Origin of the sequence: Acidihalobacter sp. (assembly GCF_037381185.1) — a bacterium.
In the GTDB taxonomy this organism is placed as follows: domain Bacteria; phylum Pseudomonadota; class Gammaproteobacteria; order DSM-5130; family Acidihalobacteraceae; genus Acidihalobacter_A.
On sequence record NZ_JARRQY010000057.1, the window covers coordinates 1 to 51,709 of the forward strand.

Annotated in this window: 53 protein-coding genes and 1 pseudogene; 30 read left to right on the forward strand and 24 right to left on the reverse strand. The window is 64.0% G+C overall.

The window, feature by feature from the left end; all coding sequences use genetic code 11:
* Window positions 1–119 precede the first annotated feature (119 nt).
* From lpdA to aceE, 3 genes are read right to left on the reverse strand one after another with little or no spacing between them, the layout of a single operon-like run.
* Window positions 120–1,859 (reverse strand): dihydrolipoyl dehydrogenase, encoded by a 1,740-nt coding sequence (lpdA, locus tag P8014_RS16720; RefSeq protein ID WP_337818461.1) that lies wholly within the window; start codon window positions 1,857–1,859, stop codon window positions 120–122.
* A 26-nt stretch (window positions 1,860–1,885) separates the two neighbouring features.
* Window positions 1,886–3,184, reverse strand: coding sequence for a dihydrolipoyllysine-residue acetyltransferase (gene aceF, locus P8014_RS16725; RefSeq protein WP_337818462.1), 1,299 nt, complete (start codon window positions 3,182–3,184; stop codon window positions 1,886–1,888).
* A 16-nt stretch (window positions 3,185–3,200) separates the two neighbouring features.
* Window positions 3,201–5,864, reverse strand: a complete 2,664-nt coding sequence (aceE, locus tag P8014_RS16730; protein WP_337818463.1) for a pyruvate dehydrogenase (acetyl-transferring), homodimeric type — start codon at window positions 5,862–5,864, stop codon at window positions 3,201–3,203.
* Between the two features lie 529 nt (window positions 5,865–6,393).
* Here aceE and rnt point away from each other — a divergent pair.
* The gene (gene rnt / locus P8014_RS16735; RefSeq protein ID WP_337818464.1) at window positions 6,394–7,035 is read left to right on the forward strand and encodes a ribonuclease T; all 642 of its coding nucleotides are present in this window, start codon (window positions 6,394–6,396) and stop codon (window positions 7,033–7,035) included.
* A 517-nt stretch (window positions 7,036–7,552) separates the two neighbouring features.
* Window positions 7,553–8,503: a diguanylate cyclase gene (locus tag P8014_RS16740; protein ID WP_337818465.1), complete on the forward strand. Its 951-nt coding sequence runs from the start codon at window positions 7,553–7,555 to the stop codon at window positions 8,501–8,503.
* A 71-nt stretch (window positions 8,504–8,574) separates the two neighbouring features.
* Here P8014_RS16740 and grxD read toward each other — a convergent pair whose 3' ends face one another.
* Complete coding sequence (gene grxD, locus P8014_RS16745) at window positions 8,575–8,916, reverse strand: Grx4 family monothiol glutaredoxin (RefSeq protein ID WP_337818466.1); 342 nt, start codon at window positions 8,914–8,916, stop codon at window positions 8,575–8,577.
* An 83-nt stretch (window positions 8,917–8,999) separates the two neighbouring features.
* Between grxD and P8014_RS16750 the strand changes: the two genes are divergently transcribed.
* Window positions 9,000–9,992, forward strand: coding sequence for a LysR substrate-binding domain-containing protein (locus P8014_RS16750; protein WP_337818467.1), 993 nt, complete (start codon window positions 9,000–9,002; stop codon window positions 9,990–9,992).
* Window positions 9,993–11,149: 1,157 nt separating this feature from the next.
* On the opposite strand, the gene P8014_RS16755 is transcribed toward P8014_RS16750, so the two are convergent.
* From P8014_RS16755 to P8014_RS16765, 3 genes and pseudogenes are all read right to left on the reverse strand, one after another.
* Window positions 11,150–11,701 (reverse strand): hypothetical protein, encoded by a 552-nt coding sequence (locus tag P8014_RS16755; RefSeq protein ID WP_337818468.1) that lies wholly within the window; start codon window positions 11,699–11,701, stop codon window positions 11,150–11,152.
* A gap of 26 nt (window positions 11,702–11,727) precedes the next feature.
* A pseudogene (locus tag P8014_RS16760) lies at window positions 11,728–12,222 on the reverse strand (MFS transporter); the annotation flags it as partial.
* A gap of 146 nt (window positions 12,223–12,368) precedes the next feature.
* The gene (locus tag P8014_RS16765) at window positions 12,369–14,156 is read right to left on the reverse strand and encodes an N-acetylglutaminylglutamine amidotransferase (protein ID WP_337818469.1); all 1,788 of its coding nucleotides are present in this window, start codon (window positions 14,154–14,156) and stop codon (window positions 12,369–12,371) included.
* Between the two features lie 264 nt (window positions 14,157–14,420).
* Here P8014_RS16765 and P8014_RS16770 point away from each other — a divergent pair, with 264 nt between their 5' ends.
* The 5 genes from P8014_RS16770 to P8014_RS16790 all read left to right on the forward strand — a co-directional run bounded on the left by P8014_RS16770 (window position 14,421) and on the right by P8014_RS16790 (window position 18,537).
* Window positions 14,421–15,005 (forward strand): Fe-Mn family superoxide dismutase, encoded by a 585-nt coding sequence (locus P8014_RS16770; RefSeq protein ID WP_337818470.1) that lies wholly within the window; start codon window positions 14,421–14,423, stop codon window positions 15,003–15,005.
* Between the two features lie 161 nt (window positions 15,006–15,166).
* Window positions 15,167–15,703, forward strand: coding sequence for a hypothetical protein (locus tag P8014_RS16775; protein WP_337818471.1), 537 nt, complete (start codon window positions 15,167–15,169; stop codon window positions 15,701–15,703).
* Between the two features lie 373 nt (window positions 15,704–16,076).
* On the forward strand, window positions 16,077–17,264 hold the full coding sequence (locus P8014_RS16780; RefSeq protein WP_337818472.1) for an aspartate aminotransferase family protein: 1,188 nt from the start codon (window positions 16,077–16,079) through the stop codon (window positions 17,262–17,264).
* Between the two features lie 2 nt (window positions 17,265–17,266).
* Window positions 17,267–18,181 carry an ornithine carbamoyltransferase gene (gene argF / locus P8014_RS16785; protein WP_337818473.1) on the forward strand — a complete coding sequence of 305 codons (915 nt, stop codon included), beginning with the start codon at window positions 17,267–17,269 and terminating at the stop codon, window positions 18,179–18,181.
* Between the two features lie 2 nt (window positions 18,182–18,183).
* Window positions 18,184–18,537 carry a LysR family transcriptional regulator gene (locus P8014_RS16790; protein WP_337818474.1) on the forward strand — a complete coding sequence of 118 codons (354 nt, stop codon included), beginning with the start codon at window positions 18,184–18,186 and terminating at the stop codon, window positions 18,535–18,537.
* A gap of 4 nt (window positions 18,538–18,541) precedes the next feature.
* Here the strand turns inward: P8014_RS16790 and P8014_RS16795 are convergent, their stop codons facing one another.
* The 5 genes from P8014_RS16795 to P8014_RS16815 all read right to left on the reverse strand — a co-directional run bounded on the left by P8014_RS16795 (window position 18,542) and on the right by P8014_RS16815 (window position 21,206).
* Window positions 18,542–18,796: a hypothetical protein gene (locus tag P8014_RS16795; RefSeq protein ID WP_337818475.1), complete on the reverse strand. Its 255-nt coding sequence runs from the start codon at window positions 18,794–18,796 to the stop codon at window positions 18,542–18,544.
* Window positions 18,793–19,404 carry a sigma-70 family RNA polymerase sigma factor gene (locus tag P8014_RS16800; RefSeq protein WP_337818476.1) on the reverse strand — a complete coding sequence of 204 codons (612 nt, stop codon included), beginning with the start codon at window positions 19,402–19,404 and terminating at the stop codon, window positions 18,793–18,795. Before P8014_RS16800 ends, P8014_RS16795 begins: the two co-directional genes overlap by 4 nt.
* 187 nt (window positions 19,405–19,591) lie before the next feature.
* The gene (locus P8014_RS16805) at window positions 19,592–20,194 is read right to left on the reverse strand and encodes a thioredoxin fold domain-containing protein (RefSeq protein WP_337818477.1); all 603 of its coding nucleotides are present in this window, start codon (window positions 20,192–20,194) and stop codon (window positions 19,592–19,594) included.
* Window positions 20,175–20,636: a hypothetical protein gene (locus P8014_RS16810; protein ID WP_337818478.1), complete on the reverse strand. Its 462-nt coding sequence runs from the start codon at window positions 20,634–20,636 to the stop codon at window positions 20,175–20,177. Before P8014_RS16810 ends, P8014_RS16805 begins: the two co-directional genes overlap by 20 nt.
* Before the next feature lie 66 nt (window positions 20,637–20,702).
* Window positions 20,703–21,206, reverse strand: a complete 504-nt coding sequence (locus tag P8014_RS16815) for a DsrE family protein (protein ID WP_337818479.1) — start codon at window positions 21,204–21,206, stop codon at window positions 20,703–20,705.
* Window positions 21,207–21,880: 674 nt separating this feature from the next.
* Here P8014_RS16815 and P8014_RS16820 point away from each other — a divergent pair.
* The 12 genes from P8014_RS16820 (at window position 21,881) to P8014_RS16875 (ending at window position 32,393) form a co-directional block, all read left to right on the forward strand.
* Window positions 21,881–22,948, forward strand: coding sequence for an ATP-dependent 6-phosphofructokinase (locus tag P8014_RS16820; RefSeq protein ID WP_337818480.1), 1,068 nt, complete (start codon window positions 21,881–21,883; stop codon window positions 22,946–22,948).
* A gap of 259 nt (window positions 22,949–23,207) precedes the next feature.
* The gene (locus tag P8014_RS16825) at window positions 23,208–23,780 is read left to right on the forward strand and encodes a 2-oxoacid:acceptor oxidoreductase family protein (protein ID WP_337818481.1); all 573 of its coding nucleotides are present in this window, start codon (window positions 23,208–23,210) and stop codon (window positions 23,778–23,780) included.
* On the forward strand, window positions 23,764–24,939 hold the full coding sequence (gene porA, locus P8014_RS16830; RefSeq protein ID WP_337818482.1) for a pyruvate ferredoxin oxidoreductase: 1,176 nt from the start codon (window positions 23,764–23,766) through the stop codon (window positions 24,937–24,939). The genes P8014_RS16825 and porA overlap by 17 nt, the downstream gene beginning before the upstream one ends.
* Window positions 24,936–25,925: a thiamine pyrophosphate-dependent enzyme gene (locus P8014_RS16835; protein WP_337818483.1), complete on the forward strand. Its 990-nt coding sequence runs from the start codon at window positions 24,936–24,938 to the stop codon at window positions 25,923–25,925. Before porA ends, P8014_RS16835 begins: the two co-directional genes overlap by 4 nt.
* A gap of 152 nt (window positions 25,926–26,077) precedes the next feature.
* Window positions 26,078–27,769, forward strand: coding sequence for an FAD-dependent oxidoreductase (locus tag P8014_RS16840; RefSeq protein ID WP_337818484.1), 1,692 nt, complete (start codon window positions 26,078–26,080; stop codon window positions 27,767–27,769).
* Window positions 27,770–27,865: 96 nt separating this feature from the next.
* Window positions 27,866–28,537 carry a cytidylate kinase-like family protein gene (locus P8014_RS16845; protein WP_337818485.1) on the forward strand — a complete coding sequence of 224 codons (672 nt, stop codon included), beginning with the start codon at window positions 27,866–27,868 and terminating at the stop codon, window positions 28,535–28,537.
* Window positions 28,537–28,992: an ATP synthase F1 subunit epsilon gene (atpC, locus tag P8014_RS16850; RefSeq protein ID WP_337818486.1), complete on the forward strand. Its 456-nt coding sequence runs from the start codon at window positions 28,537–28,539 to the stop codon at window positions 28,990–28,992. The genes P8014_RS16845 and atpC overlap by 1 nt, the downstream gene beginning before the upstream one ends.
* Before the next feature lie 100 nt (window positions 28,993–29,092).
* On the forward strand, window positions 29,093–30,271 hold the full coding sequence (locus tag P8014_RS16855) for a hypothetical protein (protein ID WP_337818487.1): 1,179 nt from the start codon (window positions 29,093–29,095) through the stop codon (window positions 30,269–30,271).
* Between the two features lie 87 nt (window positions 30,272–30,358).
* Window positions 30,359–31,309, forward strand: a complete 951-nt coding sequence (locus tag P8014_RS16860) for a sensor domain-containing diguanylate cyclase (protein ID WP_337818488.1) — start codon at window positions 30,359–30,361, stop codon at window positions 31,307–31,309.
* A 45-nt stretch (window positions 31,310–31,354) separates the two neighbouring features.
* A complete protein-coding gene (locus P8014_RS16865) occupies window positions 31,355–31,696 on the forward strand; it encodes a zinc ribbon domain-containing protein YjdM (RefSeq protein ID WP_337818489.1) in 342 nt (113 codons plus the stop codon).
* A 188-nt stretch (window positions 31,697–31,884) separates the two neighbouring features.
* On the forward strand, window positions 31,885–32,115 hold the full coding sequence (locus P8014_RS16870; RefSeq protein ID WP_337818490.1) for a methyltransferase domain-containing protein: 231 nt from the start codon (window positions 31,885–31,887) through the stop codon (window positions 32,113–32,115).
* Between the two features lie 122 nt (window positions 32,116–32,237).
* Window positions 32,238–32,393: a hypothetical protein gene (locus P8014_RS16875; protein WP_337818491.1), complete on the forward strand. Its 156-nt coding sequence runs from the start codon at window positions 32,238–32,240 to the stop codon at window positions 32,391–32,393.
* Here the strand turns inward: P8014_RS16875 and P8014_RS16880 are convergent.
* The gene (locus P8014_RS16880; RefSeq protein WP_337818492.1) at window positions 32,372–33,121 is read right to left on the reverse strand and encodes a LysR family transcriptional regulator; all 750 of its coding nucleotides are present in this window, start codon (window positions 33,119–33,121) and stop codon (window positions 32,372–32,374) included. The two genes, P8014_RS16875 and P8014_RS16880, sit on opposite strands and share 22 nt — an antisense overlap.
* A gap of 126 nt (window positions 33,122–33,247) precedes the next feature.
* Here P8014_RS16880 and P8014_RS16885 point away from each other — a divergent pair, with 126 nt between their 5' ends.
* Window positions 33,248–34,189 (forward strand): NAD(P)H-binding protein, encoded by a 942-nt coding sequence (locus P8014_RS16885; RefSeq protein ID WP_337818493.1) that lies wholly within the window; start codon window positions 33,248–33,250, stop codon window positions 34,187–34,189.
* 6 nt (window positions 34,190–34,195) lie between these two features.
* On the opposite strand, the gene P8014_RS16890 is transcribed toward P8014_RS16885, so the two are convergent.
* From P8014_RS16890 to P8014_RS16905, 4 genes are all read right to left on the reverse strand, one after another.
* Complete coding sequence (locus P8014_RS16890; RefSeq protein WP_337818494.1) at window positions 34,196–35,044, reverse strand: DMT family transporter; 849 nt, start codon at window positions 35,042–35,044, stop codon at window positions 34,196–34,198.
* A gap of 1,336 nt (window positions 35,045–36,380) precedes the next feature.
* On the reverse strand, window positions 36,381–37,088 hold the full coding sequence (locus tag P8014_RS16895; RefSeq protein WP_337818495.1) for an AraC family transcriptional regulator: 708 nt from the start codon (window positions 37,086–37,088) through the stop codon (window positions 36,381–36,383).
* A gap of 42 nt (window positions 37,089–37,130) precedes the next feature.
* A complete protein-coding gene (locus tag P8014_RS16900) occupies window positions 37,131–37,523 on the reverse strand; it encodes a YceI family protein (protein WP_337818513.1) in 393 nt (130 codons plus the stop codon).
* A gap of 148 nt (window positions 37,524–37,671) precedes the next feature.
* On the reverse strand, window positions 37,672–38,145 hold the full coding sequence (locus tag P8014_RS16905) for a cytochrome b/b6 domain-containing protein (protein ID WP_337818496.1): 474 nt from the start codon (window positions 38,143–38,145) through the stop codon (window positions 37,672–37,674).
* Window positions 38,146–38,278: 133 nt separating this feature from the next.
* On the opposite strand from P8014_RS16905, the gene P8014_RS16910 reads away from it, so the two are divergent.
* Entirely contained in the window at window positions 38,279–39,229 is a 951-nt protein-coding gene (locus P8014_RS16910; protein ID WP_337818497.1) for an MBL fold metallo-hydrolase, read from the forward strand.
* Between the two features lie 9 nt (window positions 39,230–39,238).
* Here the strand turns inward: P8014_RS16910 and P8014_RS16915 are convergent, their stop codons facing one another.
* Window positions 39,239–40,123 (reverse strand): AraC family transcriptional regulator, encoded by an 885-nt coding sequence (locus tag P8014_RS16915; protein WP_337818498.1) that lies wholly within the window; start codon window positions 40,121–40,123, stop codon window positions 39,239–39,241.
* A gap of 164 nt (window positions 40,124–40,287) precedes the next feature.
* On the opposite strand from P8014_RS16915, the gene P8014_RS16920 reads away from it, so the two are divergent.
* Window positions 40,288–41,190, forward strand: a complete 903-nt coding sequence (locus P8014_RS16920) for a DMT family transporter (RefSeq protein WP_337818499.1) — start codon at window positions 40,288–40,290, stop codon at window positions 41,188–41,190.
* A gap of 57 nt (window positions 41,191–41,247) precedes the next feature.
* On the opposite strand, the gene P8014_RS16925 is transcribed toward P8014_RS16920, so the two are convergent.
* Both P8014_RS16925 and P8014_RS16930 read right to left on the reverse strand, forming a co-directional pair.
* On the reverse strand, window positions 41,248–42,981 hold the full coding sequence (locus P8014_RS16925) for a methyl-accepting chemotaxis protein (RefSeq protein ID WP_337818500.1): 1,734 nt from the start codon (window positions 42,979–42,981) through the stop codon (window positions 41,248–41,250).
* 237 nt (window positions 42,982–43,218) lie between these two features.
* The gene (locus P8014_RS16930; RefSeq protein ID WP_337818501.1) at window positions 43,219–44,037 is read right to left on the reverse strand and encodes an alpha/beta hydrolase; all 819 of its coding nucleotides are present in this window, start codon (window positions 44,035–44,037) and stop codon (window positions 43,219–43,221) included.
* A 49-nt stretch (window positions 44,038–44,086) separates the two neighbouring features.
* On the opposite strand from P8014_RS16930, the gene P8014_RS16935 reads away from it, so the two are divergent.
* Entirely contained in the window at window positions 44,087–44,419 is a 333-nt protein-coding gene (locus P8014_RS16935; RefSeq protein ID WP_337818502.1) for a metalloregulator ArsR/SmtB family transcription factor, read from the forward strand.
* A 16-nt stretch (window positions 44,420–44,435) separates the two neighbouring features.
* Here P8014_RS16935 and P8014_RS16940 read toward each other — a convergent pair whose 3' ends face one another.
* The 3 genes from P8014_RS16940 to P8014_RS16950 are packed head-to-tail and all read right to left on the reverse strand — an operon-like array spanning window position 44,436 to window position 45,948.
* Window positions 44,436–45,056 (reverse strand): NAD(P)H-dependent oxidoreductase, encoded by a 621-nt coding sequence (locus P8014_RS16940; RefSeq protein ID WP_337818503.1) that lies wholly within the window; start codon window positions 45,054–45,056, stop codon window positions 44,436–44,438.
* A complete protein-coding gene (locus tag P8014_RS16945; RefSeq protein WP_337818504.1) occupies window positions 45,053–45,487 on the reverse strand; it encodes a GNAT family N-acetyltransferase in 435 nt (144 codons plus the stop codon). Before P8014_RS16945 ends, P8014_RS16940 begins: the two co-directional genes overlap by 4 nt.
* On the reverse strand, window positions 45,484–45,948 hold the full coding sequence (locus P8014_RS16950) for a carboxymuconolactone decarboxylase family protein (RefSeq protein ID WP_337818505.1): 465 nt from the start codon (window positions 45,946–45,948) through the stop codon (window positions 45,484–45,486). Before P8014_RS16950 ends, P8014_RS16945 begins: the two co-directional genes overlap by 4 nt.
* A gap of 85 nt (window positions 45,949–46,033) precedes the next feature.
* Between P8014_RS16950 and P8014_RS16955 the strand changes: the two genes are divergently transcribed.
* From P8014_RS16955 to P8014_RS16980, 6 genes are all read left to right on the forward strand, one after another.
* Window positions 46,034–47,455, forward strand: a complete 1,422-nt coding sequence (locus tag P8014_RS16955; protein WP_337818506.1) for a PLP-dependent aminotransferase family protein — start codon at window positions 46,034–46,036, stop codon at window positions 47,453–47,455.
* Window positions 47,456–47,477: 22 nt separating this feature from the next.
* A complete protein-coding gene (locus P8014_RS16960) occupies window positions 47,478–48,239 on the forward strand; it encodes a class I SAM-dependent methyltransferase (RefSeq protein WP_337818507.1) in 762 nt (253 codons plus the stop codon).
* Between the two features lie 34 nt (window positions 48,240–48,273).
* Entirely contained in the window at window positions 48,274–48,711 is a 438-nt protein-coding gene (locus P8014_RS16965; protein ID WP_337818508.1) for an RbsD/FucU domain-containing protein, read from the forward strand.
* Window positions 48,712–48,903: 192 nt separating this feature from the next.
* Window positions 48,904–49,881 (forward strand): aldo/keto reductase, encoded by a 978-nt coding sequence (locus P8014_RS16970; RefSeq protein WP_337818509.1) that lies wholly within the window; start codon window positions 48,904–48,906, stop codon window positions 49,879–49,881.
* Window positions 49,882–49,936: 55 nt separating this feature from the next.
* A complete protein-coding gene (locus tag P8014_RS16975; protein WP_337818510.1) occupies window positions 49,937–50,650 on the forward strand; it encodes an alpha/beta hydrolase in 714 nt (237 codons plus the stop codon).
* A gap of 37 nt (window positions 50,651–50,687) precedes the next feature.
* Window positions 50,688–51,308 (forward strand): SagB/ThcOx family dehydrogenase, encoded by a 621-nt coding sequence (locus tag P8014_RS16980; RefSeq protein ID WP_337818511.1) that lies wholly within the window; start codon window positions 50,688–50,690, stop codon window positions 51,306–51,308.
* Between the two features lie 177 nt (window positions 51,309–51,485).
* Here P8014_RS16980 and P8014_RS16985 read toward each other — a convergent pair.
* A partial coding sequence (locus P8014_RS16985; RefSeq protein ID WP_337818512.1) for a T6SS immunity protein Tli4 family protein occupies window positions 51,486–51,709 on the reverse strand: 224 nt, incomplete at its 5' end.

Here is a 51,709-nt window from a genome sequence, read left to right on the forward strand (position 1 = left end):
CCGCGTATTCCAACTCCGAAAAGCTCGATTGCATGGCGATCAACCCAACTGTGACGATGACTCATGATCTCAGACTCACGACCAGCACAGACGCCTCAGGCGAATAAATCAGCGCTTCCCTAACGGCGCTTCGGAATATAGAGATCGGTGATAGTGCCTTCGGCCGCCTCGGCAGCGAAGTTCAAGGTCTCCGACAGCGTCGGGTGCGGATGCACCGTCAGCGCCAGATCGCCGGCTTCGGCATCCATCTCCAGCGCCAGCGTCGCCTCGGCGATCAGCTCGCCGGCGTTGGGGCCGACGATGCCGGCACCGAGCACACGCTTGGTCTCGGGATCGAACAAGACCTTGGTCACGCCTTCATCGCGCCCCAGCGACAGCGAACGGCCGCTGGCCGCCCACGGGAACGCACCCTTCTCGTAGGCGATGCCCTGCGCCTTGGCCTCGGTCTCGGTCAGCCCCATCCAGGCGACCTCCGGATCGGTATAAGCCACGGACGGAATGGCGCGGGCGTCGAAATGCGACTTCTGCCCGGCGATGACCTCGGCTGCGACCTTACCCTCATGCGTCGCCTTGTGCGCCAGCATCGGCTGGCCGACCACGTCGCCGATGGCGAAGATATGCGCCACATTGGTGCGTTGCTGGGTGTCGACGGCGATGAAACCGCGCTCGTCCACCTCCACGCCGGCCGCCTCGGCGCCGATCAACTTGCCGTTGGGCGAACGCCCGACGGCAACCAGTACGCGGTCGAAGGTATCCTCGGCCGGCGCCTTGTCGCCCTCGAAACGGCACAACAGCCCTTTCTTACCCGGCTCGATGGCCGTGACCTGCGTCTTGACGAAGACGTTCTCGTAGCGCGCCTTGATGCGCTTCTCCAGCGGCCGCACGATGTCGCGGTCGGCTCCGGGAATAATGCCGTCGGCCAACTCGACCACGGTCACCTTGGCACCCAGCGCGTGATAGACGGTGGCCATTTCCAGGCCGATGATGCCGCCGCCGATGACCAGCAGGCGCTTGGGCACGTCCTGTACCTCCAGCGCGTCGGTGGAGTCCATCACGCGCGGGTCGTCCCAGGGCACGAAGGGCAGCTTGGCCACGCGCGAACCGGCCGCGATGACGGCCTGCTCGAAACGGATCAGCTTGGCGCCGTCGGCGGTTGCCACCGACACCGTATTGGGCGAAGTGAACTTGCCTTCGCCATGGACGATTTCCACCTTGCGCTGCTTGGCGAGCTGCTTGAGACCGCCGGTGAGCTTGCCGATGATGCCGTCCTTGTAGGCGCGGATGCCGTCGAGATCGATCTTCGGCGCGCCGAAACGCACGCCGTGTTCGGCGAATTCGGCAGCCTCGTTGATCACCTGAGCGGTGTGCAGCAGCGCCTTGGACGGGATGCAGCCGACGTTCAGGCACACGCCGCCGATCACGTCATGCTTTTCCACCAGCATCACGCGCTTGCCGAGGTCCGCGGCACGGAAGGCGGCCGTATAGCCGCCCGGGCCGGAACCCAGCACCAGCACCTCGGCCAGCAAGTCGGCGTCGCCGCTTTCGACCGCGGGTGTCGGCTCGGACGTCGGCACGGCTTCGCTCTTGGAATCTGCCGGCGCCGCCGTTTCGGCCGCGGCACTGGGTTCGAGGGTCAGGAGCGGTGCGCCCTGATTGATGCGATCGCCCACCTTGACCAGCAGTTCCTTCACCGTACCGCCCTGCGGCGCGGGAATTTCCATACTCGCCTTATCGGACTCCAGGGTGAGCAGCGAGGCCTCGGCCTCCACCGTTTCTCCTGGCGCGACCAGCACTTCGATGATTTCGACGTCCTTGAAATCCCCGATATCGGGGAGCGTAACGGTGATGTTTTCTGCCATGTGTGACTCCAACGACTAGCAGCAGGCTACAGCAGCATGCGTCGTGTATCGGACAAAAGCTTGCTCAGAAACGAGGTGAAGCGCGCACCCAGCGCGCCGTCGATGACGCGGTGATCGTAGGACAGCGACAGCGGCAGCATCAAACGCGGCACGAACTCGCCATTCTCGTAGACGGGCTGCCAGCTCGTACGCGACACGCCGAGGATGGCCACCTCCGGCGCGTTGATGATCGGCGTGAAGGCCGTGCCGCCGATGCCGCCCAGACTGGAGATGGAAAAACAGCCGCCCTGCATGTCCGAGGGCTTGAGCTTCTTCTCCCGCGCGCGCTTGGACACTTCACCGAGTTCCTGGGCGAGGTCGACCAGACTCTTGCGGTCGACGTCGCGGATCACCGGTACCACCAGACCGTCGGGAGTGTCCACGGCGATACCGATGTGGAAGTACTTCTTGACGATCAGGTTTTCCTGGGTCGGATCGAGCGAGGCATTGAACCGCGGGAACTCGCGCAGCGCGGACACCACCGCCTTCATCAGGAAGGCCAGCATGGTGATCTTCACGCCCTTGGCGGCGTACTCCTCGACCATCTGCTTACGGAACGACTCCAGATTGGTCACGTCGGCCTCGTCGAACTGCGTGACGTGCGGGATACTGACCCAGTTGCGGTGCAGATTCTGGCCGGTGAGCTTGTTGATCTTGGTCAGCGGCTGGGTTTCGATTTCGCCGAACTGACTGAAATCGACCTCCGGCATCGGCGCCACGCCGAGACCGCCCGCCGCGGCGCCGTGGCTCAGCGCCCGTTTGACGTAGGCCTGCACGTCCTCGCGCAGGATGCGGCCCTTGCTGCCGCTGCCGCCGACCTCGCCCAGATCCACGCCGAGCTCGCGTGCGAAGCGGCGCACCGACGGACTGGCGTGTGCCTTGCGGAAGCGCTGCTCGTTCAGATGGGCGGTCGGCGAAGGCTTGGCCGCCGGCGCCGGCTCGGCGGCCGCCTTGGGCGCGGGAGCCGGCGCAGGCGTCTCAGCCGCGGCAGGGGCCGGGGCTTCGGCCGACTTGGCCGCAGGTGCGGGCTTGGCGGCACTCGCCTCGCCCGGTTCCAGCACCAGGATGGGCGAACCCTCGGCAATGTGGTCGCCGACCTTGACGCGCACCTCGCGCACCACGCCGCCCTCCGGCGCCGGAATCTCCATACTGGCCTTGTCCGACTCCAGGGTGATCAGGGAGTCTTCCGCGGCGATGGTGTCGCCGGGTGCCACAAGTACTTCGATGACTTCGACCGACTTGAAGTCGCCGATGTCGGGTACACGGATTTCTTTCAATTCTGCCATTCGTATGCTCCCGGCTTCAGGCGGTGATCGGATGCGGCTTGGCCGGATCGATGCCGTACAGCTCGATCGCCTTGCTCACATCCGCGGCGGGAATGGTGCCCTCGTCGGCCAGCGCCTTGAGCGCGGCAACGGCCACGTGGTAACGGTCGACCTCGAAGTACTTGCGCAACTGGGCGCGCGTGTCGCTGCGACCGAAACCGTCGGTACCGAGCACCACGTAACGACCGGGCACCCATGCACGAATCTGGTCAGCGAAGCTCTTGACGTAGTCCGTGGCGGCGACGAAGGGGCCGCTGCGTCCGGAGAACTTGCGGGTCACGTGGCATTCGCGCGGCGCCTCCTCGGGATGCAGGCGGTTCCAGCGCTCGACTTCGGCACATTCGCGGTGCAGTTCGTTGAAGCTGGTCGCGCTCCAGATGTCGGCGCTGACGCCGAAGTCCTTGTCCAGCAGTTCGGCGGCGGCGATCACCTCGCGCAGGATGGTGCCGGAACCGAGCAACTGCACTTTCTTCTTCTTGCGCCCGCCCTGCTGGAACAGGTACAGACCCTTGACGATGTCCTGCTCCACACCCTTGGGCATCGCCGGCTGATGATAGTTCTCGTTCATCACGGTGATGTAGTAGAAGACGTTCTCCTGCTCGTCGTACATGCGGCGCATGCCGTCGCGCACGATCACTGCCAGCTCGTAGGCGAAGGTCGGATCGTAGCTGACGCAGTTGGGGATCAGCCCGGCCATGATCTGGCTGTTGCCGTCCTGGTGCTGCAAACCCTCGCCGGCCAGCGTGGTGCGCCCGGCGGTGCCGCCCATCAGGAAGCCACGCGCCTGCATGTCGCCTGCGGCCCAGATGAAGTCGCCCACGCGCTGGAAGCCGAACATGGAGTAGAAGGTGAAGAACGGCACCATGTTCACGCCGTGGTTGGCGTAGGCCGTGGCGGCCGCGATCCAGGAGGCGATCGCGCCGGCCTCGTTGAGGCCTTCCTCGATGATCTGACCGCTCTTGTCCTCCTTGTAGAACATGATCTGGTCCTTGTCCTCCGGCGTGTACAGCTGGCCGACGGAGGAGTAGATCCCGAGTTGGCGGAACATGCCTTCCATGCCGAAGGTGCGCGCCTCGTCCGGAATGATCGGCACCACGTTCTTGCCGATCTTCTTGTCGCGCGTGAGCACGGTAAGAATGCGCACCAAGGCCATGGTGGTCGACATCTCGCGATCACCGCTGTCCTCGAGCAGCGACTCGAAGGCCTTGAGTTCGGGGATCTCCAGCGGCGTGGCCAGCGTCTTGCGCACCGGCATGTAGCCGCCCAGCGCCTCGCGCCGCTCGCGCAGGTAGCGCATCTCGGGGCTGTCCTCGGCCGGTCGGAAATACTTGCAGTTGACCACGTCCTCGTCCGACAGCGGGATGTCGAAGCGATCACGGAAGGCGAGCATGTCGTCGTCGTGCAGCTTCTTCTGCTGATGAGTGCGGTTCTGGCCCTGACCGGCGCTGCCCATACCGTAGCCCTTCACGGTATGCGCCAGGACCACGGTCGGCTGACCGGTGTGCTTGGCCGCCGCAGCATAGGCGGCGTAGACCTTGTACGGGTCATGACCACCGCGATTCAGACGCCACACGTCCTCGTCGGACATGGTGGCGACCATGGCCTTGAGTTCCGGATACTTGCCGAAGAAGTGTTCGCGCACGTAGGCGCCGTCCTTCGACTTGTAGTTCTGGTACTCGCCGTCGACCGCTTCCATCATGCGCCGCTGCAGCAGGCCGTCCTGGTCACGGGCGAGCAGCGGATCCCAGTAACGGCCCCACAACACCTTGATCACGTTCCAGCTGGCGCCGCGATACAGCGCCTCGAACTCCTGCACCACCTTGCCGTTGCCGCGCACCGGGCCGTCCAGGCGCTGCAGATTGCAGTTGATGACGAAGATCAGATTGTCGAGCTTCTCGCGCGCGGCGAGCGAAATGCCGGCCATGCTCTCGGGCTCGTCCATCTCGCCGTCGCCGATGAAGCACCACACCTTGCGGTCGCGCGTGTCGGCGATGCCGCGGTCGTTCAGGTACTTCATGAAGCGCGCCTGATAGACCGCCTGCAGCGGACCAAGACCCATCGACACGGTCGGGAACTGCCAGAAATCGGGCATCGACCAGGGATGCGGATACGAGGGAATGCCCTTGCCGTCGACTTCCTGGCGGAAGTTGTCGAGCTGTTCCTCGCTCAAACGGCCCTCGAGGAAGGCGCGCGCGTAGTTGCCGGGCGAGGAATGTCCCTGGAAGTACACCAGATCGCCGCCGTGCTCGTGCGTCGGCGCGCGCCAGAAATGGTTGAAGCCGACGTCGTACAGCGTGGCGATGGAGGCGAAACTGGCGATGTGACCGCCGAGTTCGGAACTCTTGCGGTTGGCCTTCACCACCATGGCCAAGGCGTTCCAGCGGATCAACGAGCGGATGCGCCGCTCCATGGCCGGATCGCCGGGCAGGATCGCCTCGAGATGCGGCGGAATCGTGTTCACGTAGGCGGTATTGGCGGAATACGGCAGAAAGGCGCCGGAACGACGGGCCTTGTCGACCAACTGTTCGAGCAGAAAATGGGCGCGATCGACGCCTTCGCGTTCGATCACCGACTCCAACGCATCGATCCATTCCTGGGTTTCGAGAGCGTCGTCGTCCATCAGAGGGGTTATGGCGTTCATGCATACCTCCACACATTAGGCGGGGATGCCCGCATCCGCTCGGCACGAGCCGGCGCAGGCACAAGCACCCCGCGACATGGGACGGGATGCAGGACGGGATTCAGCCTTTAAAGAGACCCTGAGGAATCGACAGCGGAGACGCACCGTCGGTCGGTATTGTCACCACGCCCGCGTGCTTGTTGTGTACGACAGGCTCCGGCGGCTGCATTCCATGCGCATCGCGCTGCATCCATCTGGCTTGTTCCTTCAGCGGTTATATCAATTTCAAGGTTGCACAGGGTCTGTTCACGCGAACGTCTGGTAACGGCCAAAGCGCATCTCTCGGGCCGGGATTGGTCGCTTTGCAGACACCACAACGGACCGAGTAGCCGCGTGAACAGGCCCTAGTATAGACCGCAAAGCGCACAAATATGATCCAGCTTGCACGCGTGCGCGGTCAAGAAGCCCTGTCGGTCCAGTTACTATTTCGCTACCGAGCCACCGCAGCCACCGCTCGCCGCGACGGTCGGCATGCGGTAAGCTCAACGCCATGTCCAAATCATACGCAAACTCGGCCGACACCGACTTCACTCCCATGGGCCAGCGCTTTCGCGGTTTCCTGCCCGTGGTGGTCGACGTCGAAACGGGCGGCTTCAATCCACGCACCGACGCCTTGCTGCAAATCGCCGCCGTCACGCTGCGCATGGACTCTGCCGGCTACTTCGAACGCGACCAGACCCTTTCGCGGCATGTCGCCCCATTCGAGGGCGCGAACGTCGAGGCCGCCTCGCTGGCGGTCAACGGCATCGACCCCTACCATCCGCTGCGTCCGGCCGTTTCGGAAGGACAGGCGCTGAGCGACATCTTCAAGGAAATACGACGCGCAGTGCGAGAAAACGAATGCACCCGCGCCATTCTGGTCGGCCACAATGCCGCCTTCGACCTATCGTTCCTGAACGCCGCGGTCGAACGCGCATCGATCAAGCGCAATCCATTCCACCCTTTCAGCAACTTCGACACGGTCACCCTCTCCGCCCTGGCCTATGGGCAGACCGTATTGTCGCGCGCAGCCAAGGCCGCAGGCATGGAATGGGACAACGAATCCGCACACAGCGCAACCTACGACGCCGAACGCACCGCCGACCTGTTCTGTTCCGTGCTCAATCAGTGGCAGCGTACCAACGGGGACTAGCAGGCTGGTGAATTCTACTCATGCGACGTAATAGCAAGTCAGAATCGGGTTCTTGTGCCAATTCAACCCCGTAAACTGCGCTTTTTGGCGAGCGCGGCCTTGTCTCTGCGCGCTGCTCGGCTGACGCGAAAATCCTCTCCAGAAGGATTTTTCGTCCGACTTTTCCTTATCTCGCACTCGCCTGAGCGACACAACAACAACCCGCTAGTGCTCCATGCTCGAAGTTCGGGTAAAACTCCCCCCTAGGGACCTTCAGTGCATATGCCGGCCCTCTCGGACGAACGTACGCGGCAAGACGGCCCCACACCGGCCCAGGCAGTTGGAGCTTCCTTCGGTATTTTCACAAAACCACTTCTCCCACCCCAAAACAGCGTGAAGCGGGGACACCAATGCCATTCATACGGCATTTTGAGGTAAATTCCAATCACAGGAAGGCTGTGGCGACACGCATACTGAAACGGGCAGCTCCCGCAACAGCGAAGGCATACCCGGATAGGCCGCAGTTTGGAGAGGGAACATGAGCCAAGCTCTGAGCATCATCATCGTCGACGACATGCAGTTCAGCCGCGCCGTCATGCGCAGCGGCCTGCTCAAGCTCGGCTACGAGGACATTCGCCTGGCCGCGAGCGGCGAAGAAGTCCTGCGCATGACCGCCGAACGCTATGCGGACGTCATCATCGCCGACTGGGTCATGCCGAGCATGAACGGCCTCGAACTACTGGAAACCATCCGTAGGGAAGACCAGAAACGCGACTGGTACACCGCCTTCATTCTATTCACCGCCAAGGACGAACAACATGCCATGCTCGAGGCCTTCCGGCGTGGCGTCGACGACTATCTGATCAAGCCGGCCGACCCTGACGAACTGGCCGCACGTGTATACGGGGCGGGCCGTGTGGCCGCACTGAACAACGGTCTCCTGCAAACCAGCAACGCCCTGCGGGCCGCCAACCGCGAGCTGCTCGAAAGCAACCTCATCGACAACCTCACCGGACTCGGCAACCGCCGTTACCTGGAACAGCGGCTCCAGTCCATGCTGCGCTACGCACACGAACGCGAAGGCGCGGTCTGTACCGTACTACTGGCCATCGATCACTTTCGTCAGATCAACGACGAATACGGGCGCGATTGCGGCGATGAAGTTCTCGCCAGCGTCGCCTTGCGGCTGCGCAACTCCGTGCGGCCGACAGATGTGGTCGCACGATATGGCGGCGACACCTTCGCCGTAGCCGCCCTGCATGCGGATCCCAGCCACATATCCAACCAACAGGTCGAGCGCCTGGTCCAGACCGTCAGCGCACCCGCCTATCACACGGACAACGGCGACGTGAGCCTCAGCGCTTCACTGGGCGCGAACATCTACCGCCACGGCGCCATCTGCACCCCGCTCAGCAACATTCTGCACAATGCCGAACAGAATCTGACCGCTGCACGCCAAACCGGTCGATCGCGCGCCGTCAGTTCCTGACACCGCACCCCAGGCCCACCCGGAACGAAAAACGCCCCCGTTTCAGGGAGCGTTGACGGCATGCTCGAAACTCAGGCCTGTTCCTGATTCTGCACCTTGCTCTTGATGGCCTCTTCGACCATCGACTTGAGTTCACCGTTTTCGAACATTTCGATGGTGATGTCACAGCCGCCTACGAGTTCGCCACCGATGTACAGCTGCGGGAACGTCGGCCAATCGGCAAAGCGCGGCAGATTCTCGAAGATCTCCGGATCGGCCAACACGTTGACATAGGCGAACTCGGCATCGCAACGCTTCAGGGCTTCGGCCGCGCGAGCCGAAAAGCCGCACATCGGAAACTGCGGCGTACCCTTCATGTAGATCACCACGGGGTTGTTTTCGACCTGCTCGCGGATACGATCCATGACATCCATGGCTATCACTCCTGCTTGATACATATAAGAATCGGCTGATCAGTCTAACTCCATATGCCAATTCCCGACAGGGGAGCTGCGACATGTCGGGTACATCGCCGGGCGCGACGCGCTATAGTGCGGTGCGCCAGTCCGCTACAGCCCAAGACTATCGCCGCATGCCCATAGAACTGCGTCATCTGCGCTATTTCATCGCGGTCGCCGACGAACTGCACTTCGGCCGCGCAGCCGAACGCCTGGGCATTTCCCAACCACCGCTCAGCCAGCAGATCCGCCAGCTCGAGAGCAGCCTCGACGCACAACTGCTGCGGCGCAGTAACCGACGCGTGGAACTGACGGAAGCAGGCCGCGCGTTCCTCGGCGAGGCACGCGACATCCTGATCCGCACCGAACGGGCGATCGACCTGACGCGACGCGTGGCGCGCGGGCAAACCGGCGAACTGCGCATAGGCTTCACCGCCTCCACCCCGCTGAGTGGCAGAATCCCGCGGACCATTTCTGCCTTCCGCCGTGCGCATCCGGACGTTCACCTGCTGCTGGAGGAACTCCCCACGCTGCAGCAGATCGACGCCCTGCTGGACAAGCGCCTGCACCTGGGCATCGTCCGCCCCGCGGAGCTGCCTCCGGCGCTCGTGGCGCGCGCCTTGTTCAGCGACCCGCTGGTCGCGGTAATGCCCCGCGACCATCCGCTGCTCGCGACCCTGCCACCGAACGCATCGCTCGGGTTGGAAACACTGGCCGAGGAACCCTTCGTCGTGTTCAACCGCGCCGCCGGCACCGGCATTCATGATCAGATCGTCGCCCTGTGCATGGCTGCCAACTTCAGTCCGCGCATCAGTCAGGAAGCGGCCGAGCCTTCTACCATCATCGGCCTGGTCGCCGCGGGCATGGGCGTATCCATCCTGCCCGCTTCCTACGAGCACATCGAAGTCGAAGGCGTCAGCTATGTCCCGCTGAGCGGCAGCGGGGCGGATTCCGTCATCCATATGGTGCAAAGAAGCGACGAACGCTCGCCGCTGGTAGCCGAATTCGCACGCATGCTGATCGCGGAAGCGGCGCACGGCGCGCCGACTTGAGCTTTATTGTTGTGCGGTATGCGGATGCATTGGAGTTCCCAAGGTCCTGCTAGTGCGGTGCGCTGGGATTGTCCATGTTTCGGCACTTGGGATGAAAGTTTCTTCGCGCGTGAGTAAAGGCAACATACTTGCTGGCCGTGGCAGCCCGTTTCGGGCGCGATTCGATGCCTGGGGATTTGCTCTGAATTGGTGACGCGCCCGAGCCGATTTGTTCGGCGCATCCCTGCGCCTTACCCCTTCGGGGCTGGCGCGAAAAATTGCTCCCGGCGATTTTTTCTTTGAAATGCGCAGAGCAACCGGCGAAAGAAACGCACCCCACGGATCGTTTGTCCCTACGGGCAACCTCGCGAACGCACCCCTGAACGGGGGCCCGCAGCCATTCGCGTCCTGCGAAGTGCTGCTTGGCCGGCTTCCCTGCCGGCCATCCCCCCCTCAGGCGCACGCCCGCGAGGCAAGCGATCAGGGGGCCGAACGTCAAAACCGGGCGAGTCAGAAACTGAATCGCTCTAAATCAGCTTGGTAGCAGATCAAACATTTGGGTTGCGCCCTGTTTTGACTCCCCGGTTCCCGTGTGGCCTTGCCTCGAGCGTGCGCCCCGGCGCGGGCTCGGGCGGCAGGACGCCGCCCGAGCAGGCTTTGCCAGGAGGGCAAGTGCCTGCGGTGCCCCGCGACGGGGCGTGCGCTCGAGGTCTGCCCGTCAGGGACAAGGCACAGCACTCTGCACCTATGCCATTGGCGGCTGCAGTGGGCTTGTGTGCGTTCAGGGCACGGCGCGGTGCGCAGGCAATGGCCATTGCCCTTGGCAAGCGCCACAACGCGGCCATGGGCGCACACAAGCCAACCCGAAGGGCGACTCCAGGCTATCCCGCCCCGGTGTTGCGCCGCTGGCGAAGGCAATATGCCTTCCCTGCACGGCGCGCCTTGTGGCGAAACAGCCTGGAGTCGCTGCAGCCGCCAATGGCACAGGTGCAGAGTGCTTGGGGTGCCTTTCTTTCGCCCCTTTCTTTGGGCATGCAAAGTAAAGAGGCTCAAGCGTGTCACCTCGATTGATCGAAGCCGCAAACCTCAAATCGCGCCCGAAACCGATCACCCAAGCCGACAAGTACGCCACCTTCAGGCACACAAGATCAAAACCACCAACACAGCCCTAAATCGATCTAGCTACCGGCCGAATCCGCCGCCCCCAGCGGCGCCAACCGCACAAGACGCAACGCGACCCCTAGACCGGCCAGGGTAAGCAGGCCAGTAAACGCCGCAACGCCCGCCCAACCCTCTGCGCTCCAGAAAAACCCGCCACAGAAGCCCGCTATGCTCGAACCCATGTAGTAGGAAAACAGATACAACGACGAGGCCTGCGCCTTCGAGCTGCCGGCGCGCCGTCCAACCCAGCTACTGACGATCGAATGCCCGCCGAAAAAGCCGAAGGTCAGCACCGCCAACCCCAGGACCACTGCCGGCAAGGGACGAAGCAACGTCAGGCCGATCCCGGCGAGAATCAGCGCGAACGCCGTCCACAGCATCCGGTGTCGCCCCAACCGCCCTGCCAGATGCCCCATCCAGGCCGAGCTGAAGATACCGACCAGATAGACCGCGAAGATCGCGCCCACCACACCTTGACTGAGGCCGTAGGGCGCCCCCAGCAAGCGGTAGCCGGTATAGTTGTAGACGGTGACGAAGGTGCCCATGAGCAGAAAGCCGGCAGCGAACATCCACGGCAAGCCATCGTCCCGCAGCAGCTGCCCAGCGCCGAACCGCCGATGAACAGCCCCATACCCAGCCCGATCGAGCGTGCGGCCATTTCCTCGCTGAGATAGGCCATGGCGATGGCCGGCAACCCGCTCAGGGTCAAGCCCATGAGCGCGCGCATCAGCAGCAGCCCATGCCAGCTATGGGTGAAAGCCAGCGCCATGGTCAGCAGACCGGAGGCCAGCAACGACGCCACCATGACGGGTTTGCGCCCATAGGCATCGGAAAACGCGCCGGCAACGAGCATGGCAAAGGCCAGCACGCCGGTCGTGAACGACAGCGAAAGACTGCTGATCGCCGCCGCGACGTGAAAATCGCGCGAGAATTCGGGCATCAACGGCTGCACGCAGTAGAGCAGCGCGAAGGTGGCGAACCCCGCCGCGAACAGCGCGAGATTGGTGTGTCGGAAGGCTTGACTGCCGTGTTCGATATACCCGGCCGGCGGCGCCACGGCGACGCCTCCGACCATGCTTTCAGCACGCATCCCTGTCCTCGGTCGAAAAGCTCCGCGGGCGAAACCGCGGACCAGCTCACGATACGACCGAACCAGATATGCATCAATGATGTAAAACGTCCCGTTTAAGACGTTTTACATATCAAATGTAAAGCCGAACGAAAGGTAGGCGACACTCAGATCGCCTCCCCGCCCAGATGGCGCTGCAGCCAGAGTTCCAGCAGCGCCAGGTGCCACAGCTTGTTGCCGCGGATTGCTGTGAAGCTGCTCTCGGCCTCGGGATCGGCGAGCAACGCGTCGACATAGTCGCGATTATACAAACCGCGCTCGCGGCAGGCCTGCGAATTGAGCAGATCGGCCATGAATTCATAGGCTTCGCCGCGCACATACTTCAGCGCCGGCACCGGGAAGTAGCCCTTGGGCCGGTCGATCACGGCATCCGGAATGCGCCCGCGTGCAACCTGCTTGAGCACGTGCTTACCGCCGCTGCGGAACTTGAGTTCAGGCGGCATGCTGGCCGCCAGTTCCACCAGTTCGTGGTCGAGGAAGGGCACGCGCGCCTCCAGGCCCCAGGCCATGGTCATGTTGTCCACGCGCTTGACCGGGTCGTCGACGATCAACGTGGTCACGTCCAGGCGCAGCACCTGGTCGATGAACTCATCGGCGTCCGGCTCGGCGAGTCGCTCGGCGATGTAGGCCGAGGTAACGTCGTCGGTGGCATAGGCGGGTGCGACGGTGCGCAGGTACTCGGCATGGTCGCGGTCGAAATACAGTGGGCGGAAGCGGTCGATCGCATCGCCTTGCGCCTCGGCCATGCGCGGATACCAGAAATAGCCGCCGAACACCTCGTCCGCGCCCTGCCCCGACTGCACCGCCTTGACGTGGCGCGAGACCTGCCCGGCGAGCAGGTAGAAGGCCACCGCATCCTGCGCCACCATCGGCTCGGACATCTGGTCGACCGCCTCGGGCAGGCGGGTGAGCACCTCGCTGTTGGGAATCTCGAACTTGAAGTGCTCGGTGGCATAGCGCTCGGCGACCGGGTCCGAATATTCGAACTCGCTGCCCTTCTCCTCCGGCTGATCCTCGAAACCGACGGTGAAGGTCTTGAGCCCGCTGGCGCCGGATTCGGCCAGCAGCGCGACCAGCAGGCTGGAATCCAGGCCGCCGGACAGCAGCACGCCGACCGGCACGTCGGCGATGCGCAGCCGGCGCTCGACCGCCACGCGCAGCGCCTCGTGCACGGCCTCCGTCCACTCCTGTTCGCTGCGCGGCACGGCGGGGCGCGTCGCACTCAGCGTCCAGTAGCGGCGCATGTGCGCACGGCCGTCCTTGCCGATGCTCAGCGTGTGCGCCGGCGGCAGCTTGCGCACGCCCTTGAACAGCGTACGCGGCGCCGGCACCACGGCGTGCAGCGTCATGTGGTGGTGCAGCGCCAGGGCATCCAGATCGGTATCGACACCCGCGGCCAGCAACGCCTGCAGGTTCGAGGCGAAACGGAAGCTCTTCGACGTCTCGCTGTAGTACAGCGGCTTGATGCCCATGCGGTCTCGGGCCAGAAACAGCCGGCGCTCCCGCGCATCCCAGATGCCGAAAGCGAACATGCCCAGCAAGCGCTCCACGCAACGCTCGCCCCACTGCGCATAGGCTTTGAGAATTACCTCGGTATCGCCGCTTGAACGGAAACTATGCCCCAGGCCCAGCAACTCGCGGCGCAGTTCGGGATAGTTGTAGATCGTGCCGTTGAAAACGATCGTCAGCCCGGTTTCGGCGTCCTGCATAGGCTGGTCGGCCGCGGCCGAAAGATCGATGATCGACAACCGGCGATGACCAAGCGCGGCGCAACCGTCGCAAAAATGACCCTCGTGGTCCGGGCCGCGTCGGCGCAGCCGATCCAGCATCGCCTGCATGACCCGTTCCTGCGGCAAGGATCCGTCCAATCGCAGCTCGCCCGCGATTCCGCACATAGCAACTCCTGACATGAATTTTCGATGAACCTGCGACGAGCGCCAATTCTGCCGCTGCGCGCCGTCCGACACACCGGGCAACGCAAAATCACGGCCCCGGCCCGCTTGAGTCAATTACTCGGAATTATTGCATGTCCAGCCGACGTGGCCTATTTTAGGGCGGTCGGGCGTCGTCCCGAACATCTGCATTCAGAGCCGGCCCACGGCCGGATCCGCGGACGGCGCGGCACCCCATACCACCCCATCATTCAAAGGAGTGAACCCATGGCATTCGAACTGCCTCCGTTGCCTTATGACAAGAACGCCCTGGAGCCGCACATTTCGGCGGAAACCCTGGAGTTCCATCACGACAAGCACCACGCCACCTACGTTACCAACCTGAACAAGCTGGCGCCCGGCACCGAGTTCGAAAGCGCCAGCCTCGAAGACATCATCCGCAAGGCCCCGGCCGGCGGCGTCTTCAACAATGGCGCTCAGGTATGGAACCACACCTTCTACTTCGCCGGCATGGGCCCGAACGGCGGTGGCGAACCGGCCGATGAGCTGGCCGAGGCGATCAACAAGGCCTTCGGCAGCTTCGCCGAGTTCAAGGAGAAGTTCGCCGCCTCCGGCGCAGGCAACTTCGGCTCCGGTTGGACCTGGCTGGTCAAGAAGGCCTCCGGCGACCTGGACATCGTCAACACCAGCAACGCCGCCAACCCGCTGCGCGACGGGCTCACCCCGCTGCTGACCGTCGACGTGTGGGAACACGCCTACTACATCGACTACCGCAACGCCCGTCCGAAGTACCTGGACGCGTTCTGGAACGTGGTGAACTGGGACTTCGTGGCCAAGAACCTCGCAGCCTGAAACCCTGCCATGCCCCCGCCCCGCCGCTCTCCCTAACGGCGGGCGGGGCACCTTCGGCAAGCAAACACCGCTTGCCTCCTCCCTCGGCCGAATCCACACGGGTTTCAATGAAATCCGCCCGGGCTTATCATCCTTCGAGTCCGCTCAGGGAGGGGAGATGCATGAACGAGCAACTCAGAATCCTGTTAAATGAGGCGCTGCAAAAACAAAAGGCCTGCGAGAAGATCGCGGCCGAAGCAACACCGCTACAACCCGACGAAATCATCGAACGCTTGCGAACGCTCGAGCGCAAATCGTGGTCGGAGTCCCCGCTCGAGCCCGAGAACCGTCCGCTGGAGTACCGCTTCCTGTTGTCGCTGCTCAACGAGCCGGCGATTCTCGAATCCCGCTATACCGCCAACGAGCACGTCTTCCTGAAAGGTCTCGTCGCGCAACGCTACATCGAGGTTCTGGAACAGATTGACGATGCGGCAACCCTCATGGAACTTGCCGGCCACTGCCATCCGCAGCTGCGCCCCTTCGCCGTCTCACGCTTCCAGCTCGTTCTGCCGCACGCCCTGCAGGACCTTACGCCGACGACCATTCCCACATGGTTCGTGCGCCTGCTACGCCAACCGACCGAAATGCTGGATTTTCTTTCCGTCGAAAGCTGCCATCAACTGACGACGAAAATCGAAAGCCTTCTCGCCGTAATCTGACGGTTCCTGGCCCCGTTGACAGGCTGTTGTTGCCTCTCAGGTGAGTACGAGCGAAGGAAGAAGCGGGCGAAAAATCCTTCTGGAAAGGATTTTCGCATCAGCCATACAGCAGGCAGGCACGAGGACGTGCTTGCCAAAAAACGCAGTTTACAGAGTGTAAATGAGCACAAGAACCCGATCCTGACACGCTATCGCGCCGCATGAGTCGAAGTTCAACAGCCTGTCAATACCGTTTACCACTGGTCTGGTAAATAACCCCGAACCTATGCTTATAATCGAAGTGGACCGGCAGCCCGCAGTGCTGCCGTTTTTGTTTCAGTCCTGATGCGAGCGACGGCAGACCATCGTTGGACATATTTAAAGAGAAGCAGCCGTGAGCGATTTCCTGATGCACACCTATACACGCCAACCGGTCACGTTCACCCGCGGCGAAGGGCCATGGCTTTACGACGACCAGGGCAAACGCTACCTCGACGCTATCTCAGGCATCGCAGTTTGCGGCCTGGGGCATGCCCATCCGGCCGTGAGCGAGGCACTGTGCGAACAGGCCCGCACCCTAGTCCACACTTCCAATCTCTACCAAGTGGCGGCGCAGGAAGCGCTAGGACGACGACTGTGCACGCTGGCGGGCATGGATGCGGCGTTCTTCGGCAACTCCGGCGCCGAAACCAATGAAGCCGCGCTCAAACTGGCACGGCTTTACGGGCACAAACGCGATATTGCCGAGCCCGAGATCGTGGTGATGGAACAAAGCTTTCACGGCCGCACTCTCGCGACGCTGAGCGCCACCGGCAACCGCAAGATTCAGGCGGGTTTCGAACCTCTGGTACGCGGTTTCGTGCGTGCTCCGTTCGGCGACCTCGAAGCTCTGCACCAGATCGCCGACAACCGTCCCAACGTGGTCGCCGTACTGGTCGAACCGGTACAGGGAGAGGGCGGCATCCGCATTCCCCCTGCCGATTATCTCAACGGCCTGCGCGCGCTGTGCGACGAATTCGGATGGCTGCTCATGCTCGACGAAATCCAAAGCGGCATGGGCCGCTCCGGGCGCTGGTTCGCACATCAACTCGCCGGCATCCGCCCTGACGTCATGACGGTGGCCAAGGCCTTGGGCAACGGCATGCCCATCGGGGCCTGTCTGGCACGCGGCGAAGCGGCCAAGTTGTTCGCCCCTGGCAAGCACGGCTCGACCTTCGGCGGCAACCCGCTGGCCTGCCGGACCGCATTGGCGGTGCTCGACACCATCGAGGCCAACGGCCTGGTCGAACGCGCCGCCGCTCTCGGCCAGCGCATGCTCGGCGGATTTCGCGAAGCCCTGAAGGGCGTCGAGGGCGTGACCGAAGTGCGCGGACTCGGCCTGCTGCTCGGCATAGAACTCGAGCGCCCCTGCGGCGAACTCGTCGGCCGCGCGCTGGAACGCGGCCTGCTGATCAACGTCACCTACGGCAACGTGATCCGGCTGCTGCCGCCACTGGTGATCGATGACGAACAAGCTCACAGCATCGTCGACGGCGTAGCCACGCTGGTACGCGAATTCCTCGCCGAATCCGCGGAGGGCTGAAAATGTCCGTACGCCACTTCCTTTCCCTGCGCGACCTCTCGGCCGACGAACTGCGCCGAGTCATCTCCCGCGCCAGCGAACTTAAGGCGATCCAGCGCCGCGGCGATCGCCATACGCCGCTGCAGGGCAAGACCCTCGGCATGATCTTCGAGAAATCCTCGACCCGCACGCGCGTGTCCTTCGAGGTCGGCATGGCCCAGCTCGGTGGCCACGCGCTGTTCCTCTCACCGCGCGACACCCAGCTCGGGCGCGGCGAGCCCATCGAGGACACGGCCCGCGTACTTTCGCGCATGGTCGACGTAGTCATGATCCGCACCTTCGCACATGAAACGCTGGAGCGTTTCGCTGCGTATTCGCAGGTGCCGGTGATCAACGGCCTGAGCGACGATGTGCATCCCTGCCAACTGCTGGCGGACCTGCAGGCCTACCACGAACACCGCAGCGACATCCGCGGGCGCACCGTGGCCTGGATCGGCGACGGCAACAACATGTGCCACTCCTGGATCAACGCCGCCGCGCTGCTCGACTTCAAACTGCGCGTGGCCTGCCCAGAAGGCTACGAACCCGACCCGCGTTTCGTCGAAGCCGGCGGCGAGCACGTCGAGGTCATGCGCGACCCTCGTGCCGCGGCATCGGGCGCCGACCTCGTGACCACCGACGTCTGGGCCAGCATGGGCCAGGAAGAGGAACAGGCGCGCCGCGCGGCCGCCTTTGCCGCCGACTACCAGGTCGACGCGGTACTGATGGCCAAGGCCGCGCCGGAAGCCGTATTCATGCACTGTCTGCCTGCGCACCGCGGCGAGGAAGTCGCCGCCGGGGTCATCGACGGCCCGCAGAGCGTAGTCTGGGACGAGGCCGAAAATCGGCTGCACGCCCAGAAGGCACTGATCGAATTCCTCCTCGGAGCCTATATCTGAAGATGAGCCGGGCCGAGCCGCGAGTCCGCATCCTGCTCGGCTCCGTCATTGCCATGGGGCCGGGCAAGGCCGATCTGCTCGAAGCCATCGAGGCCGAGGGCTCGATTTCCGCCGCCGCGCGGCTCATGGGCATGTCCTACCGGCGCGCTTGGCTGCTGGTCGACACCATGAATCAGAGCTTTCGCGAAGCCCTGGTGGAAACCGCTGCTGGCGGCAAGGGCGGCGGCGGCGCACGCGTGACCGATTTCGGCCGCGACATGCTGGCCCGTTACCGTGAAATGGAAACCAAGGCGGGTGCCGCCATTGCGGACGAAATCAGCGCTTTCAGCACCTATCTGACGCCACCACAGGACTGAAGGCTCATTCGTTACCCGGCCCCGGCGGCAGCGGTTCCTCAAGCACCCGCACGATGCGCAGGCGCGCCGCCTCGCTCAGACCAGCCGCGGATGGGCAATTCAGGGCCTCCTCGATCCAGCCCAGCTGCCTGGAATAGGTACGGCAGTTGGAACAGATTCCCAGATGCACGGCGAGAACCAGGCGGTTCATCCCTTCCAGGCCTTCGTCACGCGAACGCGAAAGCAACTCCGCCGCTCGTCGGCAAGTAATGCGGATCATTGCGCTTCTGCCAGCCAGTGCAGTTCCAGGCACTGGCGCAACGCCAGGCGGGCGCGGTGCAGCAACACATGCAGATGGTTGCGCTTGATCGCCATGATCTCACAGGCCTCAGCCACCTCCAGTTCGCCGATCAAACATAGCCGAAACGCCTCCCGCTGATGCGAACTCATACCCTCGGTGCAACGGTCCACGACCTCCCGGAATGCCTCGACCTCATACGCCTTGGGCGGATCGCCGTCCCAGCGCTGCAGACGCTCGCGCCAATGGCCATCCTCGCGAAAGCACAGAGCCTCGATTTCGTCGCCTTCGAAATCCTCGTCCGGCGCGACGCCCGCCTTCAACTCGCGTGCCGCCTCGCGCCCGCTGCGGCGCAGGTGGTCGACCAGCTTGTGGCGCAGAATGCCGGTCAGCCAAGTGCGCTCCTGCGCCTGTCCACGATAGCTGCCGCGCGCCTGCCATGCGGCCAACAACGTTTCCTGAACAAGATCCTCGGCCACATCGGCCTGTCCCGTCCGCCGCCACGCGTAGCGGTATAGCGCATCGCCGTGCGCCTGCAACCACTGTTGCGGATCGCCCCCTTCGACGGCTTCATCTGCGCGGCCACTCATCCTCACACCTAGTTACCCCTTTCCAAAGCGATTCCACATAGACCATCCCGTAACGAAAGCATAGCCGTCGTGCCGGGAGACGGATGCAAGCTTCATCCACGCAGCGCGTCTCTAACGGGCGAAGCCATCCATGCTTAGTCGCCGGAAAGGCCGGTAACCTTACAGGTTGCCGCAAAATTCTTCGGAATCAGGGTCGCGAGGCCGCAACCTCCTGCAACGTGTTGCTCAAATCCGGGCCGCTCAAAGCCCCCTCGATCATATGCACCTTGCCGTCCTTACCGAGAAAGAAAATTTTCGGTACCACCATCTGCCCGCCAGTCAGCTGCAACAAGCGATCGTTTTCCCGCAGCTTCGCATTCGTCGCCGCCTCGATATGCGTCACAGGCACGATACCGCCTAGCTTGCCACGCGCGCTCACGAACTTGTTCTCGTTTTCGCGCAACGCCGCCACAGGATCCTTCGCCTGCAGCAAGGCGGCGGCCTTGCCGAGGCTCGTAGGCGTGAGGATAGCCACAGGCAACCAGCGGAACTGTACGTTCTTCAGATGCGCCTGCGATTCCGTGTACACCACATGGCAGTATGGGCAGTTGGGATCGAAGATGACGTAGACCACTCGCGCACCCTGCCCTTCGGCGATCCAGTTCGCCTTGGCCGCCTGAGCCAGAAACTTCTGCCCGGTGATGGCATGCGCCGACAAAGGCGTCAATGCGGCAAAAAGAACGGCGAAAATCGCAAGTCTCCGCCGTAGCATGGCCAGAAGCGGAAGTCCCTCAAGGCTTGATATAGGCAAAGCCCTTGCCCTCCAATTGACCGATCCGCACCACGCCGGCCGGCACCACCGTGGCGGCGGAATTGATCGCTGGCATGTGTCCCAGCTTCTTGCCCATGTGTTCCATGGTGTTGTGACAGGCATCGAATTCCACGCCCTCCATGGCCACACTCTGCACGCGCGAAGCCACCTTGCTGTTCTTGAGCAGCATTTTCAGGCCGGGGCCATAGGCCACGATCACCACCTGCACGTCGGAAGGACCATAGTAGTTGAGCAGGTTTTGCGCGTTATTCATGGCCAGCGCCCACATCCCAGGATTGTCCTCGCTGACCTGGATCACGTAGTGATACTTGGCAAAGGGATGAGAGTCACTGCCGGTAGAATCGGCAGCCATGGCGACAACAGGCCCGGCGAACAGACCGATCAACGCCAGACCGGCCAACAACTTGTGGATAGTGCGCATAGTTTGATTCTCCATGCATGGGTGAATATGGCCTCGGCTCGAGCGGCGCAAAACACCGCCGGCGGCCTACCACGCGATATAGGCGTAATTCTTCTGCTGCAACTTGATCAAATCCACCGCACCGCTGGGTACGACGGTCGCCTCGGAGACCAAGTCGCCAGCCGCGAGCTTGGCCGTTTTCATGGTCTGCTCACAGGCGTGAAATTCCACTCCGTACATCGACTGGCTGGAGATCATCTCCCGGATGTACGAATCGAGCTTGTGGCGATTGCTTTGTTCCTTGACCAGCACCCAGATGCCTGGTCCGAAACAGGTCACGACCACGTTCACGTTGTCCGAGTAGCTACGCAGGACAACGGCCACGCTGTGAAGAATCTCCTTAATATAAGCCGGATCGAATTTGTTAAGTTGATACACGACCCTGTTCGCACTATCACCCGAAAACGCGTCCGCACGGCTGCGTTCGGAAAACGCGAACAAACCGCCCGCCACCGCCAGAGAACCCAGCAGACGACGGCGCAGACCACTCTCGGGGAGCGGCCCCTCTTTCTTCCCAGCTCTCATATCCATACGACCTCCTGTCACTTGCGATGCTGCCGGAATTAAAGACGCACGCCCGCGGACATATATTCCTCACAGACGCGCACCTATGCAGTGCATGACGGCATCATTCCGGAGCACCGACATCCCGCCTCGGCAAACGGAGCACGCCGAATCGCCACATCGAAACTGGCTCATACCTTGCTTGACATACACAACAGGCTTGCAGGCTTCCAATACGGGGGGAAGACGCCGATGCACCCAACGAATTGCCTCACTTCGGTCTGCACATGCCCCGCCACGTAAGCGGCATCGACCCGCGTATACTCGTCCCCGAGAAACCTCGAGCGACGAGCGCTGCCTACAATCGCACACTGCAAGAACTTGCCGACCTGTTCGCCGAAAATTTCGCCAAAATCGGCGGACCTTCGGAACTCTTCGTTGCGTAACCGCACCAATAGGAATCGTGGTGCACGACCGTCGCAGCCGGTCCGGATGCCAGGGCCTGTTCAAACTATTGAGCGGTACGGCGTTGCCGCTCGCTCATGTAGCGGGGCTACAGCGACACTACGCTCGCAGCGCATTGCGGGCCACGAGAAACGGCGCCGGCAACACAACGCGCAATAACGTGAACAAGCCCTAACATTGACAACTCTCGGCAAGCGCCCGATTTCCCAGCACCCGACCCTCATGCCAGGTACGAGATGATCGAACATACAAGCAGCCATCAACCAACCCGTCGCATCGGCCTGCTCACGGCCGGAGGCGACTGCCAGGCCCTCAACCCGGCCTTGCGCGCGCTGACCCTTGGCGCCTGCATCACCCATGGCTGGGAAGTCTTCGGCTTCAAGGACGGCTATCTGGGCCTGCAGGAAGGGCGGTTCCAACGACTGACGCCCGCGCATGTGGCCGGCATCCAAGGTATCGGAGGCACCATACTCGGCACCGGGCGCGGCCAGTCCGGCAGCGTCGGCAGCATCGACGAAGCCATCGAGCGCTGCCGCGACATCTACGACGACCTCGGCCTGTCGACGCTGATCTGTCTCGGCGGCGACGGCACTCAGCGTTTCGCCCGCCGACTCCACGAACAGGCCGGCCTGAACATCATCACCCTGCCGAAGACCATCGACAACGATATCCGCGGCACCGACGTGACCTTCGGCTTCGACACCGCAACCCATATCGCCGCCGAAGCCATCGACCGCCTGCACACCACCGCCAGCAGCCACCACCGCGTCATGCTGTTGGAAGTCATGGGGCGGAATGCCGGCTGGCTGGCCGCCGCCTCCGCGCTGGCAGGCGGCGCCGACGTCGCCCTGCTGCCGGAAATCCCCTACCGCCTCGAACGCGTCGTCGACGCGGTCAGAGACGACGTCAGCCGCGGGCGCTCCTATTCCATCCTAGTCATCGCCGAAGGTGCCGTATCCGAGGAACGTGCAGCCTCCGGTGCGCCGGTACGCCTGCACACCGCAACGATGGAACTGGTCGAGCAACTACCGGAACTCACCGGGGCCGAAGTGCGCCTGACCTCCCTGGGTCACGTCATGCGCGGCGGCAGTCCTACCTCCACCGATCGCATCCTCGCTTCGCAACTCGGTACCCGCGCCATCGAATTGGCCGATGCCGAGGTCTACGGCGTGATGGTCGCAGTGCAGGGAGCCGAACTCAAACCCGTACCGCTGACCGAAGTCGGCGGCGAGCCGCGCAGCGTGCCGCTGGACCACCCCCTGATCACCAGCCTGCGAGCAGTCGGCACCGCTTTGGGGAACTGATCGACCGGCGGCGGTGACTAACCCTATTAACGACAGGTAAATTTTTTATAATACCCGGGGCTACGCTCTCTGCGGTCTGGACATTCGAGAACACGGCGACAAGACTTAGAGCATAAGCCTGAATGGGCGACCGCACCGCGCGATGACTGCGGCGCTCCGAGGCGGACAATCAACTGCAGCGGGAGGAATTCATGCAGCAGGCATGCAAATCGACGTTTTCCGGTACCCCGAGCACCGGCCCGCGAGGAGTCCCCACCCCATGATCGAAGTTCGCATCCACGGCCGCGGCGGCCAGGGCAACGTCGCCGCCTCCTATCTGCTCGCCGGCACGGCGATCGACCAGGGCTGGCATGCGCTGGCCTTCCCGGCCTTCGGCGCCGAGCGCCGCGGCGCCCCGGTGGCGGCCTTCGTACGCATGGACCGCAGCCCCTTCAGCCGCCGCGACCAGATCGCCCATCCCGACTATCTCATCGTGCAGGACGAAGCCCTGCTGCACGACGCGGCAACACTGGCCGGTCTCAAGCCCGGTGGCGGCGTACTCGTCAACAGCCCGCGCACGCCGACCGAACTGGGTCTGGACGTCAAGGCCTACAGCCTGCCCGCCAACGCGCTGGCCGAAAAACATCTCGGCCGCCCGGTGCCCAACACCGCGCTGCTCGCCGCCTTCATTACCCTCACCGGCCTGCTGCCGCTCGAGGCCCTGAGCCACGAACTCGGCCAGCGCTTCAAAGGCGCCGTGCTCGACAAGAACCGCACCCTGATCGCCGCAGCCGCCGAAGCGGTCGAAGCCGACATCTGGAACCAGGAGGTCGCCCATGCCGCAGGCGCTTGAAGGCTCGCAGGCCATCGCCCGCGCCGTTGCCCTGTGCCGTCCGCAGGTCGTTTCGGCCTACCCGATCACGCCGCAGACGCACATCGTCGAGAACATCGCCAAGCTGGTGGCCGACGGCCAGCTCGAATGCGAATACGTCAGTGTGGAGTCCGAACATTCCGCCGCCAGCGTCGTGCTCGGCGCCGCCGCGGCCGGCTCGCGCGCCTACACCGCCTCGGCCTCGCAGGGCATCCTGCTGATGAGCGAGGTGCTGTACGACATCTCGGGCCTGCGCGTACCCATGGTGCTGACCTGCGCCAACCGCGCGCTGTCCGGCCCTATTTCCATCTGGAACGACCAGTCCGACTCCATGGCGGTGCGCGACGCCGGCTGGATCCAACTCTACTGCACTTCCAACCAGGAAGCCGTCGACACGCACATTCAGGCCTTCCGCATCGCCCAGGAAACCGAGCTGCCGGTCATGGTATGTATGGACGGCTTCACGCTCACGCACACGATGGAGCCCCTGGATCTGCCCACGCAGGAAGAGGTCGACGCCTTCCTGCCGCCGTTTCGCTTCGACCGCATGCTCGACCCGCAGGCACCCGTGTCGATCGGCACCATGGTCGGCCCCGAAGCGTATAGCGAACTGCGCTACGCCAATCATCACGACCTGCTCGGCGCCGCCGACAACATCCTGCGCGCCAATGCCGACTGGGCCGAAGCCAGCGGGCGCGACTGGGGCGGACTGCTGCGCACGAGCGGCCCCGCAGAGGCCCGCATCGGCCTGCTCGGGCTGGGCAGCCTCATCGGCACGTTGCAGGACGCCGCGCTCGCGCACCCCGAACTGCCGCCGACGCGCATCATGGCCCTGCGGGCCTTCCGCCCATTCCCGATCGAGGCACTGCAGGCCGCCTGCGAAGGGCTGGACGAACTGGTGGTGATCGAACGGGCCTTCTCGCCCGGTTTCGGCGCCATCGTCGCCGCCGAGGTGCGCGCCGCGTTGTCCGAGCTGCCGCAGGCGCCGCGCGTACACGCCGTGGCCGTCGGCCTGGGTGGCCGCGACATCGGCCTCAGCCTCTATCCGCGCCTGATCGAAGTGGCCCATGGCGAACACGCCGAACGCTTCCGCATTCTCGATCTCGACCCCGAACGCCTGCCGCAGGAGTTGCGCGCATGACCGCCGAAACCATCTCCCTCGCCGAACTGCGCAAGCATCAGCCCCGCTTCACCGGCCTGTCACCGGGCCACCGCGCCTGCCAGGGCTGCGGCGAACTGCTCGCCGCGCGCCTGGTCACAGAGGCCGCCGGCCCCGACGTGGTGGTGGCCAACTCCACCGGTTGCCTGGAAGTCACCACCACCTCCTGGCCGGACTCCGCCTGGCGCGTGCCGTGGCTGCATTCGCTGTTCGAGAACGGCGCCGCCATCGCCTCCGGCATGGAAGCGGCCCTCAAGGCCCAGGGCCGGGCCAGCAAGGTGCTCGCCTTCGCCGGCGACGGCGGCACCTTCGACATCGGCTTCCAGGCCCTGTCCGGCATGATCGAGCGCGGCCACAACGTGCTGTTCGTCTGCTACGACAACGAGGCTTACATGAACACCGGTGTGCAACGCTCGGGCTCCACACCGGTCGGCGCCGCCACCACCACCTCGCCCGCCGGCAAGGAGCGCCTCGGCAAGCGCCACCTGAAGAAGGACATCCTCTCGATCATCGCCGCGCACCACATGCCCTACGCAGCCACAGCCACCGTCGCCTACCCCGCCGATCTGCGCCACAAGGTGCGCCGCGCCATCGAGGTCGAAGGGCCGACCTTCCTGCTGGTGCACTCGCCGTGCCCCCAGGGCTGGGGCCACGACGGCTCGCGCACGGTGGAAGTCGCGCGGCTCGGCGTGCAGAGCGGCCTGGTGCCGCTGATCGAACTGGAGCGCGGCGCCGTCACCGGCGTCATGCCGATTCGCGAACTGCGCCCGGTCGCCGACTACCTCAAGGCGCAGGCACGCTTCCGCCACCTGTTCGCCGACACTGCCGAGGCGGCCAGGGAGCTGCAGCATCTGCAGGCACTGGCCGAGCACAACATCGAACGCTACGGCCTGAGTGCGCCCGGTCCCGAGCCGCGCGACACGGAGGGGGCCGATACAGTCCGCCGCGGCGGCCAGCACTGGGCCTAGCTCATGGATAAAGCTACTGCGCGTCCCGATAGCTGCGTTTGGCGGTACTCGCTCCTCGCCTATCGAGGTGATATGTCTCGTCGCTGCGCTCCGTCCGCCTTGCCCTCGGAACGCTCGCTACGCTCTATTCACGAGCTATCTGGAGGAATGCAATGAGCCAGATCATCACCCGCGGCGGCGTCGCCCAACCCGGCGGCGCCATGGTTTACCACACCGGCACCTGGCGCACGCAGCGCCCCGTGCACGTGCATGCGCCGGCCCCCTGCCACCACGCCTGCCCGGCCGGCGAGGATCCGCAAGCCTATCTGGCGCTGCTCGACGAAGACCGCCCGCGCGAGGCATGGGAGGCGCTGGTCGCCGCCAACCCGCTGCCGGGCGTTACCGGACGCGTCTGTCCACATTTCTGCGAAAGCGCCTGCAACCGCCGCGAAATCGACGAGGCCGTCGGCATCCACCTGATCGAACGCCATCTCGGCGACGAAGCCCTGTCCAAGGGCTGGGACTATCCCGTTGTCACGCCTCCTGCGGATGCACCGCAGGTCGCGGTGGTCGGCGCCGGCCCCGCCGGCCTCGCCTTCGCATACCACGCCATCCGCCTCGGCCTGCGCGTGCGCATGTTCGAGTCCGCGCCGGTGGCCGGCGGCGTATGCCGCAGCGCCATCCCCACCTATCGCCTGCCGCGCGAAGTGCTCGAAGGCGAGATCGAGCGTCTGCTCGCCCTGCCTGGCCTGGACTTCCAGCCGCACACCCGCCTCGGCCAGGACATCGATCTGCAGGACCTGCTGCAGAGCCACGCCGGCGTATTCCTGGGTCTGGGCAATCAGCGCCCACACGCCTGGAGCATCGACGGCGCCGTGCCCGAAGACCTTCACAACGGCCTCGAACTACTCAAGGAGTGGATCGACCACGGCGCCGTGCCCGAATATCGCAGCGTTGCAGTGGTCGGCGGCGGCAATACCGCCGTTGACCTGGCTCGCGTGCTCAAGCGCTCCGGCGCCGAACGCGTGCACATCATCACCCACAACGCCCTGCCCGGTCAGGGCGAACGCCCCGGCGACGAGATGCGCGCCCTGCCGCGCGAAGTGACTCAGGCCCTGGAGGAAGGCATCGAAATCCTCCCGCACCGCGGCGTGCACCGGCTGCTGCTGCAGGGCGAACGCGTCATCGGTCTGGAAATGGTCCACATGAAGAAGCTTCCCGATGCCAACGGGCGCCTGGTGCGCATCCCCTTCGAGGGTACCGAGACCATCCTGCGCGTGGATGCCGTGATCCCCGCCATCGGCGAGGAAATCGATCCCCGCGGCCTGGAGGCGCTGCTCGAAGGCGACTATGCCCTGCGCACCGACGACAACGGTCGCACCGCGCATGAGCGCGTTTTCGCCGGCGGAGACATGAACGGCCGCGGCGGCACCGTGACCGAAGCCGTCGGCGAAGCCCGACACGCGGCGCTGGCCATGCACGCCCAGCTCACGGGAACTGCCCGGGCGCAAGCCGCACAAGGTCCCGTCGCCGATTGGCAGCACATCAACCCCGCCTATTACGACGCCACACCGCGTGCGCGCGAACTCGTGCTGCCGATAGAGGAACGCACCGGCTGCGCTGAGATAGAACCGGGCATTTCCGGACCTCAGGCCCGGCACGAAGCTGGGCGCTGCCTGTCTTGCGGCATGTGCCTTTCCTGCGACAACTGCTACACGCTATGCCCGGACATGGCCGTGCTAAAGACGCCGGAGCCCACCACCGACGGCTCGACCTACGTCTTCGACTATGACTATTGCAAGGGCTGCGGACTGTGCGCCAGCGAGTGCCCCTGCGGCTTCATCCAGATGGTGGACGATCTCTAAACCGGTTATGTTACCCATGAGCGCATCGGGCCTCGCCGGAAATTCAGCAATCTCATAACACAACAAAGCTTTCGACCACACGGGCTTTCGCATCTCATGACACGCAGCGCCATCGAACGCTACATCCAGGTCGTCCTACACCAAGGCGGGGCGGAAGCCTCGGAACCCCGCGGCCCCACCGTGGCCATCAGCCGCGACTACGGCGCGGGAGCACATCAAATTGCCCGGCTGCTGGCCGAGCGCATTGGCGTAACGTTCTATGACAAGAAAATCATCGAAGGCATCGTGCAGCAGGTAGAGGGTAATGCGGACCTCATGCAGCGGCTCGACGAAGCCGCCACGCCGGGCCTGTTTGAACGCGTCATGCGCGCCTTAGGAGGCATCCCATCAAGCAACGAGTATGCGCAGGCGCTGGTAGAGGTCGTACTCAGCATCTCCCGCCGCGGCGGCGTCATACTTGGACGCGGCGCACATCTGATCTCCAGCGCACCAGACATGTATCGCGTATACCTGCACGCGTCAGCAGAGACCTGCACCGCACGCATCGCCGAACGCAGAGGCCTTGACCTGGAGGCGGCCAAGCACGAGCGACACCGCATCGAAGAAGCAAGGCACGCATTTCTCAAGAACCTGTACGGCCACGAGCGTGACGAATTCGGCGACTTCGACCTCATCATCAACACGGACTGCGCGCAACGATTGGAAGAGGTCGTGAACATCATCGTCAGCGGCCTGCATGCCTGCGGCCTACACACTTCCGAAACCTGATGACAGACATCTCCGCTAACGGACGCACGCCGCAGCGCGCGCTACGGCTCACCATCGTGACCGCCCAGGAAGAACTCTTCCGGGGCGAAACCGACAGCGTCGTTCTGCCGGCCGACGAGGGCGAAGTATGCATCCTGCCCGGGCACACACCGCTGCTTGCCCGAATCAGGCCAGGCGAAGCCCGCTACCGCGCCGGCAGCGACTGGCAGTGTCTGTTCCTGGCCGGAGGCTTTCTCGAAGTGCAACCGACCGAGGTGACCGTGCTGGCCGACACCGCACTGCGCGCCGAGGCGATCGACGCACAAGCGGCCGAGGAAGCGGTCAAGGCGGCACGCAAGCGCGAGGAACACGCACGCCTGCCATACGACCAACAACTCGCACACGCCGAACTGCTGCGCGCGCTGGCCATGCTGAAGGTGGCGGAGGATTTCATACGCAGGAAATCGCGCCGATAGCACCAACGACCATTTCTCCCGCGACAGCGCACCACGCAAAAGTGTGAACAGGCCCTGGAAACACGCCACGATCCTCATTCACCCCGAGCAAGATGTAGACATGCCCACATCCCAGCCTGACGCAGCAGAAAAGGCCTCCGCCCATCTCGCCGCAGCGCAGCGGAAAATCGAACAGTTGCGCGCCATCAAACCCTATCTCATCGATCTGTCGCTGCGGGAAAATCCCGTCGGCGCGCGCGTCGGACAGACACTGCAGAACAAGCTGTCGATCCTGCCGCAGATCCGCGAATTCGGCTTCGACAACATTCTGCTCGGCACACTGGACTACGCCATACCCGACGAGCCCGAGGTCGACGACGACTTCATGGCCTATCTGCGCGACCAGCAGGCCGACATGAACGGCTGTTTCGCCTTCACGGCGATGGGCATCGCGCAGCCCGACGGCAGCTTCACGCCGGATCCTTCGCAGTTCAAGCTGCGCGACTACGGCGTGCCCAACACTCTGCACGAGATCAACCTCAGCACGGCGGGCATGGCCGGCCAGTACGATTATGAAACGCTCAGGCGCAGCCTGCCCGCGAGCATCGCCTGGCTCAACGACAACATTACCGGCGATAACGGCGGCCGCCCTCGCATCATCATCAACATCGTCGACGGCTGCGACGCTCTGACCGAGAATCGCGAGGAGGCATATTCGATCCTGAGCCTGCTCGCCGAGCAGCCGATCGAAGGCATCAGCCTCGAGGACGACCGCGGCACCTACATGCCGTTCCAGGTCGGCGCCATCGTCGCCGCGGCGCGCTGCTTCCTGCCGCCACCGCTCAAGATTCTGGTACACATGCACACCGGCGGCGGCTTCGAGAACGCCTCCGTGATCGAAGCCCTGCTCAACGGTGCCGACGGGGCCTGGGGCGGACTTTCGAAACACTCCGCGATCATCGGTCACGCCTCGCTTGGCGAACTCATCGCCAACCTGGTGCGCGTCGGCAACCCCAACATGCAAACCTACCGCCTGAATCAACTGCTGCCGCTCGCCACCAACCTGCAGGTACTGGCCGAAGAGGAACCGGTACCCGACGACCTGCCGATACTGGGCTACAATGCCTATGTATTTCCTAAAATTGCAATCCCCTCGCGCGCCGTTTCTCCACGAGACTGTTCCGTCTGTTCCGGCATATCTCGTGATGCGCCGCGACCTGCGCGCCGGCAAGCGAATCGTCTACGACCAGCAGGAGAATCTGCTGGAGTTGTACGCGCGGGCGCACACAGCCTGAACTGAGCCGACGCGACATGGACCGGAAACCGGGGCTGAGGCAACCGCCTTACCCAAAGACAACGCGATGACGCCCAAGGAAGAGACGCTTCGATGACGAACACGGCAAACTCGGTCGAAACCGAAATGGAACAGGACAGCGCGGTCTACAAGACGCTGCTGGAATCGACCAAGGCCATCCCCTGGAAAATCGATTGGGCGACCATGCAATTCGCCTATATCGGGCCGCAGATCGAGGAACTGCTGGGCTGGACGCCGTCGAGCTGGGCCACGGTCGACGACTGGGTACAGAGAATGCACCCGGAAGATCGCGACGAGGTATTCAACTTCTGCGTCGCCCAGTCGATGGCCGGCAGCGATCACGAGGCCGACTACCGGGCGCTGACCAAGGACGGCGACTATGTCTGGATCCGCGACGTGGTGCACGTGGTGCGCGAGGACAACGGCGAGGTCGAGGCGCTGGTCGGCTTCATGTTCGACATCAGCGAACGCAAGCGCAATGAGGCCCGGCTCGTCCATCTGCAGAAGGAACTCGAGGAGCTGTCCTTCAAGGACGGGCTGACCGGAGTCGCCAACCGGCGCATGTTCGACACCATCATGACCCGCGAATGGGCGCACGCCAAGCGCTCCCAGAAACCAATTTCGCTGATCATGCTGGATATCGACTTCTTCAAACAGTACAACGACCACTACGGTCATCTGCAGGGCGACGACTGCCTCAAGCGCGTGGCACAGACGCTCAACTCCGAAGCCGTGCGCGCGCGCGATTTCATGGCCCGCTTCGGCGGCGAGGAATTCGCGCTCATCCTGCCCGAAACCGGCGAGGAAGCGGCAGTAAAGGTCGCCGAGCGCTGCCGTAGATTGATCCTCGAGCAGGAAATCGCACACGAGAAATCCGAGGCCTGCGCACATCTCACCGCAAGCCTGGGCGTCGCCACGCTCATCCCCGGCGATGACGACGACCCGATCGCCTTCATCGAGGAAACCGACAAACGACTCTACCGGGCCAAGCAGGAAGGCCGGAATCGCATCGAGCATGCGTGACGGTACACGTACCTTAACCACACGAACGACAGGCAAGCTACGAACATGAGTTCTTTACCCAACTGCCCGCAATGCGGTTCCGAATACACCTACGAGGACGGTGGATTGTTCGTCTGCCCCGAATGCGGGCACGAATGGTCGAGGGATTCCGGGCCGGAGGACGAAGATGGCGCCTCCACCGTCACCGACGCCAACGGCAATACGCTCACGGACGGAGACACGGTGACGGTGATCAAGGACCTCAAGATCAAGGGCTCGTCCTCGGTGGTCAAGGTCGGCACCAAGGTGAAAAATATCCGTCTGGTCGAAGGCGACCACAATATCGACTGCAGGATCGACGGCATCGGCGCGATGAAGCTGAAGTCGGAGTTCGTGAAGAAAGCCTAGGGCCTGTTGTGCCCTTCCCCCACCCCGGCCCGAACGACCACGAATCGACCTTCGCGCACAAAACGGAGTCGGCCTCCTGTTCGACGACAATGCGGCGCTGTACGACCGCCTGAACAGAGTCGTCGGCCTGGGCATGGGGGAACGCTACCGCGGTGACGTGCTGAGGCGCGCGGGATTGACCCCGGGGCATGACCGTGCTGGACGTCGGTTACGGCACCGGCGTGCTCGGCGCGCATGCCGGACGGCTGGTCGGGCCGACGGGACGCGTAATCGCGCTCGATGCCAGCCACGGCATGCTCGGCATCGCACGCGGCAAACGCGGGCTTGAAGCCGTGCAGGCCGTCGCCGAGCGCCTGCCATTCGCCGACGCCAGCATGGACTTCGTCGTCATGGGCTACGCCCCAGTGGACGGTTGCTGATACTGGAACTGCTTGCGCCCCGGCAATATCCGCTCCGCCGTACCTTCCGGGCGTATCTGCGCAAGGTGGTTCCCTGGCTCGTCGGGCGACGCGGGACGGAGCGTCTCAGGACTCGGCAACTGATGGACTACACCTGGATGACCATCACCCACGCCGCCCCTCCGCCTCAGGTGTTGCACACCCTGCGCGCAAGCGGTTTCGACGACGCGCAATTCAGCTCTCTTGCCCAGATACCGGGCGAATACGCCGCGCGCATTCAAGGCAACAAGGCGCGATAAGGATCTTCGGCGAACCACTCGCGTATGAAGCGCGCCAGGGCGCGGATACGCGGATTGAAGCGCACGTCGCGGTGATACACGCACCAGAACTCCAGAGTCGGCAGCGGCGCCTGCGCCAACACGCGCAGCAACTCGGGATATCCCGCCGCGATACCGGCATGCGTAACGCCTATCCCCGCTCCGGCGCGCATCAAGGCGAGATGCAGCGGCAAGTCACGGTGGGCGAACAGGCCTAGTTCCATGTCCGGGAGGCGCATGGCGACCAACCCTGCCTGGGACGGGTGGAACATGCGCAGCGCGATATCGGCCTCACGCTTGCTCAGGCTGCTGGCGCGGTTGCTGATCAACACCTCTATCGCGACACCCGGATGCTCCCGACGAAAGGCCGCGATCAGCGGCGGCAGCAGATGGTATCCGACGATCTCGTTGGCGCTGATGCGCACGTCGCCTTCCAGCACCTCCGACAAACCGGCCGCCAGCCGCGCGAACCGATCCGCCGCATCGTCCATTTGCATGGCGGCGGCAACCAGTGCCTCACCTTGCTCGGTCAGATGCAGCCCCTGCGGCGAACGCTCGAACAGCGTCAGGCGCATGCTCTGCTCCAGCGCACTGATCTGCCGGCTCAAGGTCGGCTGTGAAACACCCAGCGTACGCGCCGCCGCAGAGACACTGCCTGCAGTCGCCACCGCAAGAAATGCGCGGATCAAGGTCCAATCCTGGATATTCATTATCGAATAACAACCTTGCATATACGTCTATTCACAATCCTAAAGTGTATATCGATACTGATCCTACCGGCACAACACAGCCGCATAGACGTGACATCGGAAAGCGCCGAGGCAAGGAGAACGAGAATGAAACGCGCACTGCTCATTGGAGCGACTGGAGGATTCGGCGGGCACACCGCCGCCGCACTGCTCGCGGACGGCTGGCAGGTACGGGCGCTGATGCGCGAACCGGGCAAGTCACCCGCATGGCTGCAGGACATCGAGCCTGTTGCCGGCGATGCCTCCCGCATCGGCGACGTCCGGCGCGCCGCCGAGGGCGTGGACGTCATCGTGTACGGCGCCAACGTTCCCTATCCGCGCTGGGCCAAAGAGGCCTTGCCGCTACTGGAACCGACCGCAACGGTAGCAGAGGAGAACCAACTCACGTTGGTCTTCCCCGGCAACGTCTACGCCTATGATCCCGCCGACGGCCCCGAATTCGACGAAACAGCGCCCGTGCGGCCGATCTGCCGCAAAGGCACAATCCGCCAACGCATGGAGCAGCGCCTGGAGACAGCGAGCGGCCGCGGAGCCCAGATCATCCTGCTACGCGCAGGCGACTTCATCGGCGCTCATTGCCGGGGCAACTGGATAAACGTCCTGCTCAAACCGACGCGACACGGCTTCCGCCTGCTGTATCCCGGACTGGTCGAACTCGAGCATACCTGGGCCTATCTGCCGGACGTCGGGTGCACGATCGTCGACCTGCTTGCACACCGCGAAAGCCTACCCGCCTGGGCCCTGTTCCACTTCGCCGGCTACCGCGCGAGCTTCGCGCAGCTGGCCGAGGCCGCAAGCACGGCCAGCGGCAAACCGGTCGTACTGCGCCCCTTCGCCTGGTGGCAGATGCGTCTGCTGTCGCCCTTCGTGCCGCTCGTACGCGAACTCCGGGAAATGCGCTATCTCTGGCAACACAAGGTCAACCTTGACGAAGAGCGTCTGCGCACCGCCCTGAGCGGACAGGTGCCACACACCCCGCTGCCGGACGCACTGCGCGCCGCCGGCCTGCTCGGTGGACAGAACGTATGAGTCGACTTAAGCGGCGGAGACTCGATGCCCCCAAAATGCCGCGCCGACGATCATCGCGCTGGCCGCCACCAGGCCGAGATTCACGGGCTGGTGGTTGGACAGCATCAGCAGCGCGGTGGACAGCAAAGGCGTGAGAAAAGCCAACAGCCCGATGCGCCGCGGATCGCCGCTCTTCAGTGCCGCGTCCCACAGGAAGAAAGCGCCTCCCAGCGGCCCCAGTCCGAGCAGCGCGATCAACGCCCAGTCGTGCAGGGACAGCGTAGCCGGCGGTTCGAGCGCGAAGTGGCACGCTAGCGACAGCAGGCCCGCTATGGCCGCAAAGCCGCCGACGGCCGCGGTGGGGAAATGCGGCAGCCGCTTGGTCAGCAGCGAATAGCTGGCCCAGATGAACGCCGATGCCATGGCAAATAGGTAGCCGATCTGAAATCCGCCGTGAAACGCCCCACCACCGGAATGACCGAGAATCGCCACGGCCGCTCCGGCGAAGCCGAGCAGGCCAGCTGGCACGTAGGCCCAACGAAAGCGCACCGACGGCAGATACAGCGGTGCCAACACCACCATCCCCAGCGGCCACAGATAGTTGACCAGGTTGGCCTCGACCGGCGGTGCGTAACGCAGCGCCAGGAACAGCAGGAAATGGAAACCGAACAGGCCCGTCACGCCGAGCGCCAGCGTCGTCGGCGGCACACGCCACCGACTCAACCGGAAGTGCGACAACGGCAGTGCGATCGCGCTGCCGATCAGCAGCCCCAGCCCCGTCAGCAGGAACGGAGGCACTCGGGACAGGTCCACACCGAGCGTGGCCAGCGAGGCCCATAGAACGACGGCAGCCAATGCGAGGAGATCCGATTTCATGGGAGCAAGCGTAGTGGGCGGGGGCGTCTCGTTGCGCTTGTCTGGCGTCGGGAAACGCTTGTTTAACGGTTGGAGCTGAGTACTGGCTATCTGTCGTTTCTGTACGCGATGCGTAGAATGCGTTCCCATTCTTCGGGTATCAGAGTTCTTTTCAGACGCTAAATCAGCGATGGCTGCTTTTGATCTTGCACAAAAGGAAGACAACTTACTAGCTAGCCGTGGCGGACTGTTTCGTGCGCGATTCGGCGCTTGGAACATCTATCCGAATCAGTGACGCGCCCGAGTACCTTTCTTTGCACGCCCAAAGAAAGGTACGAAAGAAAAGCGCCCGAAAGGCCTTGTCCCTGACGGGCAGACCTCGAGCGCACACCCCGTCACGGGGCACCGCAGGCACTTGCCATCCTGGCAAAGCCTGCGCGGACGGCGTCCTGCCGCCCGACCCCGCGCCGGGGCGCACGCTCGAGGCAAGGCCTAACGGGAATCGGGGAGTCAAAACAGAACGCCTCCCAAACGTTTGGGCTACGTATTCGGCGATCGAAGCGTAGGTTGGGGTAAGCGAAGCGCACCCCAACGCGGGCGGTGCAGATCATGTTGGGGTTCGCTGCACTCACCCCAACCTACCGAAGCCGTGTTTTGACGTTTGGTCCCCCCTGATCGCTTGCCTCGCGAGCGTGCGCCTGGGCGGGGATGGCCGGCAGGACGCCGGCCAAGCAGCTCTTGGCCTGGATGGCCAATAGCTGCGAGCCCCGTTCAGGCGTGCGTTCGCGAGGTTGCCCGACAGGGACAAGCACAGCACTCTGCACATGTGTCATTGGCGGCTGCAGCGACTCCAGGCTGTTTCGCCACAAGGCGCGTCGCGCAGGGAAGGCTCATTGCCTTCGCCAGCGGCGCAACACCGGGGCGGGACAGCCTGGAGCCGCCCTTCGGGTGGGCTGGTGTGCGCCCATGGCTGCGTTGCGGCGCTTGCCAAGGGCTCAGGCCATTATCTTCGCGCCGCGCCTTGCCCTGAACGCACACCAGTCCACTACAGTCGCGAATGGCTCAGGAGCAGAGTGCTTTGGGGATGCGTTTCTTTCGCCGGTTTCTTTGCGCATTCAAAGAAACCGGCTCGGGCGCGTCACCCAAGTAGGATCAAAACTGCAAACGCTGATTCGCGCCCGAAACGGGCCTCAGCGCCAATAATGGAAAGACCTCCCACCGAGTCGCCAACAGAAACGACATACCTCGAAACGCGCACGAAACAGACCGCGATGACCAACAGGTTCGGACATTTCACTAACGCAAGATCAAAACGCTTGCCGCCGATTAGAGTCATCGAAGAACCACAACCCAACTCTCAGCGTCCACGACACGCTAAACGCTCCAACGCCACCCGCAATGCCGACGGCGATCGATACCCCGTGCGACGGGCAATTTCCGCCACACGCATACCATCGGCGCGCAACTCGCGGGCACGCTCCAGGCGCAACGTCCGCACCCACTGCATCGGGCTGCAGCCCAGCGCCCCAACGCAACGCTGGCGGAACTGACTTTCGCTGAGCAGAGCCCGTTCCGCCAAATCGGCGGCCGTTAGCGGCTGCGCCAGACGACGCAACACCCACTGCGTCAGCCGCGCCCAATCCACATCGCGACGGGCACGGCGCGACTCGTGCGCTTCACCCCAGGCTTGCCCCAGCAGCAGCGTGCCCAGTTCGGACGATGCGGTCGCGCCGTCCTGCAAGCTCAGGGCGAGATACATCGCCAGATGGTGCGAGGCCTCGACGCTCTGCGGTCGCGCGGACCGCCGCTCCCATACCGGGTCCCGAGTATCGAGCACCAAGCAGCGGCTGCCGAGCCGAGATTCGAAATCGTGCCGCTCGCCGGGGCGCAGCAGCGTAGCTTCGCCGAAGTCGAGCGACATTCCCCGGCCCTCGATTTCCAGCTCGAGGGAACCCTGCAGTGCCCACAGCACCTGGAAATGGTCGTGTACGTGCCTGCCGGGCGCGGCGCCGTAATCGCGCACGGAAAGGGCGTCGCTGAATTCAGTCGCGCATGGCGCACTCATCGCTGCACTGCTCGAAAGTATGGGACAGCCTCGATTGTCGCCTCAGTGCGGGGCCTTTGCCAGCTTCAGATGCGCCTTGATCCCGACCTTCGCGCTGATGACCGCCCCGTTCGACCACTGGTCCTGGCCGACGCCGAAGTCGAGCCGATTCACCGTAGCAGTCGCGCTCAGTTCGTCGCCGGCCTTGAGCGTAGCCGTCAGAGGTACCGGTTTTTTCACGCCGCGCAGGGTCAGAAATCCCTGGACGTCGATCGGCCCCTTGCCGTTCCAGCGGCAGCGGTCCGCCCGATAGCGCGCTTCGGGATGCGCGGCCACATCGAAGAAAGCTGCACTCTGCAGCTGTCTGTCGCCGGTCGGATTGCCGGTGTGCACGCTGTCGAGCTTGATCCGCACGTCGAAGCGGCAGATCTGTGGATGCTGCCGGTCCAGGCTGATCCGCCACTGAAGCGCTTGAAGCCGCTATGCAGGGGAGCACCCTCGAAGGATGTGTCGAAGGCCAGCGTGCTGCCCGGCGCGATCGTCCAGCTCTGCGCATGCGCAGCTGCTCCGAAAGGCAACAACAGCAGAACGAATATGCCGATTTTCATGAGCGGCCTCGTTTCACGAACGGGAGCATGCGGCGCAACACGTCGTCCCCCACACGCCAGTGATGATAGAACGCGGCGCCGATGTGCAGCGCCAGCAGCACCAGTAGCGACCAGAACGCGGTCTTGTGCACCAGCAGCGCCGCAGCGGCCAGTGACTTGGAAGTCGGCGCGATGGCAGGCAACTGCACCAGACCGAACCACGGCAGCGGGAACCCCGACGCGGAGTTGTAGACCCAACCCGACAGCGGCATCACCACCAGCAACAGGTACAGGGCGACAGGAATATCCTGAGCTTCAAAAGCGACAGCGGCAACTCGATCATATACAGGCCGACAAGCGCCTGCGCTGCGATCAACAAAGCCACCGACCAGTGGAAGAACCGGGCGGCTGGCCCCCAACGAACCGACGTGCTGCGCAATTCGGTCAAAATGCTCATACAGCCAGGACCTGCCTGCAATACAGACGTTCATTCTGCTCGTTCGGTGGACAACGCGAAACCGCTCCCGGATTACCGAACGACAATGCCCGAGGGCTCTTCGGCGCGTCTCCCGCTCCAACGCATGCCATACTTGTCCACATACCCAACGGCCGGGAAGGTACGACATGCGTTCACGGGGCCTCCTGCCCGCACTGCTGTGCGCGCTGCTATGGACGAGTGCGGCGGCGCACGCCGACTCACTATTGCGGGTCGAGAAAATCGCCCCGCAGGTCTACGCCCTGATCGGCCCAACCGGCCCGCGCACCTACGCCAACTACGGGCTCAACGCCAACTTCGGCCTTGTGGTCACGCCCACCGGCGCGATCCTCATCGACAGCGGCACCGGCTCGGGCGCGGCCGAACAGCTTGCCAAGGCGGCCCACACGGTCACCGACCAGCCCATCCGCTGGGTCATCAACACCGGCTCGCAGGATCACCGCTGGCTGGGCAACGGCTACTTTGCCGCGCACGGCGCGCGCGTCTACGCGCTGCAGCACACCGTGCGCACGCAGAAGGAAATGGCAGCAAACGAACTTGCCGCACTCAAAGGCGTGCTCAAGCAGCACCTGGGCGACACCCGGCCCGTCACCGCCCCTCATCCGCTGCCCGGCGACCGGGCCAAGCTGGTGCTTGGCGGCGTACACGTCGAGCTGAATTTTCTGGGCAACGCGCATTTTCCCGGCGACGCGGTGGTCTGGCTGCCCCGCCAGCACATTCTGTTCTCTGGCGATCTGATCTTCACCGACCGCATGCTCGGCATCCTCCCCCAGAGCAACGCCGCAAGCTGGGAACGCGCCTTCCGACGCGCCGAACGGCAGTTCCCCAACGCGACGATCGTGCCGGGCCACGGTTCTGTCGGCGGCTGGCAGCTCGCCCGCGCGGACACCGGAGACTACCTGCACTGGCTGCTCAGCGAGATCCGCCCCGCCGTCGAAAACTGGGACGATCTCGAAACGACCGTCACCCGACTGCGCAAGCACACGCCGCAGCACTTCATGCGCCTCGAACACGCCCAGAGCTGGAACCCGACCAACATCAACCGCACCTTCGTGCAATTGCAGCAAAGCGGCATGTGACGCCTGCCGTCAAACGCCAGCTTCGCTCCCGGCCACGTCCGGGCGCACGGCGCTTGGACTGACGCCGAAATGGCGGCGGAACGCCCGCGTGAACTGGCTGTGATCCGAAAAACCGCAGTTCAACGCCACGCTCACGATCTTCTCGTCGCCGCGCTCCAGGCACTGCCGCGCACGTTCCATGCGGCGGCGCTGCACGTAGCGATACGGCGGCTCGCCGAAGGTCGCCCGAAACAGCCGCGCAAAGTGGTAGGGACTGAGCTGCACCGTTCCGGCCAGCCGTTCCAAAGACAGCGCCTCCGCCAGATTCGCCTCGACGAAATCGCGCACACGCGCCGCCTGCGCCGGCGACAGCCGCCCGCGCACATCCGGCAGCGGCCCGCGATGGCGCGTATACCCCTTGGCCACGTGCAGCAGCATCCATTGCGCCAGATGGTCCGCCCCCAGGCTTTGCGCCGGGTCCGTCCAATCGCTGGCCAGCAGCAGCTGCACGGACTGCTCCAACAGCGGATCGCGAAAGAAATAGTCGGGTACCGGCTCGTAGGCCCCCGGCTCGGCATCCCAGACCTGCTCTGCGGCGCGGGCCAGATCGGCCTGGTGGAAATAGAAGTGCAGAAACTCGAAGTGCTCGCGCAGACGCCAGCTCGAATCGGCCCCATCGGCGAACAGACACACCGCGCCGGGATAGCCGTTCTGCACCGGCTTGCCGCGCTCCAGACGCCAACTCCCCCAGCCACCCTCGACGTAGACGCTGAGCGTGTGGTGCGCCGGTTTGTGGTAATCGATCTCACCGCCCCCGTTGCTCCAGTGGGCGAAGGCAAGTCCATCCGGCAGGCACAGCGTACGCTCGGCGCAGGCACCTTCTTCGATCAGAATCTTGAAAACCTCGTACTCCACGCCTCGCCTCCACCTGCGCCCCGGCAGGTCTTTCAGAGTATCGCGCCTGTTCCGGAGCGTTAACAGCCCCGCAGCAAGATCGGCACAACGCCCGGCAAGAAAGCGCAAGCGCCAACGGCGGCAGCACCGCTATCGTCATAATCCATACGCAACAGGAGCATGCCGTGCCGACCGCCGCCCACTATGCCCTGGTCGTCTTCGCCTGGGGACTGACCTGGATCGCCATCCACATACAGGTGGACACGCTGCCGGTCGCCGTCTCGGTGCTCTACCGCTTCATACTCGCCGGCGGCCTGCTGCTGCTTGCGATGGCCTGGCGCGGTACGCTGCCGCGCCTCTCGCCCCGCATACACGGCTGGCTCCTGCTGCTGGGTTTGTGCCTGTACAGCACGAATTTCCTGTTCATCTACGAGGCGGAAGTCCGGCTCACCAGCGGCTTCGTCGCCGTCGTCTTCTCGCTCGCCTCGCTGTTCAACGCCGCCAACGCCTGGCTGTTCTTCCGTCAGCGCCCCCCGCGCCGCACCCTGGCCGCGGCCGCGCTGGGCATCGCCGGACTGCTCCTGCTGTTCCGCCATGAACTGCGCTGGCAACACGGCGAATGGGTTGGTCCGGCCTGCGCCTTCCTCGGAACCTACATGTTCTCGCTCGGCAACATGGTCGGCACCCGCGTGCAGCGCTTCGGCATCGGCGTATTCCCCGCCAACGCCTACGCCATGACCTACGGCGCCCTCCTGCTGGCCGTCTGGGTCGGCGTGCATGGGTTGCCCCTCGGCATTCCCGCCAGCGGCGCGTACTGGGGCGCGATGGCCTTCCTGGTGTTGATCGGCTCGATTCTCGCCTTCGGCAGCTACCTGACGCTGGTGCGCCGCATCGGCGCGGCGCGGGCCGGTTATGCGACGGTGCTGTTTCCCATCGTCGCCCTGAGTGCCTCGACGTGGTTGGAGGCATACGTCTGGACACCGGCCGCTTTCGTCGGAGTGGCGCTGGTACTGGCGGGCAACGTCGTCATGTTCTGGCCATCCGTCCAAGGCGCCCCAGTAACGAATGCCGCCCATGACGAAGCCTGAGGAGCATGGCGAACGCCCCTTATCCGGGGGCTGTTCGGATTGTTGCTCCGGCGACGCTCAAACGCCCTTGAACTGCGCGACCAGCTGGTTCAGCTCTCCGGCAAGGCGGGAGAGTTCATGCGCCGCTCCCATGGAATGATCAATCGAAGTCGCCGTCTGGTCCGTGGCGGTGCTGATCGAGGTGACGTTCCTGTTGATCTCCTCGGCCACGGCCGACTGTTCTTCGGCAGCGGTGGCAACCTGCGCCGCTCTATCCGCGATGTCCCTGACCATGCCGGTGATTTCGGTCAGGGACTCCCCGACCTGGTCGACTTCACCGCTTGCGGACTCCGACTGCGCCCGCGTCCTGTCCATGGAGGTCACCACGCTGTCAGCCGCGCCCCGCAGGCGTTCGATCATGCTGCTTATCTGAGACGTCGAATCCTGGGTCTTGTGCGCCAGTGAACGGACCTCGTCGGCAACCACCGCAAAACCCCGTCCCTGTTCCCCGGCACGTGCGGCCTCGATGGCTGCGTTCAGGGCAAGCAGGTTGGTTTGCTCCGCCACCTGACTGATCAGGTCGACAACGCCTCCGATCTCGAGGACGCCCTTGCTCAGCTCGGCAATGGCGTCACTCGACAGGCCCAGTTCGTTTTGCAGCGTACCCATGCCTTCGATTGCTGAGGTCGCCAATTCGGCGCCGTGCTTGCTTGCCGCTGCGGCGCGCCCCGAAACGTTGCTGGTTTCCTCGATGTTCTTGGCGACCTCGTGCGCGGTCGCATTCATCTCGTTCACGGCGGCCGCCACCTGCGTCGTATCGGATCGCTGCTGTTCGATGCCGCTCCTGACCTGAGCCGACATCGAAGACATCCCATCCGCGGCCGAGGAAACCATCGAGGCGGAACGGGCGACCTGCGCAATCACGCCCTGGATCCGTTCGAGGAAGGCATTGAAGGCAAGGCCGATCTGATCCATTTCATCGGTGCCGCGCACTGCAACCCGGCGCGACAGATCTGCGTCGCCGGTGGTCGCCGCTTTCATCATCGACAGCGTGGAACCGATGCGCCTCACCGTTCCGACAATCGTCAACAGTAGCGTACCACCGCCAATGATCATGGCCAGCAGAAGCAGGCCGGTGCTCCACCATCGCGAATTTCGCAAATCCGCATCGATTTTCTTTTGCGCCAGAGCTTTCTGGGCATCTATGTAATCGACGGCGGATTCCAGCTTTGCATGCAATCTTTTCCAACCCTTCTCCTCCGTCGGAACGACGATCAGTGCGTCACCCGGCTGCACCTTGACCACGGCTTCCTGAATTTTTCCGCGAGCCGAATTGACCACCTTCCAGTCCTTGTCGATGGCTTTCAACATCGGCGCCAAAGAGGGAAAGTCTTTCGAAAGTCGAACCGCCGTAGAATAATCCTGTTCGAATAGAGTCGAATACTTGCGCAGTTCTTCGACTTGCTTCTTGTTCAGGCTACTCAGCAGAAGACGCTCGCGCAGCAGGGAGCCCTGATTGAGACCCGCGATATTCATCCCCTGCAAAGCCGTATTCAAGGGGCCGACCACTTCCGACTGATAACGGAACTCGGCCCGAATAAGCCCTCCCATGTAGAAGGTCATCACAAGAGCTGAAAATGTCAGAACAGCGGTAAGCACTGACGCAAAAATCAATCGTCCCTTGATCGACGAGAATATTGCGGGCATGACTCCTCCAAAACTTCTAATGGTTATATTTGTACTTCCACGAACGAGGACTCGTCGAAGTCGAGCGCCACACGCGATCTGCCGCGTTGCACGGCGTTCGCTCATTTATCCAGCGCGTCTCTATTCGTTCGCCATCTTCCATGGCCAAACCGGGGTTTTGCTTTGCAAAAACCGGCAATGGAAGAAAGTAGCAGAGTTCATGCGGCATTGCGCTGCAAACAACTATGGGGCACAACGCCCCGTTTCCACTATGCGAAAGCGGATGTCATCGAGCCTCCAACGCGGTTCATCCTCGGGCATACGCGACCTCGGGCATACGCGACGGCTATGGCGCAAAGCACCTCAAACGCCCGCGATCCGTTTCAGTACCGCCGCAACAATGATTTCCGGCCGATCCTCCTGAACGAGATGTCCCGCATTCCGAATCGGCATGCATGGACCGTCCGAGATCACCGTGGCCAGCTTCCCGCCCGTTGCGCAGGGAATCCCTTCGTCCTGCTCGCCCCAAAGCACCGTAACCGGGCAGTCCAGCGCGCCATAGTGCTTCTCCACCTCATCCGTGTACTTCTGATCCATTTGCGCGATCTGCCGATAGAAGGCGGCTTGCCCCACCGGTCCGAGCCAGGGAGCGCTATAGATAGCCAAGGCCTCCTCGGAAAGCGGGTTGAATGCCGCCGTTTGCAGATAGGCCGTCAAAAGTGCCCTGTGCATATAGTCGGGCATCCCCGCGAACGCCGCCTCGTATTCGCGCACGTGCCGCACGAAAGGCGAGCCCCAGGGCGCCAGGGCGACCGCGTCGAATATCGTCAGCGAGGCGTAGCGCAGACCGTCCAGGTAGTACGCCCGCAGAGCCGCCGCACCGCCGAAGTCATGAGCCAGCACGTCGGGACGACCAAGCCCCCACTCTTTGAAGAGCGCCGTGAGCAGCCGGTTCTGCACTCCCAGGGACACGTCCTGACCGTCTCTCATCTCGGACTGACCATAGCCGAGCAGATCGAAGTAGTAGACAGTTCGTCGATCGGCGAGCAGCGGTACGATCCGGCGCCATACCTGCGACGAGAACGGCGTGCCATGAATGGCGACCAGGGGTGGACCATCCCCGCATGCGCCCCATCTGACGGCACTCCCCTCGAAGACCGACGTGTTCGGCAAGTCCAGCATCGGAACACCTCATATTGTCATTTAGCTAATTAACGATATGATGCGGCGAATGAACAGGTCAATTCAGATCAAGGCACTGGCCGGTGAGCCGCGCATGGCGATCATGCGGATTCTGGCGGACCCGCAACGGCACTTCGCGCATCAATGGTCGGCAGACCCGGCGCAGTTCGGCGTCTGCATGACGCTCATCGCCGAAGCCTTGGGCGTCGCACAGCCGACCGCCAGCCGGCACCTGGAACTCCTGAGGCAGGCGGGCTTCATCACGGTCCGTAAACAGCAGAAATGGTCGTACTGCAAACGGAACGAAACAGCCATCCAGGACTTTCTGGCTTGGTTGCAACAGGAGCTGTCCAGAGACTCCGGGAACACGCGGAAGACATGACTCACCCGCACGTCCCCTACCTCTCAAGCGGCACACCGACATCAAACCACGCCTCGACGCGTTCCACCGCCTGCACGGCATCTCCCGACGCATCGCGCGCGCCATCCACGTACAGGAAACTCGGCGATCGAATCCCCAAGGTCGCCAACACGGCTTCCATATACGGCGTCAGAAAATCCGGCTGTCTGGCGCGATCGTCCGCAAGTGCGCCGCCCGATGCGACCACCACATAGGCAGGACGGTCGGCCAGCAGCCCTACTTTTCCCTCCGGCGTACGGCGAAAACTGCGATCGACGCGCAGCACCTGATCGATCCAGGCCTTGAGCAGCGCCGGCACGGTGAAGTTGTGCATGGGCGTACCCAGCACCAGCGCATCGCTTGCCTCCAGTTCTCCGATCAGCGTCTCCGACTGCGCCAGCGCCGCCCGCTGGGACGGCAAGCGCTCCGGCTCGGGAACGTACATCGCCTCGGTGAAGGCCTCGTCCACCAACCGCGGAGGGTCGCGCGCCAGGTCGCGGCCGATCACACGCAGACCGGGTTCACGCCGACGCAGGCACTCGATCAGACACGCACTGGCGGCGCGGCTGACCGAGTGCCGCAGGCGCGGGCTGCACTCCACGAGCAGCACCGTCTTCATGTCAGTGCCGCACCGAAATGCATGCCCGCGGAAAGCAGCCCCCAGCGAAAGTAGAAGCGCTGCGCGAAGGCATTGCCCAGCGCCGTATCCAGCGTCATCCAGACGCAGTCCTCCGCCTTCGCCAAGCACGCCACCTCGTCCAATAACTTTGCTCCGGCGCCGTCACGCCGCTTCTCCTCCAGCACGACCAGATCGTCGACGTAGACGAAACGCCCGCGTATCAGGTTCTCCTGCAGACGATAGCCGGCAACACCGATAACGTCGACATCTTCCCAGGCAGCCAGCAAACGGTAGCCGCCTGCCTGCTGGCGCCGCACGCGCGCAAGGAACTCGACTTCGTCGCTCAAGTGAGGGCGCAGCTGCCGCATCACCTCGAAACAGGCGATGACGTCCTCGTCGCTGTCCGCGTGGCGCAGTTCGAGGCTCTTCATCGCCCCGCTCCGGCCGGGTCCGCGTCAGGGCTGTAGAGCATGCCGATCGCCAAGCGGTTCCACAGGTTGATCAGCCCGACGAGAATGGACAGGTCGACGATCTGCTGATCGTTGAAATGCTCCCGCAGGGCCGCATAGTCGTCGTCCGGAGCACGCTTTTCCGCCACCAGCGTCAGCGCATCGGTCCAGGCCAGCGCCGCGCGTTCCGCGGGTGTGTAGACGGGCGACTCACGCCAGGCGTCGAGCAAGTAAAGCCGCTGTTCGCTGACGCCCTGCTTGCGCGCATCCCTGCTGTGCATGTCGAGACAGTAGGCGCAGCCGTTGATCTGCGAGGCGCGCATCTTCACCAGCTCGATCAGGGTTGCCGGCAGGCCGCTGCGTTTCATGTAGGCTTCGACGCCGCGCACGGCGGCGTAGCCATCCGGCGAAGTCTTGTGAAGGGTAAGTCGGTCGGTGTGCATGGGTATCTCCTTTCAATTGACACGACTATGATCCCTCAGTAATGGCCCAACATCCTGATCCAAAAATCTAAAAAACCAATAGTCCATGAGCCCACCTGTATCCGCCAGAATCGGAGCGAAATCGCTCATCCGCCACGGCCTCCCGCTGCAGGAGCAGATCTACCGGCGCGTCAGGGCAGCGATCGCGAACGGTCAGCTGTCCCCCGGCGAACGCGTCCCCTCGGCCCGCGCCCTGGCCGGCGAACTCGGCGTCGCGCGCGGCACGGTGGATGCCGCCTACGCCCGCCTGATCGGCGAGGGTTATCTGCTGCCGCGCGGTGCGGCCGGCACGGTCGTATCGCCGGCACTGCATGCCGAGCAGCGCGCTGCCGACGGCGAACGTACCGCCATTGCGAACCGACGGCGTTCCGCACCGCTGCCGTTCCAGATGGGCCTGCCGGCGCTGGACGCCTTCCCGCGCACGCTGTGGTCACGCCTGACCGGGCAGATGGCACGGCGTCTCGGCCCCGACATGCTCGCCTATCCCGATCCCGCCGGATTACCCGCGCTGCGCGAGGCGATCAGCGCCTATCTCGCGGTGTCCCGCGGCGTGGCCTGCCGGCCCGAGCAGATCATGGTCACCGGCGGCTACCAGGACGCGCTCGCGTTCCTGGCACGGCTGTTGCTGCGCCCGGACGACGCCGTGTGGTTCGAGGAACCCGGCTACTTCAAGGCCCGCCGGGTGTTGCAGGCGGTCGGGGCGGATCTCGTGCCGGTGCCGGTGGACGAGCAGGGCATGCAGGTCGGACTCGGCGCCACGCATGCGCCGCGGGCGCGCCTCGCGGTGGTCACCCCCGCGCACCAGAGCCCGCTGGGCATGGCGCTCTCGCTGGCGCGCCGCGAGGCGCTGCTGGCTTGGGCGGACACGACACAGGCCTGGATCCTGGAGGACGACTACGACAGCGAATTCCACTACGTCGGGCGCAAGCCGCCGGCGTTGAAGAGCCTCGATGCCGCTGACCGTGTCATCTACGCCGGCAGCTTCAGCAAGACGCTGTTTCCCGGCCTGCGGCTGGGCTACGTCGTGCTGCCGGCAGCGCTGATCGAACGTGCAACCGTCGTTCTGGAAACCGAACGCCATGGCGAGGATACGCTGCGACAGATGGTCGCGGCCGAATTCATGCTGCAGGGCCATTTCGCCCGCCACCTGAAGCGCATGCGAGGCCTATACGGCGCACGACAAAAAGCGCTCGCGGATGCCCTGGCCGAGACCTTCGGCGCCGAGGTCCAACTCTCGCTGCAACGCGGCGGCATGCACCTGTTGGCGCGCTTTTCCGGGCAAGGCGACGATGCTGATATGATGCGCCGGGCGGCGGCAAGCGGGCTCGCCCCCTTGCCGCTGTCCTCGCAATACCTCGGAAGCCGGCGCGAACACGGACTTCTGCTCGGCTTCACCAACATTCCGGAACCGCAGGCCGACGCAATGGCACAACGGCTGCTTCGGGCGCTGCACGGCCAGGATCATTGATCTGTCAGAGAAGGATCTCGCCATGACCGATTCGACCCAACGCTTTTCCAACCGCGTCGACAACTACGTCAAGTACCGTCCGAGCTACCCGCAGGAACTGGTCGCGGCCCTGCACGAGGCCTGCGGACTGACGCCCGCCTCGAAGATCGCCGACGTCGGCTCCGGCACCGGCCTGCTTACCGAACTGTTCCTGCGCAACGGCAACCCGGTATTCGCCGTCGAGCCCAACACGGAGATGCGCAAAGCCGGCGAACGCCAGCTCGCGCAGTATCCGAAGCTGCAAAGCATCGCTGCCGCGGCCGAAGCCACGACCCTGCCCGACCACGGCGTCGACTTCATCGTCGCCGGTCAGGCCTTCCACTGGTTCGACCGGGCCCGCGCCCGCGAGGAGTTCCGGCGCATCCTCGCCCCCGGCGGCTGGGTGGTGCTGGTGTGGAATGAGCGCGAAACCGCCTCGACGCCGTTCATGCGCGCCTACGAAACCTTCCTGCAGCGCTACTCGACCGACTACTCGCAGGTCGACCACAAGCAGATCACCGACGCCGTGCTGAACGACTTCTACGGCCCGGAAGGCTTCCGCCTGGCGACCTTTCCCAATCGCCAGGAATTCGATTTCGACGGTTTGCGCGGCCGCCTGCTGTCCTCGTCCTATACTCCCGAGGCGGGACACCCGGACCACAAGCCGATGCTCGCCGAACTCGCCCGCATTTTCGCAGCCCACGCCGAAGACGGCCGCGTGGCCTTCGAATATACGACGCGGATGTACTACAACCACCTGAGTTGAACGCCTCACCACGCCCCGAACGGAGTCTTCATCCATGCTGAAACACCTGTCCCGCCTGCACACGCCCGAACTGCTCTACATTCTGGCCGCGATGGGCCACGGCGACGAACTCGTGCTGGTGGATGCGAACTACCCGTCTGAATCCATGGCGCGACAGCTCGTCCGCATGGATGCAGCGGACCTGCCGGAGGTGCTTGATGCCTGCCTCCAGCTCTTGCCGCTGGACAACTTCGTCGACCAGCCGGCCATGCGCATGGAACCGGTCGACGCACCGGACGAGGTACCCGCCGTGCAGCAGGAATGCCAGCAGATCATCGACCGCCACGAAGGCGCCGGGCGCTTCACGCTGGCCGGCGTGGAACGGCATGCCTTCTACGACCGTTCGCGCGAGGCCTTCGCCATCGTCGCCACCGGCGAGCAGCGCCCCTACGGCTGCCTGATTCTCAAGAAAGGCGTAGTGTTTCCGGATTAGGCCTGCCGGTATCCTGCCCGGCCCGCACCGGGCAGGGACCACCTCCGCCGCCCCGTACGCTGCCGCCCCTGTCGCGACACACCCAGCGGAAAAGCAGGGACGGCGCACCGTCATGAACAAACGATCCGCTTCCCCGCTCCAGGACCGACAAACCCTATAGAGCCTGCCGTACAAAAACCGAGGAGACGACACATGAAAAACAGAACACTGTGCGCAAACGGCCCGGAAATCACCGAATGCGGCCTGGGCTGCTGGCAGCTCGGCGGGGGCTGGGGCAAGCCCTGGAACGACGACACGGCGCAGGCCACGCTCGATGCGGCCCATGCCGGCGGCATCCGCTTCTTCGACACCGCCAACGTCTATGGCGACGGCGAAAGCGAACTGTCGGTAGGCCGTTTTCTCGACAGACATGACGACGTGTTCGTCGCCACCAAGCTGGGGCGCGGCGATATCTATCCGGACGGCTACACCCGGGAGTCGCTGCGCGAAGCCACCCAGGCCTCCCTGCAGCGCCTCGGCGTCGAGCGCCTCGACCTCACCCAGCTGCACTGCGTTCCGCCGGCGACCCTGCGCGAGGGCGAGGTGTTCGACTGGCTGCGCGAACAGCGCGAGGAAGGCCTGATCGAGCGCTTCGGCGCCAGCGTGGAAACCGTCGAGGAAGGCCTGGTATGCCTGGAACAGGAAGGCCTCAGCACGCTGCAGGTAATCTTCAACATCTTCCGCCAGAAGCCGCTACAGGAACTGTTCCCCAAGGCGCAGGAGAAAGGCGTTGGCATCATCGTCCGTCTGCCCCTGGCGAGCGGCCTGCTGACCGGCAAGCTCGCCGAAAACACCCGTTTCGAGGCCGACGATCACCGCAACTTCAACCGCGACGGCCAGGCCTTCAACGTCGGCGAGACCTTCGCCGGCCTGCCGTACGAAAAAGGCATCGAACTCTCCCGTCAGATCCGGGAAATGGTGCCGGAAGGCCTGTCGATGGCCGAGATGGCATTGCGCTGGATCCTCGACCACGAGGCCGTCTCCGTGGTCATCCCCGGCGCCAGCTCGCCGGCACAGGCGCAGGCCAACGCCCGGGCCAGCGCCCTGGCGCCGCTGCCGGCCGAGTTGCACGCGCGCCTGGCTGAGTTCTACGCCGCCTCGATCCATCAGCACATCCGCGGCGGCTATTGAGCCGCCGTCATCGGCTCCGGCCGCACCGCAATCACGAGAACCGAAACGAAGCCCCATGACGCCCCGACCGACCCTGTACCTGCTCCCCGGCCTGCTTTGCGACGCCGTAATCTGGGCCCATCAGAGCACTGCGCTCGAACAGGACTGCGAGATCAGGATTGCGGACTACACCGCCTTCGACACGTTCGCGGCCATGGCGCAGGCCGTTCTCGACGCCGCTCCGGAACGCTTCTCGCTGGCCGGACACTCGATGGGCGGTCGGGTCGCGCTCGAAATCTTCCGCCGCGCCCCGCAGCGCATCGAACGCCTGGCCCTGCTCGACACCGGTACACACCCGCCGCGCGAAGGCGAGGCGGAGAAGCGCCAGGAACTGATCGACCTGGCCGACCGCGCAGGCATGGCCGCACTGGCCGATCGCTGGCTACCGCCGATGGTGCACCCGGAGCGCACGGAAGATCCCGAACTGATGGCCGGACTGCGCGCCATGGTGCAACGCATGTCGCCGAACATTTTCCGCCGCCAGGTCGCCGCCCTGCTCGGACGCCCCGACGCCGGTCCCCTGCTCGCACACATACGCTGTCCCACGCTGATCGGCGTCGGCCGCCAGGACCGCTGGAGCCCTCCCGCACAACACGAACCGATCGCCGCCGCCGTGCCGCAAGCGCGCTACGCCATCTTCGAGGACAGCGGGCACATGGCGCCGGTCGAAGCGCCGCAAGCCGTCAGCAAAGCGCTGCGCGAATGGATGCTTGAACCGGCTGGCGGCTGAAAGAGGCCTGTGCCGAAACCACACATCAGAGCCCACCATGTCACAGAACCTGCGCATTCCGCTCCCTCATCCTGCCGCCGACACCCCGCTCGGCCACGTCCTGCGCAGCCGCAGAAGCGTGCGCCAGTTCTCGGGCACTCCCATCACCCTCGCCAAACTCGCGCAACTGCTCTGGGCCGCGCAAGGCATCACGGACGAGGCCGGCAAACGCGCCGCGCCATCCGCTGCCGCCCAATACCCGCTGCGCCTGTACATTGCCGTCGGCGACGTATCGGAACTGCCGCCAGGCCTGTACGCCTACGACCCGCAACAACACGCCCTCTCCCCGCTGGAAACGACCGATCTGCGCCCCGCCCTTGCCGACGCCGCCATCGGCGATCAGCCCTGGGTAAACGAAGCCGCCGTGGTCATCGCAGTTGCCGCCGCCGTAACCGCCATCGACACGCATTTCGCGACACAGCAACCCGACGGTCGACGCGGCGCCCGCTATGCCTACGTGGAAACCGGCGCGCTGTGCCAAAACGTCCACCTCCAGGCCACCGCCCTCGATCTGGGCATGGTGCTGGTCGGAGGATTCGACGATGCCGCCGCGAATGCGGCCCTTCCCTTGAGCGCGGGCGAGGAAACAACCGCGCTGCTATGCCTGGGTCGGGTGTAACGCCCACACGGCTGCACTGCGGCCCTGTTCCTTGGGCTCCATCATCCAACCGTCCCCAGTCCGCTTTCGTCGCGCGGCAATGCAACAGCCCGCAAACAAGGGAAAGTCGAGAGCCTCAAAGCGAACGGAGGTCAAGTGCGCAGTGCACAACGTGAGCTTTAACTACAAAACGCTCATCTAATGATTCGAATTCGCCGCTACCGCATCTATTCGCGGGCGAAGCGTTTTCAAGACGGCATCCCACAACGCCACCGCTTCATTGTCGGTCAAAGACGAAGAATGATCCGCTGATCCACCATCGGCTCGACCTGCCAGAAGCTCAAAGTGAAGCTTGGGCGTCGCCAAACTGGGATCAGCAGGACTCGTTTCAGCCACGAAGAGCTGCGTATGTTTCCCATTCC

Bases quoted from the DNA above. Each gene is read 5' to 3' on its own strand.
- P8014_RS16875 (WP_337818491.1), top strand. From the start codon at position 32,238: ATGGACTACACCTGGATGACCATCACCCACGCCGCCCCTCCGCCTCAG.
- aceE (WP_337818463.1), bottom strand. From the start codon at position 5,864: ATGAACGCCATAACCCCTCTGATGGACGACGACGCTCTCGAAACCCAG.
- P8014_RS16835 (WP_337818483.1), top strand. From the start codon at position 24,936: ATGACCGCCGAAACCATCTCCCTCGCCGAACTGCGCAAGCATCAGCCC.
- P8014_RS16935 (WP_337818502.1), top strand. From the start codon at position 44,087: ATGAACAGGTCAATTCAGATCAAGGCACTGGCCGGTGAGCCGCGCATG.
- aceF (WP_337818462.1), bottom strand. From the start codon at position 3,184: ATGGCAGAATTGAAAGAAATCCGTGTACCCGACATCGGCGACTTCAAG.
- P8014_RS16910 (WP_337818497.1), top strand. From the start codon at position 38,279: ATGCGTTCACGGGGCCTCCTGCCCGCACTGCTGTGCGCGCTGCTATGG.
- P8014_RS16940 (WP_337818503.1), bottom strand. From the start codon at position 45,056: ATGAAGACGGTGCTGCTCGTGGAGTGCAGCCCGCGCCTGCGGCACTCG.
- P8014_RS16765 (WP_337818469.1), bottom strand. From the start codon at position 14,156: ATGTGCGGAATCGCGGGCGAGCTGCGATTGGACGGATCCTTGCCGCAG.
- P8014_RS16885 (WP_337818493.1), top strand. From the start codon at position 33,248: ATGAAACGCGCACTGCTCATTGGAGCGACTGGAGGATTCGGCGGGCAC.
- P8014_RS16790 (WP_337818474.1), top strand. From the start codon at position 18,184: ATGAGCCGGGCCGAGCCGCGAGTCCGCATCCTGCTCGGCTCCGTCATT.
- P8014_RS16800 (WP_337818476.1), bottom strand. From the start codon at position 19,404: ATGAGTGGCCGCGCAGATGAAGCCGTCGAAGGGGGCGATCCGCAACAG.
- P8014_RS16975 (WP_337818510.1), top strand. From the start codon at position 49,937: ATGACGCCCCGACCGACCCTGTACCTGCTCCCCGGCCTGCTTTGCGAC.
- P8014_RS16970 (WP_337818509.1), top strand. From the start codon at position 48,904: ATGAAAAACAGAACACTGTGCGCAAACGGCCCGGAAATCACCGAATGC.
- porA (WP_337818482.1), top strand. From the start codon at position 23,764: ATGCCGCAGGCGCTTGAAGGCTCGCAGGCCATCGCCCGCGCCGTTGCC.
- P8014_RS16890 (WP_337818494.1), bottom strand. From the start codon at position 35,044: ATGAAATCGGATCTCCTCGCATTGGCTGCCGTCGTTCTATGGGCCTCG.
- P8014_RS16750 (WP_337818467.1), top strand. From the start codon at position 9,000: ATGTCGGGTACATCGCCGGGCGCGACGCGCTATAGTGCGGTGCGCCAG.
- P8014_RS16945 (WP_337818504.1), bottom strand. From the start codon at position 45,487: ATGAAGAGCCTCGAACTGCGCCACGCGGACAGCGACGAGGACGTCATC.
- lpdA (WP_337818461.1), bottom strand. From the start codon at position 1,859: ATGGCAGAAAACATCACCGTTACGCTCCCCGATATCGGGGATTTCAAG.
- P8014_RS16840 (WP_337818484.1), top strand. From the start codon at position 26,078: ATGAGCCAGATCATCACCCGCGGCGGCGTCGCCCAACCCGGCGGCGCC.
- P8014_RS16930 (WP_337818501.1), bottom strand. From the start codon at position 44,037: ATGCTGGACTTGCCGAACACGTCGGTCTTCGAGGGGAGTGCCGTCAGA.
- P8014_RS16925 (WP_337818500.1), bottom strand. From the start codon at position 42,981: ATGAGCGAACGCCGTGCAACGCGGCAGATCGCGTGTGGCGCTCGACTT.
- P8014_RS16865 (WP_337818489.1), top strand. From the start codon at position 31,355: ATGAGTTCTTTACCCAACTGCCCGCAATGCGGTTCCGAATACACCTAC.
- P8014_RS16815 (WP_337818479.1), bottom strand. From the start codon at position 21,206: ATGGATATGAGAGCTGGGAAGAAAGAGGGGCCGCTCCCCGAGAGTGGT.
- P8014_RS16755 (WP_337818468.1), bottom strand. From the start codon at position 11,701: ATGTTCGCTGCCGGCTTTCTGCTCATGGGCACCTTCGTCACCGTCTAC.
- P8014_RS16960 (WP_337818507.1), top strand. From the start codon at position 47,478: ATGACCGATTCGACCCAACGCTTTTCCAACCGCGTCGACAACTACGTC.
- rnt (WP_337818464.1), top strand. From the start codon at position 6,394: ATGTCCAAATCATACGCAAACTCGGCCGACACCGACTTCACTCCCATG.
- P8014_RS16955 (WP_337818506.1), top strand. From the start codon at position 46,034: ATGAGCCCACCTGTATCCGCCAGAATCGGAGCGAAATCGCTCATCCGC.
- P8014_RS16845 (WP_337818485.1), top strand. From the start codon at position 27,866: ATGACACGCAGCGCCATCGAACGCTACATCCAGGTCGTCCTACACCAA.
- P8014_RS16795 (WP_337818475.1), bottom strand. From the start codon at position 18,796: ATGATCCGCATTACTTGCCGACGAGCGGCGGAGTTGCTTTCGCGTTCG.
- P8014_RS16810 (WP_337818478.1), bottom strand. From the start codon at position 20,636: ATGCGCACTATCCACAAGTTGTTGGCCGGTCTGGCGTTGATCGGTCTG.
- P8014_RS16770 (WP_337818470.1), top strand. From the start codon at position 14,421: ATGGCATTCGAACTGCCTCCGTTGCCTTATGACAAGAACGCCCTGGAG.
- P8014_RS16965 (WP_337818508.1), top strand. From the start codon at position 48,274: ATGCTGAAACACCTGTCCCGCCTGCACACGCCCGAACTGCTCTACATT.
- P8014_RS16905 (WP_337818496.1), bottom strand. From the start codon at position 38,145: ATGAACGTCTGTATTGCAGGCAGGTCCTGGCTGTATGAGCATTTTGAC.
- P8014_RS16855 (WP_337818487.1), top strand. From the start codon at position 29,093: ATGCCCACATCCCAGCCTGACGCAGCAGAAAAGGCCTCCGCCCATCTC.
- P8014_RS16825 (WP_337818481.1), top strand. From the start codon at position 23,208: ATGATCGAAGTTCGCATCCACGGCCGCGGCGGCCAGGGCAACGTCGCC.
- P8014_RS16980 (WP_337818511.1), top strand. From the start codon at position 50,688: ATGTCACAGAACCTGCGCATTCCGCTCCCTCATCCTGCCGCCGACACC.
- P8014_RS16860 (WP_337818488.1), top strand. From the start codon at position 30,359: ATGACGAACACGGCAAACTCGGTCGAAACCGAAATGGAACAGGACAGC.
- P8014_RS16880 (WP_337818492.1), bottom strand. From the start codon at position 33,121: ATGAATATCCAGGATTGGACCTTGATCCGCGCATTTCTTGCGGTGGCG.
- argF (WP_337818473.1), top strand. From the start codon at position 17,267: ATGTCCGTACGCCACTTCCTTTCCCTGCGCGACCTCTCGGCCGACGAA.
- P8014_RS16950 (WP_337818505.1), bottom strand. From the start codon at position 45,948: ATGCACACCGACCGACTTACCCTTCACAAGACTTCGCCGGATGGCTAC.
- P8014_RS16895 (WP_337818495.1), bottom strand. From the start codon at position 37,088: ATGAGTGCGCCATGCGCGACTGAATTCAGCGACGCCCTTTCCGTGCGC.
- P8014_RS16740 (WP_337818465.1), top strand. From the start codon at position 7,553: ATGAGCCAAGCTCTGAGCATCATCATCGTCGACGACATGCAGTTCAGC.
- atpC (WP_337818486.1), top strand. From the start codon at position 28,537: ATGACAGACATCTCCGCTAACGGACGCACGCCGCAGCGCGCGCTACGG.
- grxD (WP_337818466.1), bottom strand. From the start codon at position 8,916: ATGGATGTCATGGATCGTATCCGCGAGCAGGTCGAAAACAACCCCGTG.
- P8014_RS16775 (WP_337818471.1), top strand. From the start codon at position 15,167: ATGAACGAGCAACTCAGAATCCTGTTAAATGAGGCGCTGCAAAAACAA.
- P8014_RS16870 (WP_337818490.1), top strand. From the start codon at position 31,885: ATGACCGTGCTGGACGTCGGTTACGGCACCGGCGTGCTCGGCGCGCAT.
- P8014_RS16820 (WP_337818480.1), top strand. From the start codon at position 21,881: ATGATCGAACATACAAGCAGCCATCAACCAACCCGTCGCATCGGCCTG.